The sequence below is a fragment of the Cupriavidus numazuensis genome (assembly GCF_905397435.1).
In the GTDB taxonomy this organism is placed as follows: domain Bacteria; phylum Pseudomonadota; class Gammaproteobacteria; order Burkholderiales; family Burkholderiaceae; genus Cupriavidus; species Cupriavidus numazuensis.
In genome coordinates, this window is record NZ_CAJPVI010000011.1 from 56,956 (window position 1) to 112,600 (window position 55,645).

General features: G+C 63.9%; 53 protein-coding genes and 2 pseudogenes (1 of these 55 cut by a window edge). 20 read left to right on the top strand and 35 right to left on the bottom strand.

Annotated elements, in window-relative coordinates; all coding sequences use genetic code 11:
- Window positions 1-187 precede the first annotated feature (187 nt).
- On the top strand, window positions 188-1,891 hold the full coding sequence (locus KHO41_RS10845; RefSeq protein WP_211953286.1) for an ABC transporter ATP-binding protein/permease: 1,704 nt from the start codon (window positions 188-190) through the stop codon (window positions 1,889-1,891).
- Window positions 1,892-1,965: 74 nt separating this feature from the next.
- On the opposite strand, the gene KHO41_RS10850 is transcribed toward KHO41_RS10845, so the two are convergent.
- Window positions 1,966-2,172, bottom strand: coding sequence for a hypothetical protein (locus KHO41_RS10850; protein ID WP_211953287.1), 207 nt, complete (start codon window positions 2,170-2,172; stop codon window positions 1,966-1,968).
- Here KHO41_RS10850 and KHO41_RS10855 point away from each other — a divergent pair.
- Together KHO41_RS10855 and KHO41_RS10860 are read left to right on the top strand one after the other, a co-directional pair.
- Complete coding sequence (locus KHO41_RS10855) at window positions 2,158-2,517, top strand: LysR substrate-binding domain-containing protein (RefSeq protein WP_244873788.1); 360 nt, start codon at window positions 2,158-2,160, stop codon at window positions 2,515-2,517. The two genes, KHO41_RS10850 and KHO41_RS10855, sit on opposite strands and share 15 nt — an antisense overlap.
- A 50-nt stretch (window positions 2,518-2,567) precedes the next feature.
- On the top strand, window positions 2,568-2,714 hold the full coding sequence (locus KHO41_RS10860) for a DUF3096 domain-containing protein (RefSeq protein WP_211953288.1): 147 nt from the start codon (window positions 2,568-2,570) through the stop codon (window positions 2,712-2,714).
- A 45-nt stretch (window positions 2,715-2,759) separates the two neighbouring features.
- Here the strand turns inward: KHO41_RS10860 and KHO41_RS10865 are convergent, their stop codons facing one another.
- The gene (locus KHO41_RS10865; protein ID WP_211953289.1) at window positions 2,760-3,317 is read right to left on the bottom strand and encodes an RrF2 family transcriptional regulator; all 558 of its coding nucleotides are present in this window, start codon (window positions 3,315-3,317) and stop codon (window positions 2,760-2,762) included.
- Window positions 3,318-3,436: 119 nt separating this feature from the next.
- Window positions 3,437-3,782 (bottom strand): annotated as a pseudogene (locus KHO41_RS10870) (carboxymuconolactone decarboxylase family protein); the annotation flags it as partial.
- 149 nt (window positions 3,783-3,931) lie between these two features.
- Between KHO41_RS10870 and KHO41_RS10875 the strand changes: the two are divergent.
- The 3 genes from KHO41_RS10875 to KHO41_RS10885 all read left to right on the top strand — a co-directional run bounded on the left by KHO41_RS10875 (window position 3,932) and on the right by KHO41_RS10885 (window position 7,015).
- Window positions 3,932-5,143, top strand: coding sequence for an NAD(P)/FAD-dependent oxidoreductase (locus KHO41_RS10875; protein WP_211953290.1), 1,212 nt, complete (start codon window positions 3,932-3,934; stop codon window positions 5,141-5,143).
- 273 nt (window positions 5,144-5,416) lie between these two features.
- Window positions 5,417-5,743 (top strand): hypothetical protein, encoded by a 327-nt coding sequence (locus tag KHO41_RS10880; RefSeq protein WP_211953291.1) that lies wholly within the window; start codon window positions 5,417-5,419, stop codon window positions 5,741-5,743.
- Between the two features lie 300 nt (window positions 5,744-6,043).
- Entirely contained in the window at window positions 6,044-7,015 is a 972-nt protein-coding gene (locus tag KHO41_RS10885) for a LysR substrate-binding domain-containing protein (RefSeq protein ID WP_211953292.1), read from the top strand.
- A 183-nt stretch (window positions 7,016-7,198) separates the two neighbouring features.
- Here the strand turns inward: KHO41_RS10885 and KHO41_RS10890 are convergent, their stop codons facing one another.
- The gene (locus tag KHO41_RS10890; protein ID WP_211953293.1) at window positions 7,199-7,756 is read right to left on the bottom strand and encodes a 4-hydroxylaminobenzoate lyase; all 558 of its coding nucleotides are present in this window, start codon (window positions 7,754-7,756) and stop codon (window positions 7,199-7,201) included.
- Window positions 7,757-8,227: 471 nt separating this feature from the next.
- Between KHO41_RS10890 and KHO41_RS10895 the strand changes: the two genes are divergently transcribed.
- Both KHO41_RS10895 and KHO41_RS10900 read left to right on the top strand, forming a co-directional pair.
- A complete protein-coding gene (locus tag KHO41_RS10895) occupies window positions 8,228-9,580 on the top strand; it encodes an aromatic acid/H+ symport family MFS transporter (protein WP_211953294.1) in 1,353 nt (450 codons plus the stop codon).
- Window positions 9,581-9,687: 107 nt separating this feature from the next.
- Complete coding sequence (locus tag KHO41_RS10900; RefSeq protein WP_211953295.1) at window positions 9,688-10,389, top strand: nitroreductase; 702 nt, start codon at window positions 9,688-9,690, stop codon at window positions 10,387-10,389.
- Window positions 10,390-10,561: 172 nt separating this feature from the next.
- Here KHO41_RS10900 and KHO41_RS10905 read toward each other — a convergent pair whose 3' ends face one another.
- On the bottom strand, window positions 10,562-10,813 hold the full coding sequence (locus tag KHO41_RS10905; RefSeq protein ID WP_211953296.1) for a hypothetical protein: 252 nt from the start codon (window positions 10,811-10,813) through the stop codon (window positions 10,562-10,564).
- Here KHO41_RS10905 and KHO41_RS10910 point away from each other — a divergent pair.
- Window positions 10,812-10,964: a hypothetical protein gene (locus KHO41_RS10910; protein ID WP_211953297.1), complete on the top strand. Its 153-nt coding sequence runs from the start codon at window positions 10,812-10,814 to the stop codon at window positions 10,962-10,964. The two genes, KHO41_RS10905 and KHO41_RS10910, sit on opposite strands and share 2 nt — an antisense overlap.
- A gap of 50 nt (window positions 10,965-11,014) precedes the next feature.
- Here KHO41_RS10910 and KHO41_RS10915 read toward each other — a convergent pair whose 3' ends face one another.
- From KHO41_RS10915 to katG, 4 genes are all read right to left on the bottom strand, one after another.
- Window positions 11,015-11,182: a hypothetical protein gene (locus tag KHO41_RS10915; RefSeq protein ID WP_211953298.1), complete on the bottom strand. Its 168-nt coding sequence runs from the start codon at window positions 11,180-11,182 to the stop codon at window positions 11,015-11,017.
- A gap of 60 nt (window positions 11,183-11,242) precedes the next feature.
- Window positions 11,243-12,628 (bottom strand): FAD-binding oxidoreductase, encoded by a 1,386-nt coding sequence (locus tag KHO41_RS10920; protein WP_211953299.1) that lies wholly within the window; start codon window positions 12,626-12,628, stop codon window positions 11,243-11,245.
- A gap of 120 nt (window positions 12,629-12,748) precedes the next feature.
- A complete protein-coding gene (locus tag KHO41_RS10925; protein WP_211953300.1) occupies window positions 12,749-16,009 on the bottom strand; it encodes a BTAD domain-containing putative transcriptional regulator in 3,261 nt (1,086 codons plus the stop codon).
- Between the two features lie 299 nt (window positions 16,010-16,308).
- A complete protein-coding gene (gene katG / locus KHO41_RS10930; RefSeq protein WP_244873789.1) occupies window positions 16,309-18,528 on the bottom strand; it encodes a catalase/peroxidase HPI in 2,220 nt (739 codons plus the stop codon).
- Window positions 18,529-18,841: 313 nt separating this feature from the next.
- On the opposite strand from katG, the gene KHO41_RS10935 reads away from it, so the two are divergent.
- On the top strand, window positions 18,842-19,225 hold the full coding sequence (locus KHO41_RS10935) for a nuclear transport factor 2 family protein (RefSeq protein WP_211953301.1): 384 nt from the start codon (window positions 18,842-18,844) through the stop codon (window positions 19,223-19,225).
- Window positions 19,226-19,237: 12 nt separating this feature from the next.
- On the opposite strand, the gene KHO41_RS10940 is transcribed toward KHO41_RS10935, so the two are convergent.
- Window positions 19,238-19,987, bottom strand: a complete 750-nt coding sequence (locus KHO41_RS10940; RefSeq protein WP_211953302.1) for a sulfite exporter TauE/SafE family protein — start codon at window positions 19,985-19,987, stop codon at window positions 19,238-19,240.
- Window positions 19,988-20,100: 113 nt separating this feature from the next.
- On the opposite strand from KHO41_RS10940, the gene KHO41_RS10945 reads away from it, so the two are divergent.
- A complete protein-coding gene (locus KHO41_RS10945; RefSeq protein WP_211953303.1) occupies window positions 20,101-20,997 on the top strand; it encodes a LysR family transcriptional regulator in 897 nt (298 codons plus the stop codon).
- Window positions 20,998-21,024: 27 nt separating this feature from the next.
- On the opposite strand, the gene ybgF is transcribed toward KHO41_RS10945, so the two are convergent.
- Window positions 21,025-21,783 (bottom strand): tol-pal system protein YbgF, encoded by a 759-nt coding sequence (ybgF, locus tag KHO41_RS10950; RefSeq protein WP_211953304.1) that lies wholly within the window; start codon window positions 21,781-21,783, stop codon window positions 21,025-21,027.
- Between the two features lie 135 nt (window positions 21,784-21,918).
- Entirely contained in the window at window positions 21,919-23,079 is a 1,161-nt protein-coding gene (locus KHO41_RS10955; protein ID WP_211953305.1) for a DNA-binding protein, read from the bottom strand.
- Between the two features lie 138 nt (window positions 23,080-23,217).
- Between KHO41_RS10955 and KHO41_RS10960 the strand changes: the two genes are divergently transcribed.
- Window positions 23,218-24,453: a tyrosine-type recombinase/integrase gene (locus tag KHO41_RS10960; protein ID WP_211953306.1), complete on the top strand. Its 1,236-nt coding sequence runs from the start codon at window positions 23,218-23,220 to the stop codon at window positions 24,451-24,453.
- 237 nt (window positions 24,454-24,690) lie between these two features.
- Window positions 24,691-26,325, top strand: coding sequence for a pyridoxal-dependent aspartate 1-decarboxylase PanP (gene panP / locus KHO41_RS10965; RefSeq protein WP_211953307.1), 1,635 nt, complete (start codon window positions 24,691-24,693; stop codon window positions 26,323-26,325).
- Between the two features lie 93 nt (window positions 26,326-26,418).
- Here the strand turns inward: panP and KHO41_RS10970 are convergent, their stop codons facing one another.
- Complete coding sequence (locus KHO41_RS10970) at window positions 26,419-27,330, bottom strand: LysR family transcriptional regulator (RefSeq protein ID WP_211953308.1); 912 nt, start codon at window positions 27,328-27,330, stop codon at window positions 26,419-26,421.
- A gap of 244 nt (window positions 27,331-27,574) precedes the next feature.
- Here KHO41_RS10970 and KHO41_RS10975 point away from each other — a divergent pair, with 244 nt between their 5' ends.
- The 3 genes from KHO41_RS10975 to KHO41_RS10985 all read left to right on the top strand — a co-directional run bounded on the left by KHO41_RS10975 (window position 27,575) and on the right by KHO41_RS10985 (window position 29,875).
- Complete coding sequence (locus KHO41_RS10975; RefSeq protein WP_211953309.1) at window positions 27,575-28,312, top strand: SDR family oxidoreductase; 738 nt, start codon at window positions 27,575-27,577, stop codon at window positions 28,310-28,312.
- 69 nt (window positions 28,313-28,381) lie between these two features.
- Window positions 28,382-28,918: a cyclic nucleotide-binding domain-containing protein gene (locus KHO41_RS10980; RefSeq protein WP_211953310.1), complete on the top strand. Its 537-nt coding sequence runs from the start codon at window positions 28,382-28,384 to the stop codon at window positions 28,916-28,918.
- 54 nt (window positions 28,919-28,972) lie between these two features.
- Window positions 28,973-29,875, top strand: coding sequence for an SDR family oxidoreductase (locus tag KHO41_RS10985; protein WP_211953311.1), 903 nt, complete (start codon window positions 28,973-28,975; stop codon window positions 29,873-29,875).
- Between the two features lie 108 nt (window positions 29,876-29,983).
- Here KHO41_RS10985 and KHO41_RS10990 read toward each other — a convergent pair whose 3' ends face one another.
- From KHO41_RS10990 to KHO41_RS11020, 7 genes are all read right to left on the bottom strand, one after another.
- Complete coding sequence (locus KHO41_RS10990; RefSeq protein ID WP_211953312.1) at window positions 29,984-30,931, bottom strand: Bug family tripartite tricarboxylate transporter substrate binding protein; 948 nt, start codon at window positions 30,929-30,931, stop codon at window positions 29,984-29,986.
- 41 nt (window positions 30,932-30,972) lie between these two features.
- The gene (locus KHO41_RS10995; protein ID WP_211953313.1) at window positions 30,973-31,695 is read right to left on the bottom strand and encodes a class II aldolase/adducin family protein; all 723 of its coding nucleotides are present in this window, start codon (window positions 31,693-31,695) and stop codon (window positions 30,973-30,975) included.
- 9 nt (window positions 31,696-31,704) lie between these two features.
- The gene (locus KHO41_RS11000) at window positions 31,705-32,781 is read right to left on the bottom strand and encodes a porin (RefSeq protein ID WP_211953389.1); all 1,077 of its coding nucleotides are present in this window, start codon (window positions 32,779-32,781) and stop codon (window positions 31,705-31,707) included.
- A gap of 79 nt (window positions 32,782-32,860) precedes the next feature.
- Window positions 32,861-34,174 carry an MFS transporter gene (locus KHO41_RS11005; RefSeq protein ID WP_211953314.1) on the bottom strand — a complete coding sequence of 438 codons (1,314 nt, stop codon included), beginning with the start codon at window positions 34,172-34,174 and terminating at the stop codon, window positions 32,861-32,863.
- A 55-nt stretch (window positions 34,175-34,229) separates the two neighbouring features.
- A complete protein-coding gene (locus KHO41_RS11010) occupies window positions 34,230-35,078 on the bottom strand; it encodes a VOC family protein (protein ID WP_211953315.1) in 849 nt (282 codons plus the stop codon).
- A gap of 15 nt (window positions 35,079-35,093) precedes the next feature.
- Window positions 35,094-36,776 (bottom strand): bifunctional 3-(3-hydroxy-phenyl)propionate/3-hydroxycinnamic acid hydroxylase, encoded by a 1,683-nt coding sequence (locus KHO41_RS11015; RefSeq protein ID WP_211953316.1) that lies wholly within the window; start codon window positions 36,774-36,776, stop codon window positions 35,094-35,096.
- 41 nt (window positions 36,777-36,817) lie between these two features.
- Window positions 36,818-37,666, bottom strand: a complete 849-nt coding sequence (locus KHO41_RS11020) for a fumarylacetoacetate hydrolase family protein (protein WP_211953317.1) — start codon at window positions 37,664-37,666, stop codon at window positions 36,818-36,820.
- A 162-nt stretch (window positions 37,667-37,828) separates the two neighbouring features.
- Between KHO41_RS11020 and KHO41_RS11025 the strand changes: the two genes are divergently transcribed.
- Window positions 37,829-38,563 carry an IclR family transcriptional regulator gene (locus KHO41_RS11025; RefSeq protein WP_211953318.1) on the top strand — a complete coding sequence of 245 codons (735 nt, stop codon included), beginning with the start codon at window positions 37,829-37,831 and terminating at the stop codon, window positions 38,561-38,563.
- 57 nt (window positions 38,564-38,620) lie between these two features.
- On the opposite strand, the gene KHO41_RS11030 is transcribed toward KHO41_RS11025, so the two are convergent.
- The 6 genes from KHO41_RS11030 to KHO41_RS11055 all read right to left on the bottom strand — a co-directional run bounded on the left by KHO41_RS11030 (window position 38,621) and on the right by KHO41_RS11055 (window position 44,676).
- Entirely contained in the window at window positions 38,621-39,526 is a 906-nt protein-coding gene (locus KHO41_RS11030) for a LysR family transcriptional regulator (RefSeq protein WP_244873791.1), read from the bottom strand.
- Between the two features lie 193 nt (window positions 39,527-39,719).
- A complete protein-coding gene (locus KHO41_RS11035; RefSeq protein WP_211953319.1) occupies window positions 39,720-40,178 on the bottom strand; it encodes a MarR family winged helix-turn-helix transcriptional regulator in 459 nt (152 codons plus the stop codon).
- Window positions 40,179-40,283: 105 nt separating this feature from the next.
- Window positions 40,284-41,690, bottom strand: coding sequence for an efflux transporter outer membrane subunit (locus tag KHO41_RS11040; protein WP_211953320.1), 1,407 nt, complete (start codon window positions 41,688-41,690; stop codon window positions 40,284-40,286).
- The gene (locus tag KHO41_RS11045) at window positions 41,687-42,598 is read right to left on the bottom strand and encodes an efflux RND transporter periplasmic adaptor subunit (protein ID WP_211953321.1); all 912 of its coding nucleotides are present in this window, start codon (window positions 42,596-42,598) and stop codon (window positions 41,687-41,689) included. Before KHO41_RS11045 ends, KHO41_RS11040 begins: the two co-directional genes overlap by 4 nt.
- 12 nt (window positions 42,599-42,610) lie before the next feature.
- A complete protein-coding gene (locus tag KHO41_RS11050) occupies window positions 42,611-42,817 on the bottom strand; it encodes a DUF1656 domain-containing protein (RefSeq protein ID WP_211953322.1) in 207 nt (68 codons plus the stop codon).
- Window positions 42,814-44,676, bottom strand: a complete 1,863-nt coding sequence (locus KHO41_RS11055) for an FUSC family protein (protein ID WP_211953323.1) — start codon at window positions 44,674-44,676, stop codon at window positions 42,814-42,816. The genes KHO41_RS11050 and KHO41_RS11055 overlap by 4 nt, the downstream gene beginning before the upstream one ends.
- Here KHO41_RS11055 and KHO41_RS11060 point away from each other — a divergent pair.
- The gene (locus tag KHO41_RS11060) at window positions 44,639-45,610 is read left to right on the top strand and encodes a DUF2889 domain-containing protein (protein WP_244873792.1); all 972 of its coding nucleotides are present in this window, start codon (window positions 44,639-44,641) and stop codon (window positions 45,608-45,610) included. The two genes, KHO41_RS11055 and KHO41_RS11060, sit on opposite strands and share 38 nt — an antisense overlap.
- A 62-nt stretch (window positions 45,611-45,672) precedes the next feature.
- Window positions 45,673-47,106, top strand: coding sequence for an MmgE/PrpD family protein (locus tag KHO41_RS11065; RefSeq protein ID WP_211953324.1), 1,434 nt, complete (start codon window positions 45,673-45,675; stop codon window positions 47,104-47,106).
- Between the two features lie 36 nt (window positions 47,107-47,142).
- Here the strand turns inward: KHO41_RS11065 and KHO41_RS11070 are convergent, their stop codons facing one another.
- From KHO41_RS11070 to KHO41_RS11080, 3 genes are all read right to left on the bottom strand, one after another.
- Window positions 47,143-48,222 (bottom strand): formylglycine-generating enzyme family protein, encoded by a 1,080-nt coding sequence (locus KHO41_RS11070; protein WP_244873793.1) that lies wholly within the window; start codon window positions 48,220-48,222, stop codon window positions 47,143-47,145.
- Window positions 48,206-49,933: an arylsulfatase gene (locus KHO41_RS11075; protein ID WP_211953326.1), complete on the bottom strand. Its 1,728-nt coding sequence runs from the start codon at window positions 49,931-49,933 to the stop codon at window positions 48,206-48,208. The genes KHO41_RS11070 and KHO41_RS11075 overlap by 17 nt, the downstream gene beginning before the upstream one ends.
- A gap of 149 nt (window positions 49,934-50,082) precedes the next feature.
- Complete coding sequence (locus tag KHO41_RS11080) at window positions 50,083-50,997, bottom strand: dioxygenase family protein (RefSeq protein WP_211953327.1); 915 nt, start codon at window positions 50,995-50,997, stop codon at window positions 50,083-50,085.
- A gap of 342 nt (window positions 50,998-51,339) precedes the next feature.
- Between KHO41_RS11080 and KHO41_RS11085 the strand changes: the two genes are divergently transcribed.
- Entirely contained in the window at window positions 51,340-51,708 is a 369-nt protein-coding gene (locus KHO41_RS11085; RefSeq protein WP_211953328.1) for a VOC family protein, read from the top strand.
- On the opposite strand, the gene KHO41_RS11090 is transcribed toward KHO41_RS11085, so the two are convergent.
- The 6 genes and pseudogenes from KHO41_RS11090 to KHO41_RS11115 all read right to left on the bottom strand — a co-directional run.
- Complete coding sequence (locus KHO41_RS11090; protein ID WP_211953329.1) at window positions 51,695-52,867, bottom strand: MFS transporter; 1,173 nt, start codon at window positions 52,865-52,867, stop codon at window positions 51,695-51,697. The genes KHO41_RS11085 and KHO41_RS11090 overlap by 14 nt on opposite strands.
- 71 nt (window positions 52,868-52,938) lie before the next feature.
- Window positions 52,939-53,325, bottom strand: a complete 387-nt coding sequence (locus KHO41_RS11095) for an amidase family protein (RefSeq protein ID WP_211953330.1) — start codon at window positions 53,323-53,325, stop codon at window positions 52,939-52,941.
- 23 nt (window positions 53,326-53,348) lie between these two features.
- Window positions 53,349-53,624, bottom strand: a pseudogene (locus KHO41_RS11100) (MFS transporter); the annotation flags it as partial.
- A 158-nt stretch (window positions 53,625-53,782) separates the two neighbouring features.
- Complete coding sequence (locus tag KHO41_RS11105; RefSeq protein WP_211953331.1) at window positions 53,783-54,817, bottom strand: GlxA family transcriptional regulator; 1,035 nt, start codon at window positions 54,815-54,817, stop codon at window positions 53,783-53,785.
- 59 nt (window positions 54,818-54,876) lie between these two features.
- Window positions 54,877-55,080, bottom strand: coding sequence for a hypothetical protein (locus KHO41_RS11110; RefSeq protein WP_211953332.1), 204 nt, complete (start codon window positions 55,078-55,080; stop codon window positions 54,877-54,879).
- Window positions 55,081-55,308: 228 nt separating this feature from the next.
- Window positions 55,309-55,645, bottom strand: partial view of a M24 family metallopeptidase gene (locus KHO41_RS11115; RefSeq protein ID WP_211953333.1) — the 3' portion only. It continues 350 nt past the right edge of the window; 337 of the gene's 687 nt are visible here — the last part of the coding sequence; its start codon lies beyond the right edge, outside the window; it ends in the stop codon at window positions 55,309-55,311.

The following is a 55,645-nucleotide window of genomic DNA, read 5'->3' on the forward strand; positions in this document are numbered from 1 at the left end:
ACCGGTATTTCCCGGGTTGACGGTACCTCGCAGGGCAATCGAAGGACTATGATCTACGCATGGGTCTCGAACCCCGGCAAACGACCATGCCAGCTGGCATGCGAAATGCGTATGCCCGGGCTGTTAGAGGCCTTAGGCCCGGCGGGAGCGCCCCGCCGGCCCGCAGCCTTGTCAAAACGACACGGTCATGGCAACGCGCAGCGGCAATCTGTGGAAGCGGTTCCTTGATATCGCCAGGCCATACTGGGTATCACGGGAAAAGGGAAAGGCTTGGGCGCTGTTGCTGGTCCTCGTCGGCTTGCTGCTAGGCCAGACCTGGACCAATGTGCGCTTCAACGAGCAGACAGGCGAATTTGCCTCGGCGCTCGCGGCCGGCGACGCTGACCGCTTCTGGTATGCCATCCGGATCTTCGTCTACGTGCTGCTGGCGGCCGTTCCCGTGTACGCCTTTTACTACTACACGCGCAACCGGCTGTTCATGCAGTGGCGATGCTGGATGACGCAGCAGTACCTGGAAAAGTACTTCGGCAGCTGCGCCTTCTACGCGCTGAACAACAACACGACCATCGACAACCCGGACCAGCGCATCTCTGAGGACATCAGCACGTTCACGCAGCAATCGTTGTACTTTCTGCTGCTGATGCTGGGCTCGGTGCTGCAGCTGGTTGCGTTCAGCGGGGTGCTGTGGTCGATCTCGCGCGAGCTCGTGGTGTTCCTGGTGCTCTATGCCGTCTGCGGCACGGTGGTTTCGGTGCTGTGCTTCGGCAAGGTGCTGATCGGGCTGAACTTCTACCAGATCCGGCGCGAGGCCGACTTTCGCTTCAGCCTGATCCGGGTGCGCGAGCATGCGGAGTCGATTACGTTCCATCGCGGCGAGCAGCATGAGTTCCATCACGTGCGTGGCCGCTTCCAGCATGTGTTCGCCAACTACAACCGCCTGAACCGCTGGCAGCTCAACCTCTACCTGTTCCAGTATGCCTATGCGTTCCTGACACTGATGCTGCCGAGCGTCATCGTCGCCAACCGCGTGCTCGACGGCGAACTGGAAGTCGGCAGTGCGATCCAGGCTGCGGGAGCGTTCACGGCGGTGCTGGCGGCCGTGACGGTCATTGTCGACAACTTTGAAAGCCTGAGCCGCTTCGTGGCGGGCCTGGACCGGCTTGCCACATTCGCTTCGTCGCTCGCGCATACGCGCGTGATGCGGCGCAAGCCCGGTAGCCGGATCGATCATCAGCGCGGTGACACGCTGTCACTGGAACACCTGACCCTGCACACGCCCGACTATGACCGTACCCTGCTGAAGGATCTGAACGTGACAGTCGGAAAGGGCCAGAGCCTGCTGATCGTCGGTCCCAGCGGTGGGGGCAAGAGTTCGCTGATGCGGGCCATCAGCGGGCTGTGGAACTGCGGCAGCGGCCGCATCGTGCATCCGGAGCCCGGGCAGATGCTGATCTTGCCGCAACATCCGTACATGGCGGTCGGCAACCTGCGCTGCCAGCTGCTGTATCCCGACCAGGACCGCCGCATACCGGATTCCGAACTGCTGAAGTTGCTCGACCAGGTCAACCTGCCCGACCTGGCAGAGCGCGTCGGCGGCCTGGACGCGGAGCTGGACTGGTGCAAGGTCCTGTCGCTCGGCGAGCAGCAGCGGCTGGCCTTCGCGCGCCTGTTGCGGGCTCGTCCGCGTTACGCGCTGCTCGATGAAGCCACCAGCGCACTCGATGGCGGCAACGAGGCCGCACTCTACAGCCAGCTTGTCGCCGGCCATACCACGATTGTCAGCGTCAGCCACCGCCCCACCCTGCTCAAATATCACGTCCAGGTGCTGGAATTGTGCGGCAACGGCGATTGGCAACTCCGCACGCCGTCGGACTGCAGTTTTGCGTGGTAGCGGCAGTGGAGCCCGCAGCGTGAGCTAAGGGACAGCGGTGCCCGCGATTCTGGCGAGGTGGGTCGTCTCGTACGTTATGCCGTCGCGTACAACGGCGTCACCACCTTGCTGTAGAACTTTTCCCCCAGGGCCGTCAGGCACGGCCGACGCTGCGTGATGCCGCGCCGCACCCATTCGATCATGCCTTTATTCGCCAGCCCCTCCAGTTCCAGGACGTCGGTCGCATGGTATGGCGCGTTCCGCACAAGAATCAGTGCCGAGATTTCATGGTGACTGAGCATTGCGTCTCCGATCTAGCTTTCGGGCGGCACAACCGGGTATGTGCGGCCAGAGGTCAAATCATCTCGCAGCAGGACCTGCATTGCCCGTTGAAACTGCGTATCCGGGTAACCAGTTTCGACGCTTTGTGCGTGATGGTCAGTGCCGGACTCGGCATCGGCATACTGCCGGAGGCGATCGCACAGCGTAACTGCGCCACGATGCCGCTATGCATCGTACCGCTCAGCGATGCGCTGGCGAGGCGCGAGTTCCTGCTGGCCGTGCGCTCCATGGATGCCTTACCCGTGGCGTCGCAGATGCTGGTGCGACATTTCCTGGAAACGGAGGATGGCACGGAAGGAGTCTGAGCCCGCGAGGATTGTCTGTGCCACTGACCCTGCCAATCCAAGGAATCATCATGAATTTCATCACCAGTGCCGGCCCGCTTATTTCTCTGATCGCGGGAATCCTGATTCTTGTCATGCCTCGTCTGCTTAACTACATCGTCGCCATTTACCTGATCGTCATTGGCATACTCGGACTGTTCGGTGGACATTTGCGATGACATGAGCACACCGGTCGGCAGATAAGCAGAATCGAGTTGATACCTTCAACCGCCCTTTCGCGATGTTGAGCCTTTGGTCGCAGCTCTTTCGCCGCGCCGATTCTCCGCGCGATCGGACAGCCAATTGACAACTTGCACGCCGAAGCTGGCCGGCGTCTTGTCGACGACGCGCCGAGAAAGATCAGCCAAGGTATGCTGCTTCAGCTCCGCTCGCATGACTTTCTCTGCAGCCTGCATGACAGCGTGAATCGCACATACGCCACGCGTTGCCCAATTCGGTGCATGATCATCGAAGACTGCACAGCGCCCCCGGATCTCGAGGCAGTCGAACAGCGCCTTCTCGCCGTCGATCGCAACCACGACATCCAGAACGGTAATCTGGTTGGCGGGCCGCGCGAGCCGGAATCCGCCCTTGATGCCCTCCGTCGCGATCACCAGCTCAGCTTTGGCCAGCTTGGTGAACAGCTTCGCCAGGAAGTCTTGTGGCACCCCCTGAAGCTCGGCGAGATCACGGACGCTAGCCTCTTCCACTGCCGCGTGCGAGCGGGTCAGGTAGAGCAGGCAGTGCAGGCTATATTCAACGCCAGTGCTGATGTGGGACATGACATACTAGGACTTCAACTATCGTAGTTGAGATGCTATACAACTTCCTCGTCCAACGCAAGCGAGCGCGCCCCCTGGGATCACAGCGCCGATCCCGCTCTCGCGAAGACTGACTAGCTTTATCCCAGGTTGTCGACCTGCGGCGGGCGGCGAAAGCTGACTGCGGCGATTGAATGCACTCATCAGGCCGACCGCCATGGTCAGTTCGGCGAACTCCTTTTCGCTGAATGCGGCTGCGGCAGCACGGAAGGCCTCGTCAGGAACGTGCGTGACAGAAACGCGAGTCACGGACTCGGCCCACGCGAGTGCCGACTTTTCTCGCTCACTGAAGCATGCATCTGCCTCTTGCCAGACTTGCAGGCGCGCGAACTTTCCGATCGTCACACGTTTCTTCGCCAGGTCGCGCGTGCGCATGTCCAGGCAGTACGCGCAGTCGTTGATCTGGCTTACTCGCACCGAGATCAGACATGGGAACTACAAAATCGCTTGCCGTTCTTAACGGCGACTAATATGATCGTAGTTATGGTCAGCGTTCACCGCCCATTGATCGGTTCGACGCCGTAGCGGAGTTGGCCTGTTACATGAAACTGAGGTTTGAATCAGGAGCACAAAAGATGTCGAAACGCATTCTTGTCATCGGCGCCGGCTTTGCCGGCATGTGGAGCGCGCTGGCTTCGGCCCGTTTGCTTGACCAGGTTGGGCGCGCCGATGTGGAGATCGCGCTAGTTGCACCGGAGCCGGAACTGCACATCCGTCCCCGCCTCTACGAGCAGAATCCGAACGGGATGAAGGCGCCCTTGCAGGAAATCTTCAAGGCCGTTGGCGTCAGGTTCATCCAGGGAAAGGTGGAGCACATCGATGCTGCAAACCAGACGGTGAGCATTGCAGGCGTTGGTGCGGATACATCAAGCCAGCGCGTGGACTATGACCGCCTGGTACTCGCTGCAGGGAGCCGCCTGTTCCGTCCAAAGATTTCAGGGCTGGACCAGCACGCCTTCAACGTCGACCAGGTGGCGGATGCCGCGGAACTTGAAGCGCATATCCATAGGCTGGCTACGCGCCCGGAGAGCGAAGGACGCAATACGGTAGTGATCGCTGGCGCTGGCTTCACCGGCATCGAGACAGCTGCCGAAATGCCGGCTCGCTTGCGCGAAGTCCTCGGCGAGGACGCTGCCGTGAACGTGATCATGGTCGAGCGCAGTGCCGCAATCGGCCCTGACCTCGGGGAAGGTCCACGCCCGGTCATCACGCAGGCGCTTACCGAACTCGGCGTGACATGGCGGCTCGGCTCGGGTGTGGCGGCGGTTGATGCGAAAGGCGTCATGCTCGAGAACGGGGAGCGCATCGAGGCAGACACCGTAATATGGACGGCGGGTGCCCGGGCCAGCGAACTCACCGCACAGATTCCGGCAGAGCGAGACAATTTCGGCCGGCTTCATGTGGACCGCAACCTGAAGGTCAAAGGGGTAGACGCGGTGTTCGCCACAGGCGACTGCGCCTATGCTGCCACCGATGACGAAGGGAACTTCGCCATGATGTCTTGCCAGCACGCGATGAATCTCGGCCGCTCCGCAGGCCACAACGTTGCCGCGGACCTGGTGGGCGAGGCGCAGATTCCCTATAGCCAACCGAAGTATGTGACCTGCCTGGACCTGGGGCCTTGGGGCGCTGTCTACACCGAAGGTTGGGACCGCCAGGTCACGATGACGGGCGGTGTCGCGAAGTCGCTCAAGACCCGCATCAATACCCAGTGGATCTATCCGCCGAGCGCCGATCGCGCTGAGGCGCTTGCATTGGCTGACCCACTGCGCATCGTTGTGGCCTGACGGCGCAAGGCAGGAGGAAAAGAGTGGTGATCCACACGGATCGCCGCTCACCTCCTCGCCGCAAGTGCTCTTGCACAGACGCTGCCGGCGATTCTTCCGCTCGACTCCGAGTCAGCGCCAGGAGGCATGCGGCCGGGTGCGGCATGTTTGAGCATCAGGGACTATTCTTGCAGGAGCAGCGGCCCACGGTATGCGGCATGCTGCGCCCCCCCGATCACTTGGCAAGCGCACTCGGACGGGTTTCTTAATCGTGTCCCAACAGGCGAGGCTATCATGAGCAAAACCCTTCTATCCGGCCTGATTCTTGCAACAGCGGTCGTGGCTACGGTGCCGCTTGCATATGCGCAATCCAAGCCGGATCCCTACACGCAAGGGGCGAAGGCCGGCAAAGCCGATCCGTTCACCGACGGCGCCAAGACCGGCAAGTTTGATACCTATACCGACGGTGCCAAGCAGTCGACGCGCTCAGACCTCGCGCCGGGTGCGAAGCCGGACCCATACACCGATGGCGCGCGCACAGGCAAGCCCGACCCGTACACTGACGGCGCCCGCACCGGCAAGCCCGACCCGTACACTGACGGCGCAAAGACCTCCAAGTAGCCCGTCCTGCAGTCCTTCGAATGCAGGGATATTGGCATACAACCCCGCGCGCGTTTGCCCGCTCGCGGGGTTTTTGCATTTGGCCGGCGAGGATGTTTACGCCCTCACGCCCTCCTCCGCTTCACCATCGACGCGAACTCGCAAATCGCCCTTGCTGACCTCAAAGAGCGCGCTGCCGAACTGCTGGCGTACGCCCCGGCGCTCGCCGCCTTGACGGCGCCCATACCGCGTGGCCGTCGCCGATGCGCCCGAGAGTAAACTGCGCAGAACAATCGGTGCATTGCCATCCGGACAATAAGAATGAATCTCGCAAGGATCGACCTCAACCTGCTGCGCGTCTTCGATGCGGTGTACGAAGATCGCAACCTGCTGGCCGCTGGCAAGCGCCTGCATCTCAGTCAATCAGCCATCAGCCACGCACTGGGCCGTCTTCGCGACGTGCTCCAGGACGATCTCTTCGTCCGCACAGCCAAGGGCATGGAGCCGACCGCCCGCGCAGTGACAATGGCGACGCCCATCCGGAACGCGTTGCGGCAGATCCAGACCGCGCTTGGTGATGAACCCTTCGATCCGGCCAGCGCGCGCCGGGAGTTCGTGGTGGCCGCCAACGACTACATTACATTGCTTCTGCTCAGCCGGCTGAGCCAGCGCCTGCGCGCGGAAGCGCCGATGGTCGACCTTGTGGTGCGCCCTTCGACAAGACTCGATCTGGCCGGGCAGATCGACATCGGCCGCATCGATATCGCTATCGGCATCTTCGCGGAGGTGCCGACGCGGTTCCAGTCGATGCTGGTCTGGAAGCAAACCGAGGTAATGGTCGCGCATCGCGATCATCCGATCGGCGACCGTCCGCTGACTCATGATGACCTGCTGACCTATCCACTGGTCGCCGTGTCACTGGGCGGGCAGGAGGAAGGCGCGGTCAGCGGCTTTATCGTCGAACGCGGCCTTGCACGGCAATCGGAAATGTTCGACCGGCAGGCGCTGGAAGATGCGTTCACGGGTTCAGCAACGCTGCCGCGTATCCGCGTCGCCGTGGCGCATTCGCTGGCGATACCCTCTCTGGTTCGCCACAGCGACATGCTGGCGCTCGTGCCTTCGCCGTTGGGTCGCGAGTTCGAGCGTCATGGTGAACTGCGCATTCATCCGTTGCCCTACCCCGCGCCCGTGACGTCGGTACGGGCAGTGTGGCACGGCCGCAATGACGAAGATCCGGCCTTGCAATGGCTGCGCAAGCAGATTGCCGATGTGGCGAGCCAGGTGAGAACTTAACAACTCCCGTTTGCTGCAAGGTTACCTCGCACGCATTTCACCGCAGTCGGCGAAACTCGGCATGCTGGTGATTCCGCAGGGATTCTCGCTGGGAACCGCGCATCAGGCATTCGACGCGCATGGCCACCTTTTCCAGGAGCCGGTGGCTCGCCGATGACGACGAGCCGCCCTTCATCCCGCGAGTCAGTGAGCGTCGGGTGCCTTGACGTTGTAGGCAATGCGGCCTGCCGGCAGGAAGAAGAGCGCGATCACTGCGCCGCCCTTGGCCTCGGGATAATGATGACTGCCAGGTGCAGGCGCAGTCCATCCGCCGTAGCACCAGCCATTCGGCCCCGCCAGCGCCGCGCCTTCATTGAGCGATACCACCATATTGAACTCGCCATAGGGGTGGGAATGATAGTCGCCGCGGAAAGCATCTTCCGGGTTGTGCTGATCGTTGCCCGAGCTGTCCATATAGACCGCGGTAATGCTGAAGCCGAAGGTCGTCTCCGACGGATCGACAAGGCGCGATCGCCGGTACTTGCGGCCCGCGATTTCCGCGTTGGCGGCCCAGCCTTCCTCTTCGACACCAATCGTGATCAGTCGGGCGAGATCCCGATACAACACGCTTTCGCGACCGTATTTGGTGTTCAGCCATTGCTCGACTTCGCTTCCGGTGGTCATGTCCTTGACCTCTTCAAGAAACGGAATGCAGCGAGCGATCAATTGCTCCTTGTGGCTGGTTGCTTCGGTGTTCGACATAAGGTCCTCATGGTCTCGGTTCGGCGTCGGCTCGCATCGCCAGCGATGCTGACGATGTGCCCGCGTAGCGGCGTTTCTGCCTGCAGGCACGATGCCATACGGTGCACAACCGCGGAAGCGACAACCGTTCAAGGTGACATTGCATGCCGTGCAAGAGGCGCCATGTGTGACGCAGGTTTCGCCGTTCAATATCCATATGCATAGATTTCAATGGCTCGTACATGTCGAACATGCGATCAATAAATTAGCGCTTATGCGAGGCAAAAACGTTCCGGCACGATCAATTCACGCTGGCTTTCCTGCATGTTCGAAGCATTAATGTCCCTGACCAGGAATTCTGTTTCGCGAACGGCCTGCCCTTGTCGGGGTTGACCCTGTTGCCGCTCGCCATTGGCAAACCTATGCTCCGCCCCGATAGCGCTCGTCGCCCGTCGAGAGCCCTGATCAATAGTCATCCCCACAGGAGTTGCCATGAGTCACCACCAGAGCGCGACATCGAAAGTCATCGATGTCCAGCAGTTCATTGATGAACATTCTTTTTCCCCATATCAATGGCTGATCCTGTTCATCTGCTTTCTGATCGTCGCGGCGGACGGATTCGACACGGCAGCGATCGGCTTTGTCGCGCCGGCCGTCGCCAGGGAATGGTCCATTCCCGTCAGTGCATTGGGGCCGGTGCTCAGTGCTGCGCTGGTCGGCCTGGCGCTGGGTGCGCTGCTGGCAGGACCGATCGCCGACCGGATTGGCCGGCGCAGGGTCTTGATCGGTTCGGTCTTCTTCTTCGGCCTCTGGACGGCGGCGTGCGTTGCCGCGACGGACATCTGGCAACTGACCGTGTTCCGCTTCCTGACCGGCATCGGTCTCGGCGCGGCCTTGCCCAACGCGACCACGCTGCTGTCGGAATACGTGCCGGCGAAACGACGCGCATTGCTACTGAACATCATGTTCTGTGGCTTTACGCTGGGTGCCTCGGCAGGAGGACTTGCGGCGGCCGCATTGATTCCCGACTTCGGATGGCGATCGGTCTTCGTGGTCGGCGGCGCTGTACCGGTCCTGTTGGCGATCGGCCTGATCCGGCTCCCCGAATCGATCCGCTTCATGGTGATCAGGGACTGGCCAATCGAGCGGATCCGTCACGTTCTGCGGCGGATTGCCAATGACCCTGCTATCGCCACGTCGCGCTTTACCGTCTGGGAAAACCAGGGGGATTCGCAACGCACACCGATCGGCGCGATGCTCGCCAGGCCGTACCGGTTCGGCACGCTGACGCTATGGCTGGCCTATTACATGGGGCTGCTCGTCTATTACACACTCACGAGCTGGATGCCAACGCTGATCCGCGAGGCAGGCTTCAGCTTGCGCGAGGCAGCGCTCGTTACAGCGCTGTTTCCGGCGGGTGGCGTGCTTGGCGCGCTGATTTTCGGCTGGTTGATGGATCGCTGGAATCCCAGCCGAACCGTTGCACTGGCCTTCCTGCTTCTCGGCGTCGCGGTCTGTGCGATGGGACAAGGAGCGGCCAGCACCGGGTCGCTCGCGGTTCTGACGTTTGTGGCAGGCGTTTGCATGACCGGCGCGCAGATGTCGATGCTTGCATTGGCCGCGCTGTTCTATCCCACCCACAGCCGCGCGACCGGCGTGGCCTGGATGCTCGGTGTGGGGCGCTTCGGTGGCATTCTCGGTGCCATGGGCGGCGGCACGCTGCTCGCGGCGGGCTACAGCATGATCTACATCTTCACGCTGATGGCCGCGCCGGCATTCGTTGCCGCATTGGCCCTGTTCGCGATGGCATGGGACCGCGCGCGACCGGCACTCGCCGTTCATTGAACCGCCGCAGCTGTGCAGCGGGTGCAATCGGCCCTTGCACATGTTTCACCGTGCGCTTCCCGTATGCCATGCCATGATGAGGAAGCCTCCTTTCTTGTTTTCAGCTCATGACCATTACCCGAGACTCTCATCCAACTGCCACGATCGTCGACGGCATCATCCGCGCCCGTCGAGCCGTGAGGTATTTCCGGCCTGATCCGGTACCGCAACGCATGGTCGAGGACATCCTCGACGTGGCGAGATTTGCGCCCAGCAACTCGAATATCCAGCCGTGGCATGTTTACGCGTTGGCCGGGCAGGAGAAAGCTGCGCTGAGCGAAGCGTTGAGTCAGGCGCATAGGGAGGATCGACATCCGCCATTGCGGCATATCCCCGACCCGCTTCCCGAAGCGATGCGAGTTCGCCAGGAGGCATTCGGATCGGTGTACTACGGCGCGCTGGGCATACCCAAACAGGATCTGCAGCAACGCACGAAGGTAACGGCGCGAAACTTCGACTTCTTCGGCGCGCCGGTCGGCTTGATCTTTGCGATCGATCCATCTCTTACCAAATTCAGCTGGCTGGACTATGGGCTGTTTATCCAGACGATCATGATTGCCGCCAGCGCCATCGGCCTTGCCACATGCCCTCAGGTGTCGTTCGTGCGCTATCAGGACATCATTTCCAGACACCTCGATTTTCCCGACGGTTTCCAGGTCGTGTGCGGAATGAGCCTCGGTTTCCCCGATGACGAGTCGACTGTCAATCGCCTTGATATGGCGCGTGAGCCGGTTGATGGCTTTACGCGTTTCCTGGGGTTCGGTGATTGAGTGTGCCGTCGTGTACGCGGCGCACGCCAACACCAACGTCGGCCAGCAACCGCTCCGCGACGGTGCGCACGCGCCGGCCGTCTCGCTGCCGGGCAGGCATCTGCCCTGGATCCCTGCGCCTGGACAACGAGGCGGCCGCGAAGGGCCGCCCTGTTGCCTTGGCTTAGGAGAGTCAGGCCCCGCTGCCGCGCGCATCGCTGTGCCCGCCGTCGGTGAAGCCATCACGCGAACCGATGCGCGCGCCATCAGTAAAGGGATCGCGCGAACCGATGCGCGCCCCATCGGTATAGGGATCGCGCGGGCCGTTGTGGCTCGGGGCGGCCACGATCAGTGCATCAGCATAGCCGCCGGCATGGGCGGTTGGGCTGAAGCCGGCAACCAGCGCAGCGGTGGCAAGAAGGGTCCTGGCAAGATTCTTGTGCATGGCAATCTCCAACATGGGTGTCGGCGGCGCTGCCGCGGCGGCACTCCTCGTGCAGGCGATCAATCGAAACGACACGTGCCACACGGGATCGCCTCTGCCGTGCAAGCCGTTGCCTGGCGTGGGCCGGCCGCAGGTCGTGGCTGCGGCGTAGGCCCGGACTCCTGGATCAGTGGGGGCGCATGGGGAAAGGACCGCCCTGCCCTAGCGCAACAGGTAGAGCGAATGCTGGTCTCCATTTGCCAGTGCGCCGGTGCCCGCGATCGCGGTCATGGCGTGATCGCTGGGATAATCCGCGTCGGCCCCGGTGTCGCGGCAACCGGCGCAAGCCAGCATCAACGCTGCAAATCCGATGCACAACAAGCTGTTCATGGAAATCTCCTTCCGCGGGGCGCGCGGGGTACTTGCGCCCCATGTCGCAATCGTGTTGCTTCAGGCTGGCCTGATGTTCTGATTCACGCGGAACAGGTTGGCCGGGTCGTACTTGCGCTTGATCTCCGCCAGCCGCGCGTAGTTGTCGCGATAGGACGCCTTCACGTTGTCATTCCCTTCGTCCATCATCATGTTGATGTAGCCGCCGCCCGCAGAGTGCGGATGCAGGGCCAGCCAGTAGTCTTTCGCCCACTGCACGATGCGGTCGTTGTTGGCCGGATCGGGATCCACGCCAACAATCACGCTCGCAAAATTGGCATCGCGGTAGCTGAAGGCCGTGTCGTCGCAACCGGCACGATGCGCTGCGCCATTGATCGGATACAGGTGCATGGTCGAGTGCATCGACGGCAACTGCTGCGCGTACTTGATGTGCAGATCGATCGCCTTGTCGCTGAGCTCGCTGACGAAGTCGGCTTTCCAGTACCACTGCAGGCCAGCCGGATACAGTCCGTCGAACAGGCTCTGCAGGACCGGCCAGGGGATCGGCCCGGCAAAGTCCACCGCGGGCGGCATGGCCTGGCGAATCGGACGGAAATGCGCGTCGGCCTCATCGAGCGGCCCGGTGTAGCACCACACGACGGCGCACATCTTCTGCAGGTGGACTTCCTCCGGGAACGGCGGCGCAGGCGGCACGGTCACGAAGCCGAACCAGCCATTGATCTGCTGCGGCGCGTGCAGGATAAAGTCGCGCCACCAGGCCATCAGTTCGCGTGCCTGCTCCATCGGCCACAGCATCGGGCCGCCATAAACTGTGGCAACGGGATGCGCCTTGAACTCGAACGACGTCACCACGCCGAAGTTGCCACCGCCGCCGCGCAATGCCCAGAACAGGTCGGCGTTTTCCTTGTCGCTTGCGGTGACGATGCGCCCGTCGGCCAGCACGACCTCGGCGCTGAGCAGGTTGTCGATCGTCAGGCCGTAGGCGCGGCTGAGGTAACCGATGCCGCCGCCGAGCGTCAGCCCGCCCACGCCGGTTGTCGAGATGAAGCCACTTGGCGTTGCCAGCCCGTAGGCACTGGCGGCGTGATCCACGTCGCCCCAGGTGCAGCCACCGCCCACCCGCAGCGTCTTGCGTCCGGCATCGACAAACACGCCCTTCATTGGCGACAGGTCGATGACCAGCCCACCGTCGCAGGTGCCGAGCCCGGCACCATTGTGCGCACCGCCGCGCACGGCCAGCAGCATCCCGCTGTCGCGCGCAGCGTTCACCGCGGCAACGACGTCCGCCACATCGACGCAGCGCGCGATGATCGCGGGGCGCTTGTCGATCATGCCGTTGTACACGGCACGCGCCTGATCGTAAGCCGTGTCACCGGGCTGAATCAGTTGTCCGCGAACATTCGCCTTGAGGGCGGTTGCGACGGCTTCGCTCATCGACGTTTCCATGATTGCCTCCTGTCCGGCTGGTATGCAGGAGTTTTAGCAACCTCGGCGTTTCGAAAGCGTTAGGTGTGCCGTTACATGGGGGTTCTGTCGCCCGACCGGAGTGTGTCGGTCGCGCGGAGACTAACGCGCGAGTAACGCTCGCGCCGTGATGATGTCGGGCTGATCGAAGCCCTCGGTGAATCGCGCAAGCGGCGCTTCGACCACCGCATGCGCAGCGGCGCGTCCTTGCCCGGTACGCAGTGCCGCCCATGACAGGGTGGCACGCAGTTCAAGCGGGAGCGCGCGCTGGGCCGTGGCGATCTCGATCGCCTTGGTCAACGATGACTCGGCTTCGGCAAGGTTGGCGCTGCTGCGCAGCAGCAATTCGCCGCGCAGACGGTACAACTCTGCGTCCATCCAGTGCTCGCCAGTGCGCCCGGCACATTCGAACGCCTGGTCCAAAGCTGCCAGCGCTGTCTCGACCTCTCCCACGTCGCCGAGGCATTCAGCCAGCATGCCCAGATAAAGCGGAAGACGCAGGCGTGCGCCCGTCGCGTGAAAGCCCTCGAGAGCCGCCTGCATCGCCACTACCGCGTCGGCGCCGGGCGACCGTTTCGCGTTGGCCCAGGCGAGCAGCATGTCTGCCCAGGCGAGGTAGTAGCCGACGTGGTATTGCTCGGCGATCTCGCGCGCCTGGCGGGCATAGTCCTGCGTGAGACCGTGCTCGCCTCGTAGCGCATGCTGTGTCGCGAGATAGGACAGCGCAAGCGCCCGGGAGAACGGGTGCGCTACCCGGTTCGCTATCTCCAGTGCTTCGTGGCCACGCTGAAGCGCCTGATCGGCAAGCCCGCGGAACCACAGTGCGTGCGCCGACCACGCGGCAGCCAGCACGCCGAAGTTGCCGCCCATCAGGGACGCATGCTCGGCGTGCTGGGCTTCGTCATAGTCGGCGTGCGCGCGTTGATACGCCGGCTCGGCAGCGAGCCAGTCGCCTTGCTGGACCAGGCTGCCCATGATGCTGGTCCATGCCATCACCGAGTAGGTCCCCGAACCCGGCCTGCCCAATCCCGCAAGCAGCTCCTCGCTCAGGCTGCGCGCCTGTGCAAGTTCCGCCCGCACCGCCAGGAAGAATGACAGGCTGACCTGGGCGCGGGCTTGCTGATTGCTGTCCCCCACCAGCCGGCTCAGTTCCACCGCGCGCCGCAGCGGCGCGTCCAGTTCAGGGGCGGCCCAACCCCGGGCGATGCGAATCGGTGGCGCAAGGTCGAGGTGCAGGGCCAGCGACTGACTGGCGCGCTCCTGCGGATCGGCAATCTGCTCCGCTTGCACCAGCCCTCGCGTCAGCAATGCCATGGCGTCGTCATAGGCATACACACGCTGCGCAACACTGGCCGCGCGCCGATAGAATGCCGCCGCCTGGGCTGGCTGGCCCGCCTGCTCATAGTGCCAGGCGATCTGCGCGCTTGCCGCATCGGGCGCATCGCCTGGCGCCCGCTCGAGCGCTCGCGCCACGCGCAAATGCAGGCGGCGGCGCTGCAGCGGACTGACTTCCGCGTAGGCAACGTCGCGGATCTTGTCATGGCTGAAGTCGAAGGCCAGGCCACCACTGTCGGTCTGGCGCACGATGCGCCGCTGCCACAACTCGTCCAGCGCGCCAGTCAGGGCATCCTCGTCGAGGTCGCTGGCCTGGGCGAGGATGTCGGTCGTGAATGCCCGGCCAATGATTGCAGCCACCCCGACCATATCGCGGGCTTCCGGCGGAAGCTGCGCCAGCCGGTTCGAGATGATGGTGTAGACCTTGGGCGGCAACTTCGACGCCATGCCGCCCTGTGTGTTGCCGACCGGCACGGTGTCGGAGCGGGCCCGCGTCATCTCGACCGCAAACAGCGGGTTGCCCTCGCTCTCTTCAAACAGCCGGGTGGCTTCCGTGTCGGCCAGCGGCCGGTCCAGGATCTGGGCCGCAATCTTTGCCGTCTCGGCGGCATCCAGTGTCGCCAATGGGATCTCGATGAACTGGTCGTCGCGGCGCAGTGCGTCCAGCAACCGGTTCGCAGCATGTCGCGGCATGATTTCCTCGGGCCGCGCCGTTGCGACCACCATCACCCTTGCCGTCGCGTCAAAGCGCATCAGGAATCGCAGCCATTCGAGTGTCTCGCCGTCGCACCATTGCAGGTCGTCGAGCAGCAACAGCAGCGGCCCGCCTTGTGCAAGCACGGCTCGCGCCAGCGCCTCGAAGAACCGCTGGCGTTGCCAGTACTCGGTAAGCGGCGACGGCGGCGATAGTCCGGCTTGCTGCGTGAGGAGTTCGGGCAACAGTCGCGTGACCTCGCTCAGCCACAGTCTGTCGAGCTTGCCGATTGCGCCGCTCAGGGCAGCGCTGCGCAGCCAGCCGGTCACCGGCGCAAACGCGAGCTGACCCTCGGCCGCATAGGCGCGCGAATGCGCGACGGTGATGCCTTGCTCGGCCAGATGGACCAGCAGTTCCTCTGCCAGGCGCGACTTGCCGATACCGGCCTCGCCCAGGATCAGGACAAACTGCTTGTCGCCCAGTTGGGTACGCTGCCAGACCTCAAGAAGCCGGCGCCATTCGCCATGCCGGCCAATCATGGGCAGCATTGCCTCCCGCGGGCGTTGGCGCTGCATGGACGCGCCCTGTCCTGCCAGCCGCGCATAGGCCTCGCGCATGGGTTCGCCGGGCAGGACGCCCAATTCGCGCGCGAGCGTTTCCACGCACGTTTGATAGGCGCGCATGGCCGATGCGTGATCGTGGTTCAGGGCATGCAGGCGCATCAGCGCCATGCAGGTCGGCTCGCGGCACGGGTCGAGCCGCTGCAACTGCTGTGTGTACTTCAGCGCCTTGGCATAGTCTCGCCGGTCCTCGCCCAGTTGACCGAGGCGTGCAAGCGCCGCGATGCACTGTTCGCGCAGCCTTTCGCGTTCGGGGTGAATCCACTCGTCGTAGCAGTTGGCCAGCAGGTCACCGCGATAGAGATCCGCGGCATGCGTCAGCGATTCTTCTTCAGCGCCTGGGTCGCCGTGCCTTGCGGCCCTGGCCGCAGCCGCAAGCGCCGACTGGAACTGGGCGACATCGAGGTCGAGCGCTGAATCGGGCAGCCATCGCACCGTTTGGGCATCGGCATGGACGAACTGATCTGCCTCCGGCCAGGCCTTGCGCAGCTGGAACAGCAGCTGACGCAGGGCATTGCGCGCCTGTGCCTGCGAGGAATCCGGCCAGAACAGGACCGCAAGCTGCTGCCGTGTCTGCGGTGCGTCGCGATGCAGGACAAGACAGGCGAGCAGCGCCTGCAAACGGGGCGAGTTTGCGTTGAACCTGGGCGCGTCGGCGCCGTCGAGCTGGAACTCTCCAAACAGACTGACGGAGTAGCGGGTCTGGGAAGTCATGCTGGCGCGCAATACGGCACAAGGCGACGGGGAACTCCTGATCGGCCGCGTGCGATGCGCACTGCGGAAGCGTTCGTGCGGGTGCTGTCTGTCTCACAACCACGCCCGCGCGAGCGGCATTCGTGACTATATCTCCAGTTTCGGGTATTTCGTCTCTTTATTCCGACCTCCAATTCCGACAGCGGCGCAGCGAATGATGCCCTTTCGCAACGCGGTGCTGGCGCCCCCTGCGGGAGCGCCAGCACCAGCTTGCTGCCGGGTTGTCACACTGGTTTGGAGGTAAGCGCCCGTCGTCCGTTTCACGCGCCGAGCAGATCGTAGCGATCGAGATTCATGACCTTGTTCCACGCCGCCACGAAGTCGCGCACGAATCTTTCCTTGCCGTCGTCGCACGCGTAGACCTCGGCCAGCGCGCGCAATTGGGAATGCGCTCCGAAGACGAGGTCGGCAGCCGTCGCGGTCCACCGGGTCTTGCCCGAAGTGCGATCAATGCCCTCGTACACGCTCTTGTCCGCGACAGAAGGTCTCCACGCTGTGCCGATGTCGAGCAAGTTCACGAAGAAGTCGTTGCTCAACGTGCCCGGCTTGTCGGTGAACACGCCGTGCCTGGATTGGCCGTGATTTGCATCGAGCATTCGCATGCCGCCGACGAGCACTGTCATCTGCGGGGCGGTCAGCTTCAGCAGGTTGGCCCGGTCCAGCAGACGGGTCTCCGGCGACAGAGGGTCTTCTGCCCGGAAATAGTTCCGGAACCCGTCGCCCATGGGTTCGAGCACGTCAAAGATGTTCTCATCCGTCTGTTCCTGCGACGCATCGGTGCGGCCCGGCGCGAACGGGACGCTAATGTTGAATCCCGCCTTTCTGGCCGCGTCCTCCACGGCCGCGCATCCGCCAAGGACAATCAGGTCGGCAAGCGAAACCTTCTTGCCGCCGGACTGCGCGCCGTTGAAGTCGTTCTGGATCCGCTCGAGGGCTGCCAGGACCTTTGCCAGCCGCGGTGGCTCGTTGGACTCCCAGTCCTTTTGCGGCGCCAGGCGAATCCGCGCGCCATTCGCGCCACCACGCTTATCGGTGCCACGGAAGCTGGCGGCAGCGCCCCACGCTGTCGAAACCAGCTCAGGGACGGACAAACCAGAATCGAGGATCGTGCGCTTGAGGGCGTCGATATCCTGTTCGCTGATCAGTTCATGGTCGACGGGTGGGATGGGGTCCTGCCAAAGCTGTGCCTCGGGGATCCATGGGCCCAGATAGCGTGAGCGGGGACCCATGTCACGGTGAAGCAACTTGAACCAGGCTCTGGCAAACGCGTCCTCGAGCTGGTCAGGGTTGTCGTGAAAGCGCTTGGCAATCGGTCCGTAGATGGGATCCATGCGCAGCGACAGGTCTGTCGTCAGCATCGTCGGCGAATGTCGCCTGGACGCCCCATGTGCATCGGGCACCGTGTCGTTCGCTTCGGGATTCTTCGGCTTCCACTGCTTGGCGCCCGCCGGGCTTGTCGTCAGCTCCCACTCGTACTTGAACAGGTTCTCCAGAAACCCGTTGTCCCATTTGGTCGGATTGTTCGTCCATGCGCCTTCAAGCCCGCTGGTAATCGCGTCGGAACCCTTGCCGGTGCCGAACTTGTTCTTCCAGCCGAGGCCTTGCTCCTCGATCGAGGCGCCTTCCGGTTCCACACCGACATTCCCTGCCGCCTGCGCAGCACCATGCGTCTTGCCGACCGTGTGGCCGCCGACGATAAGGGCAACGGTTTCTTCATCGTTCATCGCCATGCGGGCGAAAGTTTCGCGGATGTCCTTCGCCGCAGCGAGCGGATCGGGGTTGCCCCCTGGCCCCTCGGGATTGACGTAAATCAGTCCCATCTGCACGTTGGCCAGTGGCTTGGCGAGTTCGCGGTCACCGCTGTAGCGCTCGTCCCCCAGCCAGGTGTCCTCCGGACCCCAGAATATGTCTTCAGGCTCCCAGACATCGGGCCGGCCAAAGCCGAAGCCGAAAGTCTTGAACCCCATCGATTCATAGGCCACATTGCCGGCAAAGATCAGCAGATCGGCCCATGAAACCTTCTGGCCGTACTTCTTCTTGAGGGGCCAGAGCAGCCGGCGCGCCTTGTCGAGATTGGCGTTGTCCGGCCAACTATTGAGCGGCGCGAACCGCTGCTGGCCCTCGCCGCCGCCGCCGCGACCATCGGCGATGCGGTACGTGCCGGCAGCATGCCAGGACATGCGAATGAACAACGGCCCATAGTGGCCGTAGTCGGCCGGCCACCAGTCCTGCGATGTCGTCATCAACTGGATGAGGTCTTGCTTCAGCGCGTCGACATCAAGACCCTTGAACTGTTTGGCATAGTCGAATTCTTCTTCCAGCGGGCAGGACAGGTGCGAGTGCGTGTGAAGCACCGAAAGATCCAGTTGATTCGGCCACCAGTCCTTGTTCCGCCTGGGGTGGCTGACCTTAGGAGTCGGTGAAGGAATGGCGGGGTTTTCGCTCTCGCTAACACTTCTGGTGTGTTGCTTGTCAGTCATATCATCCTCCAGGACGGGGAGCACCATATTCGAGGTGGCCTTCCGTTGGAGTAGTACTTGCCGGCACAAAATCAAGGCCAAGGCGTTGAAATTTAATAATCAACGCGATAGGGAAAGGCAATCGGGAAATCTGCCTCGGCCACGTCGCACTGCATCCGAGCAGAAATGCGCAATTGCTCAGTTGCCTTGACCATTGCTTCTGTCACGCCTGGGCGACTAGCTGGATGCTGATGCAGCTTGAAAGTGATCCCGGTGCGCCCTAGTTTGGATGCATCGGCGCGACAAGCCGGCTTGAGTGAAACGGGAGTATGAAATGCCAAGTCCTAAGGAAGTCGTTCAAGCGTCATACGAGGCGTATAGAAAGGGGCAGATCGATACCGTCATGAGTTTCATGGCTCAAGAGGTTGACTGGAAGTTCGTCGGGCCGCCGGCCATGCGGTACGCAGGCCCGCGCGGGACCCTGGCGGAGATTCGCAAGGTCTTCGAGCAGATGGCCCAGGATGATGTGATCGAGGTCTTCGAAGCCCGCGAATATATCGAAGCCGGCGACGATCTGGTGGTGCTGGGCTTCGTGAAGGGCACCACAGTGCCGGAAGGCAAGCCGTTCGAATCCGACTGGGCGCATGTGTTCACTGTGCGCGACGGCAAGATTACGCGCTGGCGCGGCTTCTACGATACCGCTGCGCGTTGTGCCTGAGGCTCTGCAGGCTCAAGAGAAAGGACGAAGCGCTAGTTCGAGCCCCAGGATGATGAGGAAGATGAGAAAGCCGCGACGGAAGGTTTGGGGACTGATCTTCTGCCGCACAATCGAGCCCAACCACATTCCTGCGAGAGCGGGGATGACAGCCAGAAGGGACAAGCCGAGCTGATCGAGTCGAAACGCGTCTTGAGCCAGGAGCCCTCCTGCGAGTGCGACCGTGGAGACGGTAAACGAAAGGCCCAGGGCCTGCACGAGCTCGTCCTTCTGAAGACCCAGCGACTGCACATAGGGCACGGCAGGAATCGTGAAGATGCCAGTGACGCCAGTCAGCACCCCGGTAACCATGCCGATGACCGGCGAAAGCCAGGACTCGAGCCGTTCCGGGACCGAGAGCGCCGGCAAGAACAGAGCATAGGCAGCATAGGCGATCAGGGCCAGCCCCAGCACACGTCCCGCCCAAACGGGGTCAACGATTACCAGTAGTCGCGTCCCCATAAGGGTACCGAGCACGATGCAGAGCATCATTGCCCAGAGCCGTCGCATGAGACGGAGTGTGCCCCGCCCCGCCAGCATTTGCCACACGTTGGTCACGAACGACGGCACTATCAGGATCGCCGCGGCCGTGAGCGGTGACATGATCGCCCCAAGCACGCCCATGGCAACCGTGGGTAACCCCATTCCGGTCACGCCTTTAACCATACCGGCTCCGATAAACGTGGCTGAGAGCAGGCAGATCGAATCAATGGTCAGAGTATTCATGCGATGGTCAGCGTAGTCATAGCGGCCATTACATATCTAGCCCGGTGCTGGCACAATGCGGTTTTTCCGATCCCACCTTCGGATTTACCGAAGGCACGCTGTCTTGGAGGCGTATGAGATTCGATCTTGCGGATCTGCGCTTGTTCATTTGCGTCGTCGATGCCGGCAGCATTACGGCCGGGGCCAGGCAAGCAAACCTCGCGTTGGCGTCGGCAAGCGAGCGTCTCAGCAATATCGAGGCGGATGCCGGCGTCGTCCTGCTTGAAAGAAGCCGTAGAGGCGTAGTAACCACCGAGGCAGGAGAGTCGCTGGCGCACCATGCCCGCCTGATTCTCCGACAGCACAGCCTGTTGCAGGGGGAGCTACGCGACTTTGGTGCGGGTGCACGGGGTACGTTGCTGCTGTACGCAAATACGGCGGCGCTGACGGGCCTCTTGCCGGAGAGGCTTGCCCCATGGCTTGCACAGCGTCCGCGTCTGAATATTGATCTGAGAGAACGTACAAGCGCCGAGATTGTGAAGATGATCAGCGCGGGACTGGCCGAAGCGGGTGTGGTATCCGATGCTGTCAACCCCACTGGCCTCACAATCCAGCCCGTTGGCAGCGACCATCTTGTCCTGATTGTGCCTGTGGCACACAGACTCGCAGAATCGAAGGAAGTTTGCTTTGCCGAAGTTACGGGCGAGCAGTTCGTAGGCCTGGAGGCGGGGAGCGCGCTTCAAGATCACATCGACGAACACGCTGCCGGTCTGCGCAAGACGTTGTCACTTCGTATTCGCATGAAGACCTTCGAGGGATCGTGCCAGATGGTGTCGCAGGGAGTGGGAGTCGCGATCATTCCATTGGCGGCCGCAAAGCGCTATCGACGCAGATACGCATTCAAAACCGTCATGCTCAGAGATGATTGGGCGCGCAGACAGCTCTGCCTGTGCTTTCAGCAATGGCAAACTCTATCTACGCCAATGCAAAGTCTGCTGGCGCATCTCGGTGGCACACCGCAGACCCGATAGCTGGATGCGAATTCCTCCAGCCTGCACTTACTGCAGCGTCTTCAAGCGGCTGTTCGCCGCACGCGCGCCTTCGGTACCGGGATACTTGGCCACCACCTGTTCCAGCGTTTTGCGCGCGGCCGCCTTCTGGCCGGACTCGATCTGATTATTGGCCACCGCGATCATCGCGTCCGGCACCTTGGGATGCGTCGGGTTGGCATCGATCATTTTGTGCAGCACCCAGGTGGACCCCTTATAGTCGCGCTGCGCGTAGAGCGAGTTGCCGAGCCAGTACTGCGCCAGCGGCAGGTACGGGCTCTGCGGATACTTCTTGATAAACGACGAGAAGGAATTCCCGGCGCTCTTGAAATCGCCCGCCTGGAAATGCTTGAGCGCGGCGTCGTACTCGGGCTTCTCGCCCGGCGCCGATGTGCCTTGGCGGTCTTCGACGGAACCCTGCTGCGGCTCGCGATTCTTCAGGCGCGTATCCAGGTCGGCGTAGTAGTCCTTCTGCTGCTTCTGCAGCGTTGCCACCGTGTTCTGCAGCACTTCGTTCTGGCCGCGCAGCCGCGCCACTTCCTGGCGCAGGCCTTCGAGCTGGTTCTGAAGGTCGAGCGTGGTACGGCTGTTCTGCTCGATGCGCTGGGTCGCAGTCGCCTGGAAACTGTTGAACTGATCGCGCAGGTTGATGACCGTTTTGCGTGCCTGGTCATCATCGAACGCTCCGGCATGCGCCGGCGCGGTTGGCAGCATGCCGCCGCTAGCCATGGCGGCGAGCCACAACAAGGTAGAAACGCGTACTTTCATAAACGGATCGTGGTTGGTTGTGTCGGTTAGCCTGTCACATCGGCGTTGGGCAAAGGCCCGAATTCATCTGCGGCCTGTCCGGCCCGGTAAAACGCCACGCCCTGCCCCTGGATCCAGCGAATCGCCGCCGTCCGCTTAGTGTTCGTGGTCCTCGCTGCTGCTATCGGTACGATCGCTGCCGTCGGGGGACGCTGCCGGTACGCCCGGATCTGGTTGCTGTGGGGGCTGGGCCTCGTTCCCTGCCGGCGCCTGCCCGCGGCCCTTACCCCGCCGCCGAGCACCGCCGTCCCGCTCCTGCAGCGCCCCGCGTAATTCTGCCAGCAGCTGAGGCACGAGCGCCGCCTCGGCTTCGGCGCGCTCGGCGCGTCGCTGCGCCGCCGCCAGCTCGGTGCCCATCCGCTCCTGCTCGAGCGCCTGCCGGCCCTGCGCCTGCTCGGCGGCCGCAAGCCGGTCCGTGAGCGCTCCGGCCTGGGCTTCGAGCCGGGCACGGACCTCGGCCTGCGCCACCGCGGCGTCGCGGGCCTCGCTGCGCGCGGCCGCCAGTTCGCCGCGCAATTCTTCCGCGGTGCGCTCGCTCTTCTGGCGGGCCGTGCGTTCCTGGTCGAGCTCGCGCAGCGCGCGGCGCTCGCTGGCCTCGGCCCGCTCCTGGGCGATGGCCACCTGCTCGCGAGCGCGCTCGAGCTCCGTCGAGAATTGGGAGCGCAGTTCCGCCAGCTGGCGGCCCGCCGCCTCCAATTCGCCCCGCCCCGCTTCCCATCGCGCCCGCGTGGCGGCGTGCGCCTGGCGCTCGGCCGCCAGTTCGGCCTGGACCGCTTCATGCGCCTGCCGGGCCTCGCCCAGCTGCGCCGAGATCGCCAGTGCGTCTTCGCGCGCCGCTGCCGTCTCGGCGCGCGCGGCATCGCGCTCGGATTCGGCGGCGGTCGCCAGGTCGCGCGCTTCGGCGCGTAGCGCGGCCAGCTCGCCGCTTGCGGCTTCGTTGGCGGCCTGCCAGATCGTCTTGATGGCGTCGGCGGCGACTTCCTTCAACGCATCGGGCAGGTCCGGGTGATCGATTGTGACGCGCGTGCGCCCGCGCAATTCCTGCCAGAACTGCTGCAGCACTTCAGCGGGCGTGCCCATGCTGCCCTTGCGCACCAGGCTGTAGAGCTTGTTGGCGGTGGGTGTCACGCCATAGCGGAAAAACAGCAGGCCGCAGACCTCGCGGTACAGCGCGCGGGTTTCCGGGAAGCGGCCGCGGAGTTCAGCGAGGTCGGCTTGTAAAGCGGTATCGGTCAAATCCAGGTCGGCAGCAGGCATGAGAAGATCAAATCGGGTCGATTTTAGTATTTTACTACGTAATACGTTGTTTATTTTGATTGATGTGCATTATCTTAGACATAACGCGTCTTATGTCTATAATTGCGTCGAGATCACATCTTTACCCTGCCTTCGCCCATGAATTCCGCCCTGGATGTTCCATCCCCGGTCGCCCGCGCCCTCGCCGCCACCGTGCCTGTGCCGATCGAGCGCTTGCACCTGCCCGCTGAGCTGTCTGGCGCCCAAGGCACGAATCGCGCGCCGGCGCGCGGGTCGCAGATTTCAGCGTCGGATGATTTGGCTGCTGTTGCCGCCTGGCTCGCGCGCTATGCGAACAGTCCGGCCACGTTTCAGGCCTATCGACGCGAAGTCGAGCGGCTCTTGCTGTGGGCCACGCTGCAGCGCGGCAAGCCGCTGTCGTCGCTGACGCATGAAGATTTGCTGGCCTACGAGCACTTCCTCAGCGACCCCCAACCGGCCGTGCGGTGGGTGCTGGGGGCGGGCAAGAAACTCGCACGCAGCCACCCCGACTGGCGTCCTTTTGCCGGCCCGCTGTCGCCGGCGAGCACGCGCCAGGCCATGGTCATCCTCAATGCCTGTTTTGCATGGCTCACCGAAGCCGGCTACCTGTCTGGCAATCCGCTCTCGCTGGCGCGGCGTCGGCGCGGGCCGACCCAGGCGCGGATCACGCGCTACCTCAGCCACACGTTGTGGGATGCGGTCAAAGAAGCCATCGAAGCGATGCCGACCGGTACCGAGCGCGAATGCCTGCACGCGGCGCGCTGCCGCTGGCTTTGCACGGTGCTGTATCTGGCGGGCCTGCGCGCCTCGGAAGTCGCCGGCACGACCATGGGAGCCTTCTTCTACCGGCGCGACGCCCAGGGGATCGAGCGCTGGTGGCTGGAGGTCGTCGGCAAGGGCAACAAGCCGCGACTGGTCCCGGCGACCGACGAACTGATTGCCGAACTCGCCCGCTACCGGCGCGCGAATGGCTTGCCGCCGATGCCGCAGCCCGCGGAGGACCGTCCGCTGGTACTGCCGGTGATCGGCCGCGCGAAGCACGAGAAGGCGATGTCGCGCGGCGCCCTGCACCTGGTCATCAAGGAAGTGTTCAGCATGGCGGCCGAGCGCCTGCGCGCGCGCGGGCCGGAATGGGCGGCGCAGGCTGATGTGCTGGCCAGCGCGTCAGCACACTGGCTGCGGCATACGGCGGGCTCGCACATGAGCGACCGCCAGGTGGACCTGCGCCATGTCCGCGACAACTTTGGCCACGCGTCGATCTCCACCACCAGCATCTACCTGCATACCGAAGACGATGCGCGGCATGAGGCGACGCAGGAGCGGCATCGGATTGGCTGGACCAGCAAGGCATGAGCAGTGTCCGCCTCTACCCGGGCGCATCGAAGCTGCCTTGCGCGCCTTGTGACGATGCAACATTTAATGCAAAATCCCCTGAATTCTGACGCAGCGGCACCGCCGGGCTGTTGCAGCCTGCCACGCAGGCGCGCCTTGCAAGTCTCGCTGCTGCCATCCGCGTTGATTACACCAAGGGGTGTGGCGCACCGGCCCAAGCTTCACTAGAGACCTCGCTGCGTTTCACACGCTAATGCAATGACGCCGGACACCTCTCTCGAAAAGACCTCCCAAAGCACGGACGGGGGCGACGACTGCCCCTTGCGCTGGTTCGACGCGGATCTCGGTGCGTTCGAATCGCTCGAGCGACTGATCGCCGAGCATCCGGCGGATTTCTTCGCCGGCAAGAGCTTTGAACCGGTCGGCGCTTGCCACACACGCGAGGCAGTGTTCGCGTCGGTAGACCTGCCAGAGACGCCGACGTCGCCGCAAGCGCATGCCGATCACCTGCTTCATGACGTGTTTCGGCACGTGATGCCCGTGGCATCGCCGACCTTCGTGGGACACATGACGTCGTCGCTGCCGTCGTTCATGCCGTCCCTGGCCAAGGTGGTCGCTGCGCTGAACCAGAACGTCGTGAAGCTGGAGACGTCGGGCGCGCTGACCGGGCTCGAGCGCCAGGTCGTCGGCATGCTGCACAAGCTGGTGTTTGGCCAGGACAGCGCGTTCTATGGCAGATGGTTGCACGATGCCGACCACGCGCTCGGCGCCATCTGTTCTGGCGGCACGGTCGCCAACCTCACTGCGTTATGGGCGAGCCGCAACAAGCTGCTGGGCGCGCGTGATGGCTTCGCCGGCATCCATCGTGCCGGCATGGTGGCTGCGCTGCGCCATTACGGCTATGACGGCCTCGCGATCGTTGTCTCCGAGCGCGGCCACTACTCCTTGGGCAAGGCAGCCGATGTGCTCGGCATCGGGCGCGACAATCTCGTGCCTGTCGCGGTCGATGCAGACGGCCGCATGCGCATCGACCTGCTGCGCGACACCCTGCGTGACCTGCAGCAGCGCAACATCCGTCCGATGGCGATCGTCGGCATAGCGGGGACGACCGAGACGGGCTCGGTCGATCCTCTGGATGCGATTGCGGATATTGCTCAGGAAGCCGGTTGCCATTTCCACGTGGATGCGGCATGGGGCGGCGCCACGCTGCTTTCGGAGCGCGAGCGCTGGCGCTTCGCGGGCATCGAGCGTGCAGATTCCGTCGTCATCGACGCGCACAAGCAGTTCTACGTGCCGATGGGCGCCGGCATGGTGCTGTTCCGGAACCCGGCGTGGACGCAGGAAATCATCCAGCATGCGAACTACATCGTGCGCAAGGGCTCGGTGGACCTGGGACGCCATACGCTCGAAGGCTCGCGTGGCGCGGCGGCTGTCATGCTTTACGCGAACCTGCACCTGCTCGGTCGCAAGGGGTTGGCGCAGTTGATCGACCGTAGCATCGACAACGCCCACTACTTTGCATCGCTGATTGCGCAGCAGCCGGATTTGGAGCTCGTCAGCCATCCGCAGCTTTGCCTGCTGACCTATCGCTACTTGCCTGAAACCGTGCGTGCAGCACTGGCAACGGCTTCGGAGGACAAGCGCGAGAAGATCCTGGATGCGCTCGATGCGTTGACCATCAGCATTCAGGAAATGCAGCGCGATGCCGGCCGCTCGTTCGTATCGCGCACGCAGTTGACGTCGACACAGTTCGCTGGACGCCCGATTGCCGTTTTCCGCGTGGTGCTGGCCAATCCGGACACGACGCATGCCATCCTGCAGGAGATCCTGGACGAGCAGCGCGCGCTGGCGGCGGTCAGCCCATGCATGACTGCGCTGATGGCGCTGGTGTAGCCAGCGGCGGGCTTCAGCGCTGACAGTGGCTACCAACGCCTGCGCGGCTCGCGCCAACGACTGGCGCGCCGCGTCTGTCAAAAGAAGCGCGCATCAGGAGCGTTCCTTCGGCCCAGGCACCAGAGCCACGAAACGAGCCGCCAGCCATTGAGAGAACACTCGCACGCGCGCCGATAGCTGCCGGTTCTGCGGATATAGCACGGAGACAGGCATCCGTGGCGGCGGGCTGTCAGGCAAGACGATGTGTAGCCGGCCTTCGGCCAGTTCTTTCTCGATCCGGTACCGAGGCACTTGCACGAGCCCAAGTCCCGAGATCGCGGCACCCGTATAGAGATCCGCCCCGGTTACCGAGATCTTCGACCTGAGTTGCAGATCGACGGTTTCCTCGCCAGCCTGGAAATCCAGGCCGCTTGCCCGCCCTGTCGCGCTGGAAACGTAGTTCACCGCGTAGTGGTCCTTCAGATCATCCAGCGTGTTCGGCACGCCATGCCGCTCAAGGTACGCAGGGCTTGCCACGGTGACCTGTTCCAGCAACGCGATCTGCCGCCCGATCAGGGACGAGTCCTGCAGGACGCCGGCGCGCAGTACGCAGTCCACGCCTTCCCGAACCAGGTCCACCAGCCGGTCGTCCTCGCCGACATGCAGAGTGATGTCCGGATACTGTGCCAGGAACTCACCCAGGGCCGGCATGACGAAATGCCTGGCCAGGGTGCCCTGCAGGTTCACGCGCAGCAGGCCCTTGGGCGGCGCGTCGCGAAACGAGCTCTCTGCCTCTTCCAGGTCGGTCAGAAGGCGCAAGCAACGATGGTAATAGGCCTCGCCGTCATGCGTCATGCGAACCTGCCGGGTGGTGCGCTCCAGCAGCCTGACGCCGAGACGCTGCTCCAGCCGCTTGATGAGATTGGTCACCGTCGCGCGCGGAATCTGGAGATCCTCGGCCGCCAACGAAAAGCTGCGCCGATCCGCGATTCGTACGAAAACCTGCATTTCCTGGAAACGATCCATCAGCGGCCATTGTTGATTTGAACGAAACAGGGCCGGTCGAGAGACGTATGCGCCTCTCCCGACCCGGGCGCCGACGCCTGGCGGATCGAGCGCTTTGCCAAAAGACGGCCTATGGACGGCAGGATAGATCAGGTTCTCCGGAAAGTTAAAGCAAATGGAATTGTGATCGCAATTTGCGCGTAATTATCTTTGGAGGTGAACAGTCCAGAATCCTTCTCACCACCTCAACCGAAGGATTCAGACAATGACCACCACTTCCAAAGTTGCCCTGATCACCGGCGCGTCGCGCGGCATCGGTGCCACCATCGCCCGCCGGCTGGCCCGTGACGATTTCGCCGTCGCCATCAACTACGCCTCCAATGCGGCCGAAGCCGACGCCCTGGTGGCCGAGCTGGCGCAGGCTGGCGCCTCGGCCATCGCGGTCCAGGCCGACGTCTCCAGGGCTGAACAGGTGCATGCCATGTTCGCCACGGTCGAAGAAAAGCTCGGCAAGATCGACGTGCTGGTCAACAACGCCGGCATCCTCAAGACGGCTCCCCTGGCGCAGACCAGCAACGAGCTGTACGCGCAGAATTTCGCGATCAATACCCAGGGGGTGTTCAACACCCTGCGCGAAGCTGGTACGCGACTGAACGACGGCGGCCGCATCATCAACCTGTCGAGCACCACCCTGGCGCTGAACCTGCCCGGCTACGCGATCTACAACGGCACCAAGGCTGCGGTGGAAGCTTTCACCCGCGTTTTCGCCAAGGAATTGCGCGGCCGCCGCATCACGGTCAACGCCGTGGCGCCCGGCCCGGTGGCCACGGACCTGTTCCTCAATGGCAAGACAGAGGAGCAGATCGAGACCTTCGCCAAGATGCCGCCGCTGGAACGACTGGGCCAGCCGGAGGACATCGCCGGCGTCGTGGCCTTCCTGGCTGGCAAGGACGGTGCCTGGGTCAATGGTCAGGTGCTGCGCGCCAACGGTGGCGTAGCCTGATCCGGATACATCCTGCGTGGCGTGACAGCCGTATCACGCCACGGTATCCAACGCATCCGGAGGTCAACCGTGTCCAACGCTCGCAAGCCGCTCGCCGCCTTGCTCATCCTGATCGCGATCGGGGCCACTACAGCCTGTGGATTTCGCGCATCACAGAAAGATCTACCCATGAAGCCCACCGTTACCTATCTCTATCTGCTTCGCCATACGCCCTTCTTCACCGCGCTGAACACGGACCAGCTGCGCTGGGTCATTCAGCATTCGCGTGAATGGGAAGTCCAGGCTGGACAATCCATTGTCAGCAGCGACGGCCCCGGCGACGGCACCGGCTATTGGGTGCTCCTCGATGGCAGCTGGGACCTGGAGCTTGAGGGCCAGCATCATGCCAGCGGCCATGCCGACCCGGGCAAGTGGTTCAATCGGGCGCTGATTCCAACGGGCGCGTTCAGGCTTGCCGCCACAGAACATAGTTTCGTCATGAACATCTCTGCCCGGGACATGGACGAAATGCTGGCCTGGGGATTCCGCTTCGACCACCACCTCAGCTCGGGTAATGCCTTCTACCGCGAGCTATCCACGTCACCGCAGGTCGTCACCGCACCATAGCTTGTCCCTCCGGCACGACTGCGATTCATCCACCCTATTCCGATTCCCACCATCATGTCCCATATCGTTCTTGTTACCGGCGCATCGTCCGGCTTCGGACTCATGACCGCCAAGGCCCTGGCTCAGGCCGGCCACACCGTCTATGCATCCATGCGCGAGACTGCGGGGCGCAATGCGCCCCGCGTCGCAGAGATTGCCCAATGGGCCGCCGAGCATGCCGCGGACCTGCGTACTGTCGAACTCGATGTCCAGGTCGACGCTTCCGTCGCCTCCGCCATCCACCACGTGCTGGCTGACGCGGGTGGCCTGGATGTCGTCGTTCACAACGCCGGCCACATGGTCTTTGGCCCGGCTGAAGCCTTTACCCCGGAGCAACTGATCCAGCAGTACGACGTCAATGTGCTCGGCGCCCAGCGGCTCAACCGAGTCGCGCTGCCGTTCTTGCGCAAGCAGCGGAAGGGGTTGCTGGTCTGGGTCGGTTCGTCCTCCACGCGTGGCGGCACACCGCCTTTCCTGGCGCCCTACTTTGCCGCCAAGGCGGCAATGGATGCACTGGCGGTCTCGTACTCGGCGGAACTCGCGCGCTGGGGCATTGAAACCACGATCATGGTGCCCGGCGCCTTCACCAAGGGCACGAATCACTTTGCCCATTCTGGCAAGGCCGCGGACAGCCATGTTGTGGCCGAATATGAAAACGGCCCCTACGCGGGTGTGGCGGAACATGCGCTCGAAGGACTGGCGAACCTTGAGCCAAGCGATGCCGATCCCGCGGAGGTCGCCCGAGAAATTGTCCGGGTAGTCGGCCTGCCGCATGGCAAGCGCCCTTTCCGGGTGCATGTCGATCCGGCTCAGGATGGGGCCGAGGTGGTCAATGCCGTCGCCGATCGCGTGCGCACGGAACTGTTCACGAAGATCGGATTGGCAGACCTTCTGTCGCCACATGCGCAGCTCCGGTAAGGTCCAATGCCGGTGAAGATATCCATCTTTGGAGATCCGCGCCGGCTTGCCGCCACTCCGGATCATTCGATGCGGATGCCATTGCGCTTGATGAACGCCGCCCACTGCTCACGCTCCTCGCGGATCGACGTCTTGAACGCGGACGGCGTGTCGAACACGGGAACGAGCGCGTTGGTCTCGAGCGCGCGCCAGCTCGGGCGACTTCATGGCGGCATTGATTTCCTCGCTCAGCTTCCTGACGATCGGTGCCGGCACGCCGATCGGTGCGAACACGCTGAATGACGTGGTCACATCGATCCGCGCGGGCCCCGGTTCGGCCAGCGACGGCACATCGGGCAGCAACGTAGTCTTGCGGTTCACGGCCAGTGGCTTGAGCTTGCCGGCCTTGATATAGGCCTGCACTGAACTCAGGTCCGTAAACATGAACTGCAGGCGGCCACTTAACAGGTCCTGATACGCGGCCCCCACGCCCTTGTACGGCACATGAAGAAAGCGGGCGCCCGCGGCCTCCTCGATCATGCGCACGCTCAGGTATGGCGGGCTTGCCTCTCCGGCGGAGCCGTAGGGAATCTGGCCGGGCTTCTCCTTGCCGAGCCGGATCAGATCGCTGAAGCTCCTGATGCCCGACGACGCGTTCGTGACCAGGACCATTGGCGCGACCACGCCGCGCGCCACAGGCGCGAGATCCTTGTCGACATCAAAAGGCAGCTTGCTGTAGAGCGCCGGGCTGATCGCCACGGCCGCGTTTGAGGCGATGAGGAACGTATAGCCATCGGCGGGCGAGTGCGCAACGGCCTGGGTACCGATCTGTCCGCTCGCGCCCGGCCGGTTGTCGACCACGAACGACTGCTTCATCGACTTCGACAACTGCGTGGCGATGAGCCGCGCGTAGACATCCGTCCCGCCACCGGGCGCCGACGGTACGACCAGCCGCACCGGGTGCGACGGCCAGGCGTCCTGCGCCAGCAGAGGCGGTGCCATGCCTGCAAGCAGACACAGCGGCCCAAGGATAAGGATGCGGCGGCACAGGGATGCCAGGGTTCGCGAAACATGCATGGAGATCTCCTGAACAAGTGTTGGGTGAGCTGCGGGCGTGGTCACGAGCGGAATGCCGCCGTGGCGTCCTCGGCCGCCCGGCGCCAGAGTTCCCAGGCGCGGCCGATCTGTCCGTCATTGGCCGCTTCGGCGGCAAGTCCTTCCTCGCGCGACAGGTAGTGGATATCGCCGCCCAGCCGCGCGGCATCCAGCACGAGCCGCGCGTTGAGTTGCGCGTACACCGCGCAGTACACGGCCTTGCGCAGCGACCCGGCCGCGACGGTGACGCCGTGCCCGCGCATCAGCACTACCGTGGCGTTGCCGAGACTGCGGACCAGTGCGTCGGCCAGCGCGTTGTCGCGGATCAGCATGTCAGTGGCATCACCCGCGGCATCGGCGATGTCGAACACCGGCGCGCCACGCGCCAGGAATCCGCTCATGTGGCAGATCGGCCGCAGTGTCGCGCCGCGCACCACGCCGAACGGGATCAATGCGGGCGAGTGGCTGTGCACCACGGCCTGCACCTCTGGCCTCGCACGATAGATTGCGGCATGGATATAGCGTTCGAGGAAGACCTTCCGCCCGCCCGCATCGAAGGGTTCGCCGTCGAGGCCGAAGGTGAGGATGTCGCTCGCCGTCGCCTGGGCAGGGGCCATGCTGCGCGACAGCAGGAAGCGGTCGCCATCCGGATGGCGCGTGCTGACGTGGCCGAACGCATCGAGCACGCCTTCGTTGAACAGGATATGGCCGGCATCCACCAGATCCGCGATCAGGTTCGTGTCCATGCGTCCTCCCTAGAAGATATGCTTCATGCCGATCATCGCGCCGATCTGGTTGTTGCCCGGCGCCGGAACAGCTCCCGCTGCGCCTGAACTGATCGATAGTGCAAGGTTGCCCCGGTTGTCCAGGAAACCGGCCGTCGCATACAGCGACGTGCGCTTGCTGAAGGCGTAAGTGGTTCGCGCCGCATAAAGCCAAGCCTTGTTCGGGCTGTTGTGGAAGCGCAGGTAGTACGCCTCGGCATCCACGGTGAACGCCGGCGTGAACGCGTACGACATGCCGAGGAACCACATGTCGCTGCGCGGCGTGGTGCTGCCGTCGTTGTCGCGCCGCAGCAGGCCGCCGCCCACCTTGGCCTTGCCGATGTTCGCGTAGCCGTTGAGGCCAAGCCGGTCGTCTTTCAGCCCGCTGTTGCTCAGGCCGCCGAACGCACCGGGGCCGCCGCGCAGCGAGTCGTACACCGCGCTGACGCCCCACGTGCCGCTTTCGTACATCAGCAGCGCGGACCATTCTCGGCACGCCCGGTGGTCCGCGGGGTTCTCTCCCGCGCAGTTCGTGCCAGAGGGACTGTTCGCGTTGACAGTGTCGCGGCCGAGACTGTAGGTCCCACCGATGGTGAAGCCGCCGAACTTGCCCTTGTACGACACCGCGTTGTCGGCGCGCGCACTTGGCAGATAGCTGTCGAGTGAAGACGAGCCGAAGGTGTTGGGACCGAGCATGTCGGGCTCGAGCATCGACCAGAACAGCATGGTGTACTGCCTGCCGAATGCCACCTGCCCCCACTTGCCTGACAGTCCTACCCAGGCTTGCCGCCCGAACAGCCGCCCGCCCTGGTTCGACACCCCGGAATCGGGCGCGAAGCCGGATTCGAGCACGAACTGGCTCTTGAGTCCGCCGCCCAGGTCTTCGGTCCCGCGCAGGCCCCAGCGCGACGGCACGGTGCCGGAAAGGCCCGGCATGCGCACGACGCTGTCCTTGCTCGCGCCGACATTGGTCACAAGCTCCACGCCCGTATCCAACACGCCATATACGGTCACCGACGACTGCGCATGGGCGAAACCCGCCCCGGCCATCGACGCGCACAGCGTCATGGCCACTGCCAATTGCTTCAATTGAAGTCTCCTCAGGAGTTTCTTGTTGTCGAGCGGTCCCGAACCGGGACCGCGTCGCTTATTTCGATCGGTTGGCTGCCACGGCGACCGCGGCGATCATGGCGGGCACGATGCCCGCCATGAAGATGGCGCCCGGGCTCCAGTTCCAGGCCAGCAGCATGCCGCCCAGCACCGGTCCGCTGATGGAGCCGATACGGCCGATGCCAACCGCGCAGCCCACGCCGGTGGCGCGCATGTGCGTGGGATAGAACTCCGCCGCCAGTGCGTTGAAGCCGGCCTGCGCGCCCTGCACCACCGCGCCGATCGCGAAGCTAGCCGCTACGACCAGCGCGTAGTCTTCCGGCCAGGTGCCGAGCACCAGCATCAGCGCCGCGCAGGCCAGCAATTCGCACAACAGCACACGGCGCGCGCCGAGCCGGTTCATCAGTGCGCCCTGCACCACGGAGCTGAGCACGCCGCCCACGCTGAAGGCGGAGATCGCGGCAATCCCGGCGGAGGCAGGCTGGTGCGCGCCGAGCAGCACGGCCGGCATCCAGCTCACGATGAAATACAGCACCACCAGATTGAGGAAGTACGGAATCCAGAGCAGCACCGTGCCGAGCGCGCGCCCTTCGGTGAACAGCAGCCGAATCGGTACGCCGGTCGTACGCGCCGTGGTGTCGGCGCTGCGATAGCGTTCATCGCCGCGCAGCTCCGGCGCGATGCGCCGCATGATGTGCGCCAGCTGCTTCATGTCGCGCCCCCGTGCCAGCAGGAAGCGCGCCGATTCCGGCATGACCAGCGCAATGAGCACGGCCACCGCGAGCGGCAGCACGCCGCCCACGATAAATACCGACTGCCAGCCCGCACGGGGCAGCAGCGCCGCGGATACCACGCCGCCCAGCACGGCGCCGAGCGGCATGCCGCACATCAGCGTGGTCACCGTCGTGCGCGCATAGCGCTGCGGCGCGTACTCGGAGGCCAGTGCGATCGCATTGGGCAGCGCGCCACCCAGGCCCACGCCAGTCAGCAGCCGCAGCACGAACAGTTGCTCCAGCGTGGTGACGTGGGCGGTGGCGAGCGACAGGCTGCCGAACAGCACGCACGAGAACACGATCATCGTCTTGCGGCCGTAGCGGTCGGCAAGCGGCCCGAGCGTGACGGCGCCCAGCAGCATGCCGATCAGGCCCGCGCTGAATGCGGGCCCGAACGACTTGACCGGTACGCCCAGGCTGGCGGCGATCGACGGCGCCAGCATGCCGATGGTCTGCGTGTCGAAGCCGTCGAGCACCGCCACGAGAATGCACAGGCCGATGGCAATGCATTGGAAACGTCCGAGCGGACGCGCGTCGATGACGTCCTGAACCAGTAGGGGCTGTCCCTGCGCAATCATGATGTTGTCTCCGGTATTGCGGGGGGTGTCCCCTCTCTGCGTGATGGCGGTCTGATCAGGTGCGGATCCAGCCGCGTCCCCAGGAATTGAGCGTGTATTCCTCGTGTGGCCAGACGCCCGGCGTCTTGTCGGCACCCACCTGCTCGAGTTCGGCTGACAGTTCCACGCGGTTGCCGTCTGGGTCGGTCACCATGAAGAACAGGTTGTTGCCGGGGCCATGTCGCCCCGGCCCGAAGAAGATGCCGCGGCGCACGCGTGCGAAACGGTCGGCCCAGTCGCGGATGTCGTTCCAGCAGGTGGTCTCGTAGCAGTGGTGATCCCACACGTTGTTCGAGCCCTGGAAGAACGCAAGCGAGTGATGCTCGTCGTCCGAGCGCAGAAAGCACGTGGCCACGGCGCCGTCGTCCGCCACCACCTCATCCGAGATCGTGAAGCCGATGCGATTGACATAGAAATCCACCACCGCAGCAAGATCGGTCGTCTGGAACACCGTGTGCTGCAGCCGTGCGGCCATGCTGTCGGGCTCGCGGCGCGTACGCGGCACGCCGAACAGCAGGCGGCGGCCTTGCGGGTCGGTCACGGTGAAAGCGCCGGAGCGGAAGAAGACCTCACCTGCCGCGCCGGCGTCCTGCACGATATCGCCAAGCCTTGCGCGCAGTGCGGCGAGCTCTTCGGCGGAACGCGCCGCATAGGCGGCCATCGCCAGTGTGCCCGCCTCACCGGCCTGGCCTGAGTGGATGACCACCGCACGTTCGCCGCCGGCCAGCGCCAGAAGGCCATCGGGTGCCGTTGCCGGCCGCAGTTCGAACAGGTCCTCGTAGAACGCGGCCAATACTTGCGGCGCACTGCTGCGGAGATGAAGGTGATGCAGCCGGAGTGGCGTGCTGGTCTGTAGCGTAGTCATCTTGACCCTCAGGGGTTAGCGGTTCAGTGCGGCACGGGGCAGCGCAAGCGCTTCACCAGCCTTGTCGTGGGCGGCGAGATCCATGCCGAGCCGCGCGCTGAATGCGGCAGCCCAGGCCTCGGCGTCGTCGCGGCCGAATACGCCGGCGACACAGCGGTCCGGCCGTACGACCACCACCTTGCCGGCGAGCGCACCCAGCGTCTTCGGCATCGACTCGGCCGGGAGCGCCACCGGGATATAGCCGCGCTCCCGGGCCCTCCGCACGGCCTGCGGATCCATGGCCGACAGCAGCACGACGCGCCGCGTCCCGAGCCTGCGCCACATCGCCCGTGCCACGTCGTTCAGGTCAGCGTCGGCCACCATGGCTTCGGCACCGATCGCGATATGGGAAAAGCCGTGGCCGGTGATTTCGTCGAGCGGCACGCTCCTGTCGTCGGCGGTTCGTACGGTCGGCTGCGGCAGCATGGTCCCGACCAGGTCTACGGTATCGGCCTGGCTGGTCACGAGCAGACCGTCGTGAAAGCGCGGTTTGGGCTTGAACTTCATCTGCAGGAAGTAGTCGCGCACCGGCGGCACCAGCGCCGTGGCACGGAAGAACGCGGTCCAGGCCCACGCCACGAGGCGATTGCGCGGCGCCATCACCATGCCGAGGTTCAGCGCCAGGCGGATCAGTGCCCAGGCATGATCGCGACGCTCGGCCTCATAGGAATCGAGCGCGGCCGGCGACAACTTGCGATGCAGCACCGCTGCGAGCTTCCAGCCGAGGTTGTGCGCATCGCGCACGCCGCTGTTCATGCCCTGCCCTGCATACGGAGGCGTCAGATGCGCTGCATCGCCGGCCAGGAAGACGCGTCCCACGCGCCAGCGGTCCGCCACGCGTGCATGGAAGGTGTACACGGTCTTGCGTACCACCTGCGCGGGACGGTCACCCAGGAACGGGCGCAGCAGTTCAGCGATCCGCTCGGGCCGCAGGATGTCCTCGTCGGTCTCGCGCGGCTTGAGCAGAAACTCGAAGCGGCGCGTGTGGTGTGGCCCGGGCACTTCGACGATGGGCCGCGCCGGGTCGCAGTAGGCACGCGTCTGCCAGAACGGGTCAGCGTCGTTCTCGGTATCGACCACGAGCCAGCGCGCCTTGAACGACGAGCCCACCAGCGTCGCGCCGATGGACTGCCGCACGAAGCTGCGGCCGCCGTCGGTACCGACGGCATAGGCCGCTTCGACAAGGACTGTGCCCTCTGGTCCTTCCAGCACTGCGTGCACGCCCTGCTCGTCCTGCGCCAGCGACTGCAGCGCATGCTCGAACAGCACGCGCACCGACGCATGCCGCCGTAGCCCTTCGCGAAGCGTGGCTTCGAACAGCGGCTGGCGAAAGGCATTGCGTCGCGGATAGCCATACTCGCTTGCGGTCGGTTCCACTTTCGCAAAGCAGCGCCCGCCGGGCCGCGTCAGGTAATGCACGCCATAGCCTGCGACCACGTCCTTGAGCACCGCATCGGCGAGACCGATGGCCTGCATCGTGCGCAGCGATTCGTCGTCGATGGACACCGCGCGTGGCTCCGACACCGTACCGGGCTTGCGATCGATCAGGATCGTGTCGATGCCGTGCTGCCCGAGAATATTGGCCAGCGTCAGGCCCGTCGGACCGGCGCCGACCACGAGCACGGCGGCGGTGAGCGTTGGGGAATGGGAATGGGTCATGGCTCTCTCCTTACCCGGCAATCCGGTACGCAACACACGGCTTACTCATCCCGAATCCCGTTGCGCAGGATGCCGATGCCGGAGATCTCCACCTCGACGGTGTCGCCGGGACGCATCCACAGCGGCGGATTGCGGAACGCGCCGACGCCTCCGGTGGTGCCGGTGATGATCACGTCGCCCGGACGTAGTTCAGTGAAGGTGGAGCAATAGGCAATGACGTCGCCGACGCTGAAGATCAGGTCGTCGGTGCGCGCCTGTTGCACGACCTCGCCATTGAGGCGCGTCGTCAGCGTCAGTTGCGACGGATCGGGAATCTCGTCGGTGGTCACGAGCCACGGGCCGAAGGCGCCTGTCTGCGGGAAGTTCTTGCCCGGCGTGAACTGGATGGTGTGCTTCTGCCAGTCGCGCACGCTGCCGTCGTTGTAGCAGGCGTAGCCGGCCACATGGCCAAGCGCATCTTCGGCACGCACATGGCGCGCGGTCTTGCCGATGATCACCGCGAGTTCGCCTTCGAAATCCAGCTTCTGCGAGATGCGCGGGCGAATGATCGGCTGGCCGTGCGCCACCTGCGAATCGGCAAAGCGCGTGAAGAACATCGGGTACTGCGGCATCTCGCGGCCGGTCTCGCGCACATGGGACGCGTAGTTGATGCCGACGCACAGGATCTTGCCCGGGTCCGGAATCACCGGCAAGTACTCCACTTCGGCAAGTGCCAGCGTGGGCCGGGCCGTGGCAGCGATATCGGCGATACGGCCCAGCGTGCCGCGCGACAGCGCGTCGTGAAGGCTGGCGCCGACAGTGGCTTGGTGTGGCTCAAGATCAACAATCTGGTCGCCGACGACTACGCCAAAGCCCTGGCGGCCACCGTGTGCAAAGCTGACGAGTTTCATGGGATCTCCTGGGTGCTCGCGATCGGATGTCTGTATTATTCGCATAATATGCGAATAATGCAGTTCACGTTTACCACTAAGTTCAGATGGCGGGAATCTTGCATTCATTCAGGGTGTGATTGGTGTTATGCTCGCGGCATCTGACATCGGAGCAAGGGTGGAATGGCCACGGATCGGGCACTTGGCGTGCTGACGCTGTTTTCGCTGGAGAAGCCGGTCTGGACGGCCGAGGAAGTAGCCGGTCGGCTGGAGGTGTCGATCAGCAGCGCGTATCGCTACCTGTCGAACCTCATGGAACTGGGATTGGTGGCGACGGCTGGCGCCGGCCGGTATGTGCTCGGGCCGGCCATCATCCAACTGGATCGGCAGATTCAGCTGACGGACCCGATGCTGCAGCAGGCGCGGCCGATCATGGAGGAACTGATCGTCTACGCGCCGCCCGGCTCGGTCATGCTGCTTTGCCGCGCGTTTGGCGACTCAGTCCTGTGCGTACACCAGGTACTCAACCAGGGGCCGCAAGCCGTGGTGAGCTATGAGCGCGGCCGCCCCATGATCATGTTTCGTGGCGCGACATCGCGCGTCATTCTTGCGTTTCAGCAAACACGCGCGCTGCAGGCCATGTATGCCAGGCACGCTGCCGAGATCGGGGCTGCAGGCCTGGGCGAAGACTGGGCGACATTCCGCCAGACGCTCACGCGCATTCGCAGGCAAGGCCATGCGGTCTCATACGGAGAGATTGATCCCGGGCGGGTCGGCATTGCGGCGCCCATCCTCAATGAAGACGGGCGGGCGGTGGGAAGCCTCAGCTTCGTTGTCGCACAGTCAGAGATTGACGAGCGCGGCGTAAACCGGCTGGTTCATTTGCTTGCGCCGGCTGCAGCGGAAATCCGCGGATAGCCGGGTACGAGATCAAGCCATCGATGCCGGTTGCGCACGCACGAGCATCCGGGTCCACTACTCGTTGACGCTCCCGACGGCGTCCAGCAACGCGCGCACCTTGGGCGGCATCAGCCGGCGCGCGGGAGTCAGTGCATAGATCCTGGACGGCGTTGAAGTGAACGAGGGCAGGACCCGCACGAGTTCACCGCGCCGGAGATAGGTTTCGACAAAGCTCGACGCACAGCGGGCAACGCCCAGCCCGTCGATCGCGGCGCGCGCACGCATCTCTCCATTGGAGGTCCGCATGCGTGGCTGCACGCACACGCGCTCCACCTCTTTGCCGTCCTTGCAAAACTCCCAGAACTGGTCGTCGGGTTCCGCGATAGCGGGCCATGCTTCAAGATCCTGTGGCCACTCGGGAAATCCACGCGCCTTGCACAGTGCCGCGGATGCATAGAAGGCACGGTCCATTGCCACCACCCGCCTGCTCACCATGGAACTGCCCGGCAATTGCGTGGTGGTCCTGACGAAGGCCACGTCGTACCCTTGTTCAACCAGGTCTGGCACCACGCGCGACTCGTCGATCTCGACGCGAAGGTCCGGGTACTTTCTGAGCAGTTCCGCGAGTGCCGGGGACAGGTGCAGCCATCCGCTCTCATAGGGGGCGCTGATCCGCAACGTCCCCCTGACTTCCGGCGTCGTCGATTTCGCATCGGCGGCCACGTCGCGCAGCGCCGACAGCAGTGGCGATGAACGTGCATAGAGGACTTCGCCGGCTTCGGTCACGCGCACGCGTCGCGTGGTTCGCTCCAGCAGCCGAACGCCGATCTGGCGTTCAAGCCGTGTCACGGATGCGCTGACCGAGGACTTCGGCAGGCCAGCCTTGCTGCCTGCCGCCGTGAAGCTGCCGGCTTCCACGACCCGGCAGAAGTTTTCCCAGTCGCGCCAGTCCATGGCGTCTTCCGAATCTTCGGGTGTCATGCTCATTCCATCCGTCGTCGCCACATTGCTGCTGACGCCGAACGGCATGGGGCGCATCCAGCTGCCGGCCGGCGCGGCAAGCAGAAGCGCAGAACGATCCACCACTTCTTTCGCTCGAGCGAGCGACCATCCGTCACTACCTGCCCGCCCCTGCGTGCCGCTTGCCGGGCACGCAGTTAAACCTGTTGCTACTTCACTGCTGGCCTGCTTCCGTCAGGTACCGGAGCGATCTTTCCTCCAGCAGGCGCAAGACCCGCGTAGCGGCCTCGATATCCTCCTGGGGAACATCGCCGAGCAGTTCCACACGCAGTGCTGAGGCGACCTTCTCCAGACGATCGGCGAGCTGGCGTCCCTTGCGGGTCAGTTTCACGACCTTGATGCGGCGGTCCGTCGGGGCATCATGCCGGTCCAGCAGCCCCGCAGCCTCGCCCTGGTCCAACAGACGGACAATCGCGGCCGGGTTGACACCGACCTCATCGGCCAGCATCTTCTGGTGCACATCCGCACGGCGGTGGGTCAGCACGATCACCACGGCCAGGGACATGGTCAGGCTTTCGTCCGCCATGACCGTTGCCGCAGCCTGGGTCCAGGCGCGCCTGGCGGGCTGGATCGCTGCGGTGAAGGCATGCAAGGTGCTTTCGATGGCATCCATGGCTGAGTCGCCCTAGGGGCTCCGGTTGCTACGTTAAAAAGGATGCCTCAATCCTACTGCTATTTCAGTGATTTATCAACGATTGATTTTTATATCATTTCACCGTCAAGACCCTGCACGTTCCCAGCCGCCGCCGAGCGCGAGAAAAATCCTGACCCTGTCGGCGGCAAGCGTCGCATCGGAGGCTGCCAGCGCGCCCTGTGCAATGGCAAGCGCGCGCTCCGTATCGAGACGTTCCAGGCTGGACACCGTACCGCCCGCCGCCAGCCGTTGCTGCAGCCGCGCGGCTGCCAGGCTTGCATCTCGCGCCTGGCGCAGCCGGTCATTCTCCTCGATATGACGTACGTAGAGCGTCAGTGCGCTTTCCGTTTCGCGCAGTGCATTGAGCACGCTTCCGTCGAACTGCGCGAGTGCGGCGCGGGCGGCGGCGCCTGCTTCGTCGATGCGGGCCCTGGCCACTTTCTGATTCGGGAATGTCCACGAGATCACCGGGCCCAGGCCGTATTGGAACGCGGAGCCGCTGAACGGCTCGCCGCCAGTGCGGAACGTTGTGCCGATACTTGCCGCTAGCGTGACGGTCGGATACAAGCCGGCCGTCTCCACGCCGATCCGTGCTGTCGCGGCTGCAAGCTCGCGCTCTGCACGCCGGAGATCCGGCCGCCGCCGGAGCATGCCCGCGGCATCCCCAACCGGCAGCGGCTGGGCAAGCGCGGGAATCGTCTCGCATTGGCCCAGGACCTGCGGAAAGTCGGTGGGGGCATGTCCCGTCAGGACCGCAAGGCTGTAGAGCGCCGTCCGGCGCGCGCCTTCGAGTGGCGGGACCACAGCCTCGAGTTGTGCAAGCAGCGCCTGGGAGCGCAAGGTGTCACGGCTCGAATAGATGCCTGCCGACGCGCCCCTGGCAGTCAGCGTCAGGCTTTGCCGCTGCAATGCCACCGACTCTCGCGCCACCTTCAGGCGCGCGCCGGCTGAGCAGGCGTCTGTATATGCGCCGACGACACCTGCGGCAACCGTAACCTGCGCAAGTTCGTACGCGGCCTGGCGCGCGAGCGCGCTGGCTTCCGCAGACTCCAGCGTGCGACGGATGCGGCCGGCCACGTCCACCTCGTAGGCAATGCCCAGGCCCGCGCTGACCACACCATGCGTTCCGGCGGGCCGGCTGATCCCCAATGTGGATGCCTGGCCAACTGATACGCCAGCTTCGACAACCGGTTGCACGCCGTAGGTGGCATGCACTTCGTCCACCTCCGCCCGCGCGCGCTCCAGATTCGCGAGCGCGACGCGCAGGTCCGTATTGATGCGCAGCGCTTGCGCTACCAAGGCATCGAGCTGCGCGTCGTCATACAGACGCCACCATTGGGGCGGCAAGGGATCGGAGGAAAGCGCCGCGGAACCGGCGGCCTCGAACGCATCCGTGTGAACCGCAGGCCCTGGCGGCGGCACATAGTCGGGGCCGACAGCTGTGCAGGCGGACAATGCGGCTGCAAGCACAGCCACGTATGCGGCCCTCATTCTGTGGTGCCTGCTGGCTTGCGGATCGTGGAATCGCTTTCTTCGAGCGACACCGTCGCCGTGCGTCCGGCGACCAGCGTGACACCGGGCGGCACTTCGTCCAGTGCAATCCTCACCGGCACGCGCTGCGCGAGGCGAATCCAGCTGAATGTCGGATTCACATTGGCCAGCAGCGTGCCGGGCGCAGTGGTCCGCTCCCGGTCTTCGATACCGGCCGATACGCCTTCCACGTGGCCGCGCAGTGGGCGATCTTCGCCCATGATCCGCACCTGCGCACTCATGCCGGCATGCATGCGCGCCAGCTTGGTTTCTTCGAAATAGCCGGACACATAAAAGCTGTCGCGATCCAGCAAGGCCATCACGGGCTGGCCGGCTGTCGCATAGGCGCCGGGCCGCAGCGAGAAGTTGGTCACAATGCCGTTGACCGGCGCCACGACCTTCGCGCGGTCCAGGTTGATACGCGCACGTTCCCGGCTGGCAAGCGCCTGGGCATGTCGTGCCCGCGCTTCCTCGACAGCGGAGCGGCGATTGTCCACCTCCTGCGGCGCGACGACGTCGGCCAGCGTCCGGTATCGCTTGTCCTCGCGTTGCGCGGACGCGAGCTGTGCCTGTGCAGTCGCGACGGCCGCATCGGCTTCCGCAAGGTCATTGGTCAGGCGCGCCGTGTCAATCACGAACAGCGTCTGGCCACGCTTCACGACCTCGTTGTCATGGACCAGCACGGCTTCCACGCGCCCCGACACGTCGGCCGCCAGCGGGATGGTATCGGCACGGAGCCGGCCGTCGCGCGTCTGGGGTGCGTAGGTGTAGTACGCGTAGAGTTGCCACAGCGTCCAGCTCGCCAGCAGTGCGAGCAACACGGTCACGCCGATCTTGAGCAGCGGGTACGGAAATGCCTTTGAGCGCATTGGAAAGTTTGGCTAGATGAGGACGCGAAGCAGTGCAAACTCCGCGCCGACCAGGAGGATGAGCAGGGCCATGTCGAACAGCGGGCGGTTCCACACCAGGCGGTAGAGCCCTGCCCGTTCCAGTACCTTCGAGATGACGACTCGGGCCAGCAGCCCTGAAAAGAGGCATAGCAGCAACGGGGAGAAGAAGACCCCGGCAATGTCGAAGCCGCCCATCATCGTTGCGGCTCCAGCACCGTCGACGCCGCCGGCAACGCGAGACGCAGCCATGTCAGGCTGCGCAGGGCCTCGCGGCATTCCGGCCTTGACGCGTCGCCTGCCCTGCGTAGTGCGTGGTTCATCAGGGGCAGGAGCTCGTCCACCCGTCCCTTTCCATCGAGGGTCGCCGAAATCGCGGCCATCAGCGCTTCCACAGCTTGTCGAAAGTCGCCCGTCAGCGACGTGGTCGCATGGCGCAGCGAAGCGATCGCCACACCTGCGCGCAGCACCGCAAGCTGCGTCGCCGCCGCGTCTGCGGCATGCGAAGTCGCCTGGCGGCTGACCATGGCCGCGATCCGGTCCAGGGTACGGTTGGCGTAGGCCTCCGGATTGCCCACGCTGCCCTGCCGTGCAAGGCGCAACAGGTCTGCGCGGCCAGCTTGTGCCAGGCGCTGCAACGCATGGGCAGATCCCATGCGCCGCATCATGCCGATGCACGCCTGGGCCACCAAAACGCCCAGCAGCGAACTGAGGCAACAGTCCAGGAACACACCCAGCTCGGCCGGGGTGTACACCGCCTGCAGGTTGGTGTTGCTCAGCCCTACGCCAAGCAAAAGGATCGCCATGGGATTGGATGCTGCCCATGCGCCAATCGGCAGCAGGAACAGCGCCATGGCCACGACCAGGGCGGGAAAATCCGCAGCCAGCGGTAACAACCCGTAGCTGATGATCGCTGCCAGCACCAGTGCCGTTGCAGTGAAGCGGGCGAAGGTCGTGATGGCCTTGCCGGCCTCGTCCAGATTGCCGAAGAAGGCGATCGCCACCACCCCCATCAGGACTGCGTTGGCACCGTACGACCACCCGGTGACCCACCACAGGCCACAAAGCGCCGCATAGGCGAGCAGGATGCCGCCGCATACGCGCGCGACCAGGCCCGCATCCGGCGGCAGCGGGAACGCCCTCGCCTGCCGAACACGCTGCACCAGCGCGGAGGGCAACGGTTCCCCCGTTGTCAGGGAAGCGTGAATCTGCCGCACGTCCGACCACAGCGCTGCTATGTCAGCGGCCAGGTCCTGGCGGCTTTGCCTCAGTAGCCCGGCTACCTGAGCGTCGGGATCTCCCGAACTCGCACGACAAGATGCCTCCAGGCCCGACAACATCGGTACCAGTTGCAGCAGGCAGCCCTGGATCGCGAATACGCACTGGCGCTTCCAGGCGCTGACCTGCGGATCGTAAGCGAGCTGGCCGGCCAATGCCGACATTGCCGTGATGTCCATGATGACCCGGCTTCGGTCAGCCAGGGTCTGCGCGTCATCGCCATGTCCCGACATCGCGTGGTCCATCCAGGCGCCCATGTGGTCCAGCCATGATTGCAGGCGCATGTACAACGCCGGCGCCAGCGAGCGCGGCGCGAGGACACTGTCGACGAATGCGCAACACGCAATCCCCACGCCGATTTCGCAGACGCGCGCGAGTGCCGTATCGAACATGTTCGCGGGCGCATCCACGCCGGCAACGACTACAAGGATCACCGTCACGCCGAAGAGCTGCCATCCATACGCCCGCGGTGTGCGGTCGAGAAGCGCCGCGGCAAACGCCAGCGTCGACACAAGGCCGGCCAGCATGATCATCAAAAGTGGAGCATTGGCGCACACGCTTGCGAGCAGCAACGACGTGATGCCAGCGCCAAGCGTTCCACAGAAGCGGTAGATCGCCTTGCTGTGGATCGCGCCAGTGGTCGGGTTCATCACCACGCAGCAGGTCACGACTGCCCAATAGCTTTGTGGCAGTCCGGCGCGCACGGAGACCGCATAGGCGATCACGCCAGCCAGGAACAATTTGGTGGCGAACACCCACCGGTCCGGATCGAATACTCTCATTGCAGACTGCTGCCTGCGGCAATGGCACCTGCCGCGACTCACCAAGGCAAATCGGCCCAATGCCGACGAATCGTCAGACTATTGGCATATCGGTGATTTGTCAATGATTGATTTATTACTCGATTCGATGATCTCAGCCGCGATGGCGCTGGCCGCGCGTGGTACTTCCAATGTACGGAACGGCTTCATGTCAGGACTGGGCGGCAGGGACATCCCCGACGTAGCATGGTTGGCGATGCACGGCAGTACCGTGCTGGAAATCTGCAAACAGCGACGCGTTCCCCGAGAAGTTCCCATGCATGAAGACCCGTCCCCCGCCCTGAATATCGACGAAAAGGACACGCGCGGATTGCCGCCGCCAGCACCACGGCGCCACGTGCACACGCGTGCCATCGTGATGCGAGGCTTTCGGCGCGATGACGGGCTATGGGACATCGAAGGCGAACTGAAGGACACCAAGACCCATGTGTGGCCCAGTTGGGAGGACGGCGAGCAGCCTCCTGACGTGCCCGTACACCACATGCAGGTTCGTGTCACGCTGGACAGCGCCTACACCGTCCAGGCCGTGGCCGCGGCGCTGCCCGCCACGCCATTTCCCGAATGCAATGATGGGGGCCCGCCACTGCAGGGACTGGTGGGCGCCAGTATGTCGAGAGGCTGGCGCAAGGCGATCGAAGCTACGCTGGGCGGCGTTCGTGGCTGTACGCACCTGCGCGAACTGCTGATGAATCTCGGTACGGTGGCATATCAGACCATCGGAGGCGAACTCCGCCGCGCGGAATGGGAAGCTTTGCCGGCACCGCGCGTCCATCCCCCGTTGGCCACAGCGCCGAAGCCTCACTGGGACAAGTGCATCGGATGGCGGATGGATGGCGAGGTCATCAGGCGCTGGGCGCCGGACTTCCACCAATCGTGCGGTAAGGCTTCGAAGTAACGGCTCGGGTCCCGACTTGCCGCTGGACCAGAGGCCTGGCACTTGATTCAGGAGAGCATGCAATGACAACAACGACAACGATCGTCGAGCAGCTGGCAGATTTCACGCAACGAAGCGCATACGACACGCTGCCAGCAGCGGTCGTGGACGAATGCAAGCGCATCGTTCTCGATTCGCTCGGATGCGCACTGGCAGCTGTCGATCAGCCCAAGGGCAAGATCGGGATCGACTATGGCGCATGGATGGGTGGAGTCGCGGGCGACGCCACCATCATCGGGACTGATCAACGGGTGTCGGTGGTCGGCGCGGCTTTTGCCAACGGCGAACTGATCAATGCGCTCGACATGGACGCGGTGGTACCGCCGGGCCATGTGACGCCCTATGTCCTGCCCGGCGCACTGGCGATCGGCGAATCGCTGGGCAGCTCCGGCCAGGATCTGATTGCTGCGCTCGCCATCTCGCACGAGATGTCCTACCGCCTCGGCAAGGCCATGGACTACCTGCGCGACACCAAGGACGGCAAGGTGTCGCCACCGAAGATCTATGGCTACAGCAGCACCGTATTCGGCGCTACGGCGGCCATCGCCAGACTGAAGGGATCAGGCGCGGAGACGATCGCGCACGCGTTGGGGATTGCCGGCAGCATCAGCCCGGTGAACTCGCAAGTGGCCTGGTTTCAGCATGCGCCCAGCTCCACCATCAAGTATCTGCTTGCCGGCGCGCTGACGCAGGCGGCCATGGCTGCGGCACACATGGCCGAACTGGGCCATCGGGGTGACTTCCAGATTCTCGATGACCGTGAATACGGTTTCCCACGCTTTATCGGCACCACGCGCTGGGAGCCGGAACGCATCCTCTCGGCACTGGGCCATGACTGGCAGTTTCCCGCCGAGCAGGCCTACAAGCCCTACCCGCACTGCCGCATCCTGCATGCCTTGCTGGACAGCCTCAATGAGATCGTCGATCAGAATGAACTGCGGCCCGACGAGATCGACGGCATCAAGGTATGGGTCGAAGGCTTTGTCGAGCAGCCCGTCTGGCTGAACCGGGAGATCCGGCATGTGCATGACGCGCAGTTCAGCATCGCGCACGGCATCGCGCTGGGCGCCCATCGCGTGCCGCCAGGAAAGGCCTGGCAGGATCCGGAACTGGTCTTCGGCGAATCCGTGATGCGCCTGATGGACAAGGTCGAGCATGCCGTGCACCCCGACTATGTGGCGCTTCTGACGGGGCATGCGGCGAGCCGGCCGGCCAGGATCGAAGTGGCCGCGCGCGGCCAGACCTTTGTCGGCGAGCGGCGCTATCCGAAAGGAAGCCCCTCTCCCGATCCGGCCAGCTATATGAGCACGCAAGAACTGGTAGAGAAATTCCGCGACAACGCGCGGGACGTCATCCCCGAGGCCAACATCGCACGCGTCATCGATGCGGTGCTGGACTTGGAGAATGTGGAGAACATCGCGTCCGTCATGGCGGACGTGCGGCCTGGCAAGCGCTAGCCCGCTGCGCCCTGCAGCAAGTTATCGAAGAAGGCCTCATTCATTGACCACCGTCCGGAAACCCACGTGCATCGTCGACACGCCGGCCTCCTGCGGCTGGCGCGACGCTGGCCGGTAGCGCACGCAGAAATCCGGCGCGCACAGGAAGGATCCGCCCTTGATGACCCTGGCGATTTCGCCGGTGCTGCCGGGCGCCTCGCCTGGGTTGCGGGTCGCTACCAGTGGATCGACGGCAGGCGCCGCGGCATGGAACGGCCGGTACTCGTCCCTGGTCCACTCCCACACATTGCCGATCATGTCGTACAGGCCGTACCCGTTCGCCGGAAAGCAGCCCACTGGCGCGCTGCCGGCATGGCCGTCGGCGCGGCTGTTGGATTGCGGAAAGCTGCCCTGCCAGGTGTTGGCCATTTCGCGCCCGTTGGGCCGGGGCACATTGCCCCAGGCATAGGCCGCACCGTCCATGCCGCCCCTGGCAGCGTATTCCCACTGCGCCTCCGTCGGCAGCGAGCGGCCCATCCAGTCGGCGTAGGCCCTGGCGTCTTCGTGGGCAATATGGACCACCGGATGGTTGTCCTTGCCGCTGATGGTGCTGCCGGGGCCGGCCGGGTGGCGCCAGTTGGCGCCTGGCACCCAAACCCACCATCGGTAGGCGGCATCCGCCGGGCCGCCCGCTTTGGGCGGCACGAAGACGGCTGAGCCGGCCGGCGTGGCCCCGCTGCGGCGCTCGGCCACGGTCACGTAGCCAGTGGCGCGCACGAAGGCGGCAAACTGCGCGTTGGTAACTTCATGGCGGTCGATCGAAAACGCGGTCACGCTGACGGCATGGACCTCGCGCTCTTCGTGATATCCCTGCTCCGATCCCATCCGGAACGTGCCGCCCGGAAGGCGGACCATGCCGGCACGGTTCGGATGGCCTGCGCTGCCGCGGCCGAAGCCTTCCGGTACACCGCGATAGCGCTCGCACAGGCCGTCGGTCTGTGCCGCGCGAGCGGTGTCCGGCGCGGAACGGGCGGCCCCCGACCCAACTGTCGGCGCGGCGCCCACGCCTGTGCCCGGCACGGCCAGGACCAGCAGGACGGCCACGCCGGCGCTGGCAGCCCTACTTGTCCAGCCCACGGATATCCTCGTAGTAGGACGTGCCATTGCTGTAGCCCTTGCGCTGCGCCAACCCTTCGAACTCCGCCACGCCGTTGGCCTTGCGGTAGTCCTCGTAGGCGGCCACCAGCTCCTTGAGCTTGTCCGGGCGGCTGGCGGCCAGGTCATGCAGTTCCGAACGGTCGGCCGACAGATCGTATAGTTCCCAGCGGTCCTTGCCCCACGGCGCATTGGCCTGCACGATCTTCCAGTTGCCTTTGCGCATGGCCTTGCGCCCGTTCAGTTCCCAACCCATGCGGAACTCCTCGTGCACCACCGCGCGCTGGCCCGTCAGGAAGGGCAGCATCGAACTGCCACGCATCGGCGCGATTGGCTGTCCCCGGTAGGTATCGGTGGGTGCCGTCGCTCCAGCCAGCGCCAGCAGCGTCGGCGCGATATCGGTCACGTGCGCGGGTACGCTCGAGGTCTGGCCACGCCGCACGCCGTCCGGCATCACCACGATGCCCGGCACACTGATGCCGCCCTCATACATGAACGCCTTGTACAGATTGAACGGCGCGGCGCCGACCTGCGCCCAACCCGGGCCGTACTCGGCAAACGAGCCCGGCCTGCCGACGTTCTTCAGGCTGTTGTCGCGATGCTTCTCCGCCCAGGCACGGGTCGCGCCTTCATCGAGCACGGTATTGCCGTCGGGGCCGTTGTCGGACATGAAGATCACCACAGTATTGTCGAGCTGCTTCTCCTTTTCGAGGTAGTCCAGCACACGGCCGATCTCGGCATCCATGGCCTCGACCATCGCGGCATAGACTGTCATCCGCCGGGACTCCTGCCGGCGTTGCTCCTCGCTCAGCGTGCTCCACTTCGGCCATGTGGGATTGCCCTGGTAGGCCTGCATGTCCGCCGGCACGATGCCCAATGCCTTCATCCTTTCGAGCCGTCGCGCGCGGATGACGTCGTAGCCGACGTCGTACTTGCCCTCGTACTTGCGGATGTAGGCGTCCGGCGCCTGCAGCGGCCAGTGCGGCGCGGTGAACGCCAGGTAGCCGAAGAACGGCTTCCCGGAGCCCTTGTCGGCGTCGATATAGTCGATCAGCTTCGAGGCAAAGAAGGTGCTGGAATAGAAATCGGAGGGGATGGTGACCGGCTTGCCATCTTCCCGGTACATCGCCTCTGGCGTCTTGTTCTCGTCGAAGGTGATGATGCCGGTCTGGTCGAAATGGCTGGCGCCGCCGTTGAGCATGGCATAGCTGCGTTCGAAGCCACGGGCCTTGGCGCCGTGCTCGTCCTTGACGCCGAGATGCCATTTCCCGGTCATATAGGTGCGATAGCCGGCATCCTTCAGCAGTTGCGGGAACGACAATGCCTTCTCGTTGAGGTATCCCTCATAACCCGTGCGGCTGCGTTGCTGCGGCGTCATCAGCTCGGCCATGCCGCCAAAGCCCACGAGGTGATTGTCTGTGCCGGACAGCAGCATGGCACGCGTGGGCGAGCAGAACGGCGACGCGTACAGGCTCGTCATCTTCAGGCCCCTGGACGCCAGGCGGTCCAGGTTCGGCGTGGAGATTTCCCCGCCGAAGGCGCCGATATCGGAGTACCCGAGATCGTCGGCGACGATCAGCAGGATATTGGGGCGCGTTGCTGCCGAATGTGCCGCCGTCTGTGCGGCCAGGGGCAACGATGCGGCCGCGCCAAGCACGAGCGCACCCGCAAGCTTCAGGAACTTGTGTGTCATGTCTCCACCATCATCCAGGCCGGGCGCTTGATGGCTTCTGTGGCCGCTACCCGTACCGTCGGTCTTGTGTACAGCGTCTGGTTGACCAGGCTGCGCGGCAAGGTGGCGCCATGCGCGCCGCCTTGCCTGCCCTATGCAGTCGTGCGCGTTCAGGCCGCCCGCGCGTACCGGCTGGCCGGCTCGACCTCGTCCGCGCTGACGGCATCCTGCAGGCGGAAGTCGAAGCGCACGCGGGTAAAGGGGCCGTTCACGCCCAGCGATTCATAGCCCGCGGGGTTCTGCACTTTTTCGAGTGACACCACCAGGCCGTCGCGCGTGGCGAAGGCGAAGTCGTCGTCGAGGAAGGTGTCCCCCGGGATATTGATCTGCGTGGTCAGCGCGCGCTTGTCGCTTCCCGACACCAGGAAATGGATGTGGGCGGGACGATTGCCGTGGCGGCCCAGCAGCGTGAACAGTTCCGAAACCGGGCTGTTCGGCGGAATGGCATAGCCGGGAGGCAGGAAGCTGCGGAAGCGGTAGTTGCCCTCGGCGTCGGTCTGAATGCGGCGGCGCAGGTTGTAGTCGGGCTGGTCCGGGTCGAAATGGGAGTAGCGGCCCAGTTCATTGCAGTGCCAGACATCGACCATGGCATTCGGCACGGGCTTGCCTTCCAGGTCCAGCACGCGGCCCTCCATCACCATGACTTCGCCCTTGCCCTCGTTGCCCTCGTCCAGCCGTACCTCGCGCTGGTGAAGCGGTGCACCGGCAATATAAAGCGGCCCTTCGATGGCGCGCGGCGTACCCAGTTCACGGCTTGCGGCCAGGTCTGCCTCGTCCTCGCGGATGTCCAGCAGGCGATCGAAACCCAGTCCAGCGGTAATCAGGCCGACCATGCCGGCCTCGCCCAGTCGCGTCAGCCACTTCGCCGCAGCCCAGAATTCATCGGGTGTCACGTCGAACTGGTCGATGGTGCGGAACAGGTCGCCGACAATCTGCGCGGTGATGGCGCGCACCCGCTCATCGGCAGGCCCGACCTGCCGGGAATTGACCAGTTCCAGCAGTTGCTTGGTATTCAGTTCGGACATCGCTTGTCTCCTTGTGTCGCGTTTTCTTATCTGAGGTATGCCGTGGGGAATTGCGGGATTGGCGAGAAAAGTATGGACCGCGGCTATTCAGACGTCCAAGACCGATGGTGTCTCAATCCATACCTGCCAAGTATGGCTCGGTCGAATCGCGCACATGCGCGGCATCCCGCAGCCAGCCCCGCGCGGGGGCGCTGTCAGCCAGGAAGGCGGCCGAGGGCTCGCCCGTCACGGAGCGTCGAATCCATGTACCCTGCCAGGGTGGCGCGGTAACGGCGGGTGGCCGAACCGCGCAGGCTCAGACGTTTGGACCTTGCAGATCCACCCCGTCCCGGAGATTGCGACATGGCCATCCAGCTCAACCACACCATCGTGTTTTCCCGCGACAAGAAGGCGTCAGCCGACTTCCTTTGCGAGATCCTGGGACGTCCCGCAGCGGTGCCTTTCGGGCCGTTTCTTACCGTACGGCTGGACAACGATGTCACGCTCGACTTCATGGACGCGGAAGGCGATGTTGCCATGCAGCACTACGCCTTCCTGGTCAGCGACGCCGAATTTGAGCAAGGCTTCGGCCGCATCCGGGCGCGCAATCTGATGTTTTGGGCGGACCCCTATCGCCGCCGCCCCGGCGAAGTCAACACGGACGATGGCGGTCGCCGGATCTATTTTGAGGATCCGAGCCAGCATTTTCTGGAGATCTTCACGAAGGCATAGGGCGCATGCGCATGGAGAGGCGCGCAGTGCACAGATGCGCGGCCTCGGCGAAAACCAGAGCGATCGCAATCAATCCGGCACCCACGACACTGAGGTATTGCCGGTCGATGAACAGAAGCACAACGCCCCCGAGAACACCTGAACAGGCCAGCCCGCCGTAGGTAGCCGTATTGTTAAGGGCGAGCAGCAGCGGTGCCATTGGGGGCGCGATTTTTACCAGACGGTGCTGTTGCGGCACAATCAATCCCCACCCGACCAGCCCCCAGATGATCAAGGCAGCTGCGGCGGTGACCATGTATGCGGAAGTCCATGGCAGCGCACAGAAATTGAGAATGCCAACACAAAGACCTGCATTGATGATCGTGCGACTGTGGAAGCGGTCGACGAGGCGGCCGGCAAGCATGTTCCCGACCGTCGCGGCACAGCCCCAGACCAGGAGCATGCCGGCCAGCACGCGTTCGTCACCGCCGGTCACCCGATCCAGCACCAGTCCGGCATACGTATAGACCATCAGGAACCCGCCGAAAGCAAACAGGGACGTGAGCAGGGTCAGGGCAACGCGAATGTCGCGCAATGGCGTCAGCCTTTCGCGCAGCGTGATGCGCGCAGGCTGAGGAACCGAGCGCAGCATGGCCCCAATCCCGATCATCGCGATCAGCCCCAGGAGCGCGACGAACCAGAGCGTGATTCTCCAGCTGCCGAACCCGCCGATGAACGTGCCGATCGGAGCGCCCAGCGCCGTTGCGCCCGCAAGGCCGGCGGTCACCGTGGCAAGCGCGCGCCCTCTCCTCTCAGGATCTGCAAGTAGCGTGGCAACACCCAACGCAGTGGGAGAGAACATCGCCGCGCCAAGGCCCGCCAGCGCGCGACTGAACAGGACCGTGTTCAAATCCGTTGCAAGGGCTGTGATGGCATTGCCAACGACGAAGATACCGAGCGCGGTGACCAGCAGCAGCTTTCTTGGCCACGCCCCCGCGACAGCCGCCATCACCGGCGCCAGGATCGCATAGGAGAGCGCATAGACGGTGACCATCTGGCCGGCCAGGCTGGGGGTCGTGTGCAGCGATGCCGCGACGCCTGGAAGAATGCCGGCAACAACGAAGTTGTCCGTCCCCATGGCAAACATGCCGAGGGCCAGCATGAGTAGTCGACGATCCATTGGAATGACCTTTACTCGAATGACTTTGAATGACGTGAATGACTTCTACGTGGATTGGGACGTGTGTACCCCTAGTGCCTTGCCCATAGCTGCCGGGTCAGTATTCCGTGGGCCGCCTCGATCATGGCGCCCGCGTGCAACAGCCGCATTTCGCGGAACGCCGGTGCCACGAGCTGGACGCCGACAGGCAATCCCTGCGACAGCCCCGTCGGGACGTGGAGCCCTGGCAACCCACACACGGCGACAGCCATTAGCGGACTCTGTATTTCCAGCAAGCGACGCATTTCGTCGACGGAGCCCTGGTCGGCGCCCCACGGCAATGGCGGGCGACACGACGTAGGCATCAGCACCAGCGGATAGCGCTGGAACAAGATATTCCAGCTGCGGCGCATTTCATCGCGTGAAGCGATTGCGCCCGCATATCCAGCCAGGCTTGGCTCAGGCGCACAGGCGGCCATGTTGCGGACTGGCGTGCTAATGGGCGCCGCCCGATACGGTCGGCCAGGGACCCCAGCAACACCGCACCGCACATCGCCCCAAATAGTGCAGAGCTAACCATCATGCCCGCACGGGTAGCATCGACATTCATGTCTTTCATGATGGACGGCAACGCAATACCGGAAACAGCAAGGTCATATCCGTCAAATATGATGACCAATGCGCACCACGCCAGAATCGATACATGGAAGGCATTGAATTTCGCGTCGTCCGCGACTTTTAGCAAATCAATATATCGACCGTTGCTTCGTTCGTTCACCGTTGTCTCCTGCTGTAATTCCGACTACATACAAAAAATGCACCACGTGACTTCAATGTTGAAGCCATCATCGCTTGGTAACTGATGGGATTCCGCGATCCGGATGCTTGATACGTGCCGCCGCCGCTTTCACTGCCCCTGACGAGAAGGACTATTTTTCAGGCGTTGATCATCGTGTCGTGATGGCTCTTTTGCTCTCGTGCCGGGAAATCCGGCAGCTGTCGTGAGCCCGAGGCAGGGTCCAGGAAGTGCGCGCGATAGTCTTGCGGTGAAATGCCCAGGTTTCTTCGAAATACCGAACGCATTCGGTGTGCCGTACAAAAGCCGCACTCATAGGCGATTGCCTTGATCGGCCTGGATGTTGTCTCAAGCAAGCTTCTGGCGGCGTCCAGCCGTACGGCTTCGACAAAGTCCATCACACTGATGCTGGACTCCCGCATGAATATCCGCGTGAAGTGGCGAACGCTCATTCTCGCGACGTTCGCGAGGACGTTGAGCGACAGGTCCGCGGTCAGATTGGCAAACACGTACTCGTGCACGCGCGAAACCAATGAACTGGGCTCCACCGATGTATTGAGGTAAGGGCTGAACTGTGACTGGCCCCCTGCGCGATGCGTAAAGAGCAATAGCTGCTTGGCAACCTGGATGGCTACCTCCCGGCCATGGTCTCTTGCAAGCAGATAGAGGCTCATGTCGATCCCGGCCGTGACGCCCGCAGACGTCACCAGATTGCCGTCCTGGATATACAGCCTGTCAGGGCTTACCACGGCCGTTGGACACTCCCGGGCAAGGCTGGCCGCATCATTCCAGTGGGTCGTGACATGCTTGCCGTCGAGGACACCGGCTCTGGCCAGAAGGAATGTGCCGTTACAGATTGTGCAAATACATGTCGAACTGAGAGACGCTGCCCGGATCCATGAATACAGGGAAGGCGCAAAGCTCTGTTGAGGCAACGTGGGCCCGCCGGCGATGAGCAATAGCTCATAGGCGCCATCGGATTCAGAAAATAGGCGATCCGGATGGATTTCCAGTCCATTGGAGCAACGTATCCGTCCCGGTTCAGTTCCCAGAATTTCAAAGGAATACTGATCTTCCGAAGAAAGAAAGCGATTGGCTTCCGCAAAGACATCAAGCGGCCCGGAGACATCCAGGCCCTGAACCTCGGGAAACACCAGAACGGCTGCGGTTTTCATGTCAACGTCGGTACATCGGGTAAGGCACTTCCCACCTTTTTGACTTTTGTCATCCGCCTTTACAACGCGGAGCCTGATGCCGTCGCATCCGCCGTAGCCGGAGTGGCATGCTCCATTGGACTGTCATAAAGCCCGGCAAATCTGCCGTTCCGGCTTGCCTGTTCCAGGACGTCTTCCGGGATCAACGTGGCGAGCAGATAGGTTGAGTACCCGCCGAACAGTACGGCCAGGAGAACGTATGTGACGGAAAGCAGCGCGAACATGAGCAACTCCGGTTCAGTAGCTTGAAACAAGTGCGCTAAACCGTCCTTCTTGAGACGAAGCGCGATACGCGACCTGGCCCGTCGCTGACCCTGCATACCCATACGAGCCTTCAAGGGGAGTGTAGGCGGTGCAGCACGCTTCCCTCATGCCAGACAGCGAGCGAATCCGGCCAAAGAACGGAGGTTTCTGGTCCAGGCTGGACCGGACGGGTGCAGGTATTTCCGAAGTCACAGATAGTCTTCGTCTTCCAGCAGCATGTCCTCGAAGAACGCGCCGAATCGCTTCTCGGGATCACGGATGTGGATCTCCAGGATCCAGCGCATCGCCGACGGGCTCGCATCGAAGTCGGCCAGCGAGCCAGTGTGGATGGTGGCGTGCGGGAAGTCCGATACGCGGTGGCCCGGCAGATCGAAGTTGAGTTCCCAGCCCATCGACGCGGCAATACGGTCCGCTTCGGCGTAAAGCCTCTGCCCGGTCAGGCGGTCGCGCTTCCAGATGCCGCGCATTTCGTGGAACAGCGCCTCGGCATCGCGCGCACAACGCGCGTAGCCAGCATGTTGCCCC

Coding starts and splice junctions, on each gene's coding strand:
- KHO41_RS10960 (WP_211953306.1), top strand. CDS start 23,218: ATGAATTCCGCCCTGGATGTTCCATCCCCGGTCGCCCGCGCCCTCGCC.
- KHO41_RS10920 (WP_211953299.1), bottom strand. CDS start 12,628: ATGGAAACGTCGATGAGCGAAGCCGTCGCAACCGCCCTCAAGGCGAAT.
- KHO41_RS10900 (WP_211953295.1), top strand. CDS start 9,688: ATGACCATTACCCGAGACTCTCATCCAACTGCCACGATCGTCGACGGC.
- KHO41_RS11045 (WP_211953321.1), bottom strand. CDS start 42,598: ATGCGCTCAAAGGCATTTCCGTACCCGCTGCTCAAGATCGGCGTGACC.
- KHO41_RS10880 (WP_211953291.1), top strand. CDS start 5,417: ATGAGCAAAACCCTTCTATCCGGCCTGATTCTTGCAACAGCGGTCGTG.
- KHO41_RS10910 (WP_211953297.1), top strand. CDS start 10,812: ATGGCAATCTCCAACATGGGTGTCGGCGGCGCTGCCGCGGCGGCACTC.
- KHO41_RS10945 (WP_211953303.1), top strand. CDS start 20,101: ATGAGATTCGATCTTGCGGATCTGCGCTTGTTCATTTGCGTCGTCGAT.
- KHO41_RS10875 (WP_211953290.1), top strand. CDS start 3,932: ATGTCGAAACGCATTCTTGTCATCGGCGCCGGCTTTGCCGGCATGTGG.
- KHO41_RS10935 (WP_211953301.1), top strand. CDS start 18,842: ATGCCAAGTCCTAAGGAAGTCGTTCAAGCGTCATACGAGGCGTATAGA.
- KHO41_RS10975 (WP_211953309.1), top strand. CDS start 27,575: ATGACCACCACTTCCAAAGTTGCCCTGATCACCGGCGCGTCGCGCGGC.
- KHO41_RS10855 (WP_244873788.1), top strand. CDS start 2,158: ATGGTGACTGAGCATTGCGTCTCCGATCTAGCTTTCGGGCGGCACAAC.
- panP (WP_211953307.1), top strand. CDS start 24,691: ATGACGCCGGACACCTCTCTCGAAAAGACCTCCCAAAGCACGGACGGG.
- katG (WP_244873789.1), bottom strand. CDS start 18,528: ATGACTGACAAGCAACACACCAGAAGTGTTAGCGAGAGCGAAAACCCC.
- KHO41_RS10925 (WP_211953300.1), bottom strand. CDS start 16,009: ATGACTTCCCAGACCCGCTACTCCGTCAGTCTGTTTGGAGAGTTCCAG.
- KHO41_RS11025 (WP_211953318.1), top strand. CDS start 37,829: ATGGCCACGGATCGGGCACTTGGCGTGCTGACGCTGTTTTCGCTGGAG.
- KHO41_RS11095 (WP_211953330.1), bottom strand. CDS start 53,325: ATGGCCGCCTGTGCGCCTGAGCCAAGCCTGGCTGGATATGCGGGCGCA.
- KHO41_RS11055 (WP_211953323.1), bottom strand. CDS start 44,676: ATGAGAGTATTCGATCCGGACCGGTGGGTGTTCGCCACCAAATTGTTC.
- KHO41_RS11030 (WP_244873791.1), bottom strand. CDS start 39,526: ATGACACCCGAAGATTCGGAAGACGCCATGGACTGGCGCGACTGGGAA.
- KHO41_RS11005 (WP_211953314.1), bottom strand. CDS start 34,174: ATGATTGCGCAGGGACAGCCCCTACTGGTTCAGGACGTCATCGACGCG.
- KHO41_RS10895 (WP_211953294.1), top strand. CDS start 8,228: ATGAGTCACCACCAGAGCGCGACATCGAAAGTCATCGATGTCCAGCAG.
- KHO41_RS11105 (WP_211953331.1), bottom strand. CDS start 54,817: ATGAAAACCGCAGCCGTTCTGGTGTTTCCCGAGGTTCAGGGCCTGGAT.
- ybgF (WP_211953304.1), bottom strand. CDS start 21,783: ATGAAAGTACGCGTTTCTACCTTGTTGTGGCTCGCCGCCATGGCTAGC.
- KHO41_RS11010 (WP_211953315.1), bottom strand. CDS start 35,078: ATGACTACGCTACAGACCAGCACGCCACTCCGGCTGCATCACCTTCAT.
- KHO41_RS10990 (WP_211953312.1), bottom strand. CDS start 30,931: ATGCATGTTTCGCGAACCCTGGCATCCCTGTGCCGCCGCATCCTTATC.
- KHO41_RS11035 (WP_211953319.1), bottom strand. CDS start 40,178: ATGGATGCCATCGAAAGCACCTTGCATGCCTTCACCGCAGCGATCCAG.
- KHO41_RS10890 (WP_211953293.1), bottom strand. CDS start 7,756: ATGTCGAACACCGAAGCAACCAGCCACAAGGAGCAATTGATCGCTCGC.
- KHO41_RS10995 (WP_211953313.1), bottom strand. CDS start 31,695: ATGGACACGAACCTGATCGCGGATCTGGTGGATGCCGGCCATATCCTG.
- KHO41_RS11075 (WP_211953326.1), bottom strand. CDS start 49,933: ATGACACACAAGTTCCTGAAGCTTGCGGGTGCGCTCGTGCTTGGCGCG.
- KHO41_RS11000 (WP_211953389.1), bottom strand. CDS start 32,781: ATGACGCTGTGCGCGTCGATGGCCGGGGCGGGTTTCGCCCATGCGCAG.
- KHO41_RS10970 (WP_211953308.1), bottom strand. CDS start 27,330: ATGGATCGTTTCCAGGAAATGCAGGTTTTCGTACGAATCGCGGATCGG.
- KHO41_RS10845 (WP_211953286.1), top strand. CDS start 188: ATGGCAACGCGCAGCGGCAATCTGTGGAAGCGGTTCCTTGATATCGCC.
- KHO41_RS10940 (WP_211953302.1), bottom strand. CDS start 19,987: ATGAATACTCTGACCATTGATTCGATCTGCCTGCTCTCAGCCACGTTT.
- KHO41_RS11040 (WP_211953320.1), bottom strand. CDS start 41,690: ATGAGGGCCGCATACGTGGCTGTGCTTGCAGCCGCATTGTCCGCCTGC.
- KHO41_RS11020 (WP_211953317.1), bottom strand. CDS start 37,666: ATGAAACTCGTCAGCTTTGCACACGGTGGCCGCCAGGGCTTTGGCGTA.
- KHO41_RS10885 (WP_211953292.1), top strand. CDS start 6,044: ATGAATCTCGCAAGGATCGACCTCAACCTGCTGCGCGTCTTCGATGCG.
- KHO41_RS10865 (WP_211953289.1), bottom strand. CDS start 3,317: ATGTCCCACATCAGCACTGGCGTTGAATATAGCCTGCACTGCCTGCTC.
- KHO41_RS10985 (WP_211953311.1), top strand. CDS start 28,973: ATGTCCCATATCGTTCTTGTTACCGGCGCATCGTCCGGCTTCGGACTC.
- KHO41_RS11015 (WP_211953316.1), bottom strand. CDS start 36,776: ATGACCCATTCCCATTCCCCAACGCTCACCGCCGCCGTGCTCGTGGTC.
- KHO41_RS11065 (WP_211953324.1), top strand. CDS start 45,673: ATGACAACAACGACAACGATCGTCGAGCAGCTGGCAGATTTCACGCAA.
- KHO41_RS10905 (WP_211953296.1), bottom strand. CDS start 10,813: ATGCACAAGAATCTTGCCAGGACCCTTCTTGCCACCGCTGCGCTGGTT.
- KHO41_RS10955 (WP_211953305.1), bottom strand. CDS start 23,079: ATGCCTGCTGCCGACCTGGATTTGACCGATACCGCTTTACAAGCCGAC.
- KHO41_RS11080 (WP_211953327.1), bottom strand. CDS start 50,997: ATGTCCGAACTGAATACCAAGCAACTGCTGGAACTGGTCAATTCCCGG.
- KHO41_RS11090 (WP_211953329.1), bottom strand. CDS start 52,867: ATGGATCGTCGACTACTCATGCTGGCCCTCGGCATGTTTGCCATGGGG.
- KHO41_RS10915 (WP_211953298.1), bottom strand. CDS start 11,182: ATGAACAGCTTGTTGTGCATCGGATTTGCAGCGTTGATGCTGGCTTGC.
- KHO41_RS11085 (WP_211953328.1), top strand. CDS start 51,340: ATGGCCATCCAGCTCAACCACACCATCGTGTTTTCCCGCGACAAGAAG.
- KHO41_RS10860 (WP_211953288.1), top strand. CDS start 2,568: ATGAATTTCATCACCAGTGCCGGCCCGCTTATTTCTCTGATCGCGGGA.
- KHO41_RS10850 (WP_211953287.1), bottom strand. CDS start 2,172: ATGCTCAGTCACCATGAAATCTCGGCACTGATTCTTGTGCGGAACGCG.
- KHO41_RS11050 (WP_211953322.1), bottom strand. CDS start 42,817: ATGATGGGCGGCTTCGACATTGCCGGGGTCTTCTTCTCCCCGTTGCTG.
- KHO41_RS11110 (WP_211953332.1), bottom strand. CDS start 55,080: ATGTTCGCGCTGCTTTCCGTCACATACGTTCTCCTGGCCGTACTGTTC.